This window comes from Niveispirillum sp. FG156 (assembly GCF_057809555.1).
This window is the reverse complement of record NZ_JBMDKE010000027.1, coordinates 1-57671: the sequence shown is the minus strand read 5'-3', so window position 1 is coordinate 57671 and position 57671 is coordinate 1. Positions and strand designations below refer to the sequence as shown.

Annotated in this window: 46 protein-coding genes and 1 pseudogene (1 of these 47 running past the window's edge); 21 read left to right on the top strand and 26 right to left on the bottom strand. The window is 63.5% G+C overall.

What is annotated here, in order from left to right:
• The 8 genes from ACODSP_RS17795 to cueR form a co-directional block, all read right to left on the bottom strand.
• Positions 1-398: the 5' end (the start) of a hypothetical protein gene (locus tag ACODSP_RS17795; protein WP_488966897.1), read on the bottom strand. The gene continues 817 nt to the left of window position 1, outside the view; the window shows 398 of its 1215 coding nt (coding positions 1-398); it begins with the start codon at positions 396-398; the stop codon falls past the left edge of the window.
• 148 nt (positions 399-546) lie between these two features.
• Positions 547-1752, bottom strand: coding sequence for a hypothetical protein (locus ACODSP_RS17790; RefSeq protein ID WP_488966896.1), 1206 nt, complete (start codon positions 1750-1752; stop codon positions 547-549).
• 76 nt (positions 1753-1828) lie between these two features.
• Entirely contained in the window at positions 1829-3235 is a 1407-nt protein-coding gene (gene der, locus ACODSP_RS17785; protein ID WP_488966895.1) for a ribosome biogenesis GTPase Der, read from the bottom strand.
• A 12-nt stretch (positions 3236-3247) separates the two neighbouring features.
• Positions 3248-4648 carry a PQQ-like beta-propeller repeat protein gene (locus ACODSP_RS17780; protein ID WP_488966894.1) on the bottom strand — a complete coding sequence of 467 codons (1401 nt, stop codon included), beginning with the start codon at positions 4646-4648 and terminating at the stop codon, positions 3248-3250.
• A gap of 19 nt (positions 4649-4667) precedes the next feature.
• Positions 4668-5336 carry a tetratricopeptide repeat protein gene (locus tag ACODSP_RS17775; RefSeq protein WP_488966893.1) on the bottom strand — a complete coding sequence of 223 codons (669 nt, stop codon included), beginning with the start codon at positions 5334-5336 and terminating at the stop codon, positions 4668-4670.
• Between the two features lie 226 nt (positions 5337-5562).
• A complete protein-coding gene (locus ACODSP_RS17770; RefSeq protein ID WP_488966892.1) occupies positions 5563-6237 on the bottom strand; it encodes a response regulator transcription factor in 675 nt (224 codons plus the stop codon).
• Between the two features lie 577 nt (positions 6238-6814).
• Positions 6815-7510 (bottom strand): LuxR C-terminal-related transcriptional regulator, encoded by a 696-nt coding sequence (locus ACODSP_RS17765; protein ID WP_488966891.1) that lies wholly within the window; start codon positions 7508-7510, stop codon positions 6815-6817.
• An 893-nt stretch (positions 7511-8403) separates the two neighbouring features.
• Positions 8404-8793, bottom strand: coding sequence for a Cu(I)-responsive transcriptional regulator (gene cueR / locus ACODSP_RS17760; protein WP_488966890.1), 390 nt, complete (start codon positions 8791-8793; stop codon positions 8404-8406).
• A 285-nt stretch (positions 8794-9078) separates the two neighbouring features.
• Between cueR and ACODSP_RS17755 the strand changes: the two genes are divergently transcribed.
• Together ACODSP_RS17755 and ACODSP_RS17750 are read left to right on the top strand one after the other, a co-directional pair.
• Positions 9079-11445, top strand: coding sequence for a Tex family protein (locus tag ACODSP_RS17755; RefSeq protein WP_488966889.1), 2367 nt, complete (start codon positions 9079-9081; stop codon positions 11443-11445).
• A gap of 211 nt (positions 11446-11656) precedes the next feature.
• Positions 11657-11971, top strand: a complete 315-nt coding sequence (locus tag ACODSP_RS17750) for a hypothetical protein (protein WP_488966888.1) — start codon at positions 11657-11659, stop codon at positions 11969-11971.
• 56 nt (positions 11972-12027) lie between these two features.
• Here ACODSP_RS17750 and ACODSP_RS17745 read toward each other — a convergent pair whose 3' ends face one another.
• Genes ACODSP_RS17745 through rhmD form a run of 3 tightly spaced genes read right to left on the bottom strand, consistent with a single transcriptional unit; the run spans position 12028 to position 14858 of the window.
• Complete coding sequence (locus ACODSP_RS17745) at positions 12028-12777, bottom strand: SDR family NAD(P)-dependent oxidoreductase (protein ID WP_488966887.1); 750 nt, start codon at positions 12775-12777, stop codon at positions 12028-12030.
• Entirely contained in the window at positions 12774-13637 is an 864-nt protein-coding gene (locus ACODSP_RS17740) for a 2,4-didehydro-3-deoxy-L-rhamnonate hydrolase (protein ID WP_488966886.1), read from the bottom strand. The genes ACODSP_RS17745 and ACODSP_RS17740 overlap by 4 nt, the downstream gene beginning before the upstream one ends.
• A 33-nt stretch (positions 13638-13670) precedes the next feature.
• Positions 13671-14858: an L-rhamnonate dehydratase gene (gene rhmD / locus ACODSP_RS17735; RefSeq protein ID WP_054167634.1), complete on the bottom strand. Its 1188-nt coding sequence runs from the start codon at positions 14856-14858 to the stop codon at positions 13671-13673.
• A 279-nt stretch (positions 14859-15137) separates the two neighbouring features.
• Here rhmD and lra1 point away from each other — a divergent pair, with 279 nt between their 5' ends.
• From lra1 to ACODSP_RS17715, 4 genes are all read left to right on the top strand, one after another.
• Positions 15138-15902 (top strand): L-rhamnose 1-dehydrogenase Lra1, encoded by a 765-nt coding sequence (gene lra1 / locus ACODSP_RS17730; protein WP_488966885.1) that lies wholly within the window; start codon positions 15138-15140, stop codon positions 15900-15902.
• 109 nt (positions 15903-16011) lie between these two features.
• Positions 16012-16758, top strand: a complete 747-nt coding sequence (locus tag ACODSP_RS17725; protein ID WP_488966884.1) for a (Fe-S)-binding protein — start codon at positions 16012-16014, stop codon at positions 16756-16758.
• Entirely contained in the window at positions 16755-18155 is a 1401-nt protein-coding gene (locus tag ACODSP_RS17720; RefSeq protein ID WP_488966883.1) for a LutB/LldF family L-lactate oxidation iron-sulfur protein, read from the top strand. Before ACODSP_RS17725 ends, ACODSP_RS17720 begins: the two co-directional genes overlap by 4 nt.
• Positions 18155-18766 carry a LutC/YkgG family protein gene (locus ACODSP_RS17715; RefSeq protein WP_488966882.1) on the top strand — a complete coding sequence of 204 codons (612 nt, stop codon included), beginning with the start codon at positions 18155-18157 and terminating at the stop codon, positions 18764-18766. The genes ACODSP_RS17720 and ACODSP_RS17715 overlap by 1 nt, the downstream gene beginning before the upstream one ends.
• Before the next feature lie 181 nt (positions 18767-18947).
• Here ACODSP_RS17715 and ACODSP_RS17710 read toward each other — a convergent pair whose 3' ends face one another.
• The 3 genes from ACODSP_RS17710 to ACODSP_RS17700 all read right to left on the bottom strand — a co-directional run bounded on the left by ACODSP_RS17710 (position 18948) and on the right by ACODSP_RS17700 (position 24931).
• Positions 18948-20762 carry an IlvD/Edd family dehydratase gene (locus ACODSP_RS17710; protein ID WP_488966881.1) on the bottom strand — a complete coding sequence of 605 codons (1815 nt, stop codon included), beginning with the start codon at positions 20760-20762 and terminating at the stop codon, positions 18948-18950.
• A 210-nt stretch (positions 20763-20972) separates the two neighbouring features.
• Positions 20973-21614: a GntR family transcriptional regulator gene (locus ACODSP_RS17705; RefSeq protein ID WP_488966880.1), complete on the bottom strand. Its 642-nt coding sequence runs from the start codon at positions 21612-21614 to the stop codon at positions 20973-20975.
• 113 nt (positions 21615-21727) lie between these two features.
• Entirely contained in the window at positions 21728-24931 is a 3204-nt protein-coding gene (locus ACODSP_RS17700; protein ID WP_488966879.1) for a ligand-binding sensor domain-containing diguanylate cyclase, read from the bottom strand.
• 97 nt (positions 24932-25028) lie between these two features.
• Here ACODSP_RS17700 and ACODSP_RS17695 point away from each other — a divergent pair, with 97 nt between their 5' ends.
• The 7 genes from ACODSP_RS17695 to ACODSP_RS17665 all read left to right on the top strand — a co-directional run bounded on the left by ACODSP_RS17695 (position 25029) and on the right by ACODSP_RS17665 (position 31797).
• On the top strand, positions 25029-25892 hold the full coding sequence (locus ACODSP_RS17695) for a metallophosphoesterase family protein (RefSeq protein ID WP_488966878.1): 864 nt from the start codon (positions 25029-25031) through the stop codon (positions 25890-25892).
• A 159-nt stretch (positions 25893-26051) separates the two neighbouring features.
• A complete protein-coding gene (locus tag ACODSP_RS17690) occupies positions 26052-26264 on the top strand; it encodes a hypothetical protein (RefSeq protein ID WP_156344545.1) in 213 nt (70 codons plus the stop codon).
• Between the two features lie 195 nt (positions 26265-26459).
• On the top strand, positions 26460-28724 hold the full coding sequence (locus ACODSP_RS17685) for an LPS-assembly protein LptD (protein ID WP_488966928.1): 2265 nt from the start codon (positions 26460-26462) through the stop codon (positions 28722-28724).
• Positions 28724-29107 (top strand): helix-turn-helix domain-containing protein, encoded by a 384-nt coding sequence (locus tag ACODSP_RS17680; RefSeq protein ID WP_054167621.1) that lies wholly within the window; start codon positions 28724-28726, stop codon positions 29105-29107. The genes ACODSP_RS17685 and ACODSP_RS17680 overlap by 1 nt, the downstream gene beginning before the upstream one ends.
• A gap of 203 nt (positions 29108-29310) precedes the next feature.
• Positions 29311-30366: a methionine ABC transporter ATP-binding protein gene (locus ACODSP_RS17675; RefSeq protein ID WP_488966927.1), complete on the top strand. Its 1056-nt coding sequence runs from the start codon at positions 29311-29313 to the stop codon at positions 30364-30366.
• On the top strand, positions 30335-30994 hold the full coding sequence (locus tag ACODSP_RS17670; RefSeq protein WP_054167620.1) for a methionine ABC transporter permease: 660 nt from the start codon (positions 30335-30337) through the stop codon (positions 30992-30994). The genes ACODSP_RS17675 and ACODSP_RS17670 overlap by 32 nt, the downstream gene beginning before the upstream one ends.
• A 20-nt stretch (positions 30995-31014) precedes the next feature.
• A complete protein-coding gene (locus ACODSP_RS17665) occupies positions 31015-31797 on the top strand; it encodes a MetQ/NlpA family ABC transporter substrate-binding protein (protein WP_488966877.1) in 783 nt (260 codons plus the stop codon).
• 219 nt (positions 31798-32016) lie between these two features.
• Here the strand turns inward: ACODSP_RS17665 and ACODSP_RS17660 are convergent, their stop codons facing one another.
• Positions 32017-33420 carry an amino acid permease gene (locus ACODSP_RS17660; protein WP_488966876.1) on the bottom strand — a complete coding sequence of 468 codons (1404 nt, stop codon included), beginning with the start codon at positions 33418-33420 and terminating at the stop codon, positions 32017-32019.
• 212 nt (positions 33421-33632) lie between these two features.
• On the opposite strand from ACODSP_RS17660, the gene ACODSP_RS17655 reads away from it, so the two are divergent.
• Positions 33633-34913, top strand: coding sequence for an MFS transporter (locus ACODSP_RS17655; RefSeq protein WP_488966875.1), 1281 nt, complete (start codon positions 33633-33635; stop codon positions 34911-34913).
• Positions 34914-34980: 67 nt separating this feature from the next.
• On the opposite strand, the gene ACODSP_RS17650 is transcribed toward ACODSP_RS17655, so the two are convergent.
• The 6 genes from ACODSP_RS17650 to bla all read right to left on the bottom strand — a co-directional run bounded on the left by ACODSP_RS17650 (position 34981) and on the right by bla (position 41686).
• Positions 34981-36261, bottom strand: coding sequence for a TRAP transporter large permease (locus ACODSP_RS17650; protein WP_488966874.1), 1281 nt, complete (start codon positions 36259-36261; stop codon positions 34981-34983).
• Entirely contained in the window at positions 36261-36758 is a 498-nt protein-coding gene (locus ACODSP_RS17645) for a TRAP transporter small permease (protein WP_488966873.1), read from the bottom strand. The genes ACODSP_RS17650 and ACODSP_RS17645 overlap by 1 nt, the downstream gene beginning before the upstream one ends.
• Positions 36755-37783, bottom strand: a complete 1029-nt coding sequence (locus tag ACODSP_RS17640; RefSeq protein ID WP_488966872.1) for a TRAP transporter substrate-binding protein — start codon at positions 37781-37783, stop codon at positions 36755-36757. Before ACODSP_RS17640 ends, ACODSP_RS17645 begins: the two co-directional genes overlap by 4 nt.
• A 256-nt stretch (positions 37784-38039) precedes the next feature.
• On the bottom strand, positions 38040-39128 hold the full coding sequence (locus ACODSP_RS17635) for a glycoside hydrolase family 88/105 protein (RefSeq protein ID WP_488966871.1): 1089 nt from the start codon (positions 39126-39128) through the stop codon (positions 38040-38042).
• Positions 39129-39341: 213 nt separating this feature from the next.
• On the bottom strand, positions 39342-40622 hold the full coding sequence (locus ACODSP_RS17630) for an ABC transporter substrate-binding protein (protein ID WP_488966870.1): 1281 nt from the start codon (positions 40620-40622) through the stop codon (positions 39342-39344).
• A gap of 278 nt (positions 40623-40900) precedes the next feature.
• On the bottom strand, positions 40901-41686 hold the full coding sequence (bla, locus tag ACODSP_RS17625) for a class A beta-lactamase (RefSeq protein ID WP_488966869.1): 786 nt from the start codon (positions 41684-41686) through the stop codon (positions 40901-40903).
• A 207-nt stretch (positions 41687-41893) separates the two neighbouring features.
• Between bla and ACODSP_RS17620 the strand changes: the two genes are divergently transcribed.
• Together ACODSP_RS17620 and ACODSP_RS17615 are read left to right on the top strand one after the other, a co-directional pair.
• Positions 41894-42769, top strand: coding sequence for a LysR family transcriptional regulator (locus ACODSP_RS17620; protein ID WP_488966868.1), 876 nt, complete (start codon positions 41894-41896; stop codon positions 42767-42769).
• A 30-nt stretch (positions 42770-42799) separates the two neighbouring features.
• A complete protein-coding gene (locus ACODSP_RS17615; protein ID WP_488966867.1) occupies positions 42800-43018 on the top strand; it encodes a hypothetical protein in 219 nt (72 codons plus the stop codon).
• On the opposite strand, the gene ACODSP_RS17610 is transcribed toward ACODSP_RS17615, so the two are convergent.
• A complete protein-coding gene (locus tag ACODSP_RS17610) occupies positions 42985-43665 on the bottom strand; it encodes a Fe2+-dependent dioxygenase (RefSeq protein WP_488966866.1) in 681 nt (226 codons plus the stop codon). The two genes, ACODSP_RS17615 and ACODSP_RS17610, sit on opposite strands and share 34 nt — an antisense overlap.
• Positions 43666-43964: 299 nt before the next feature.
• Positions 43965-46331, bottom strand: coding sequence for a TonB-dependent receptor (locus ACODSP_RS17605; protein ID WP_488966865.1), 2367 nt, complete (start codon positions 46329-46331; stop codon positions 43965-43967).
• 221 nt (positions 46332-46552) lie between these two features.
• Here ACODSP_RS17605 and ACODSP_RS17600 point away from each other — a divergent pair, with 221 nt between their 5' ends.
• Positions 46553-47473, top strand: a complete 921-nt coding sequence (locus tag ACODSP_RS17600) for a hypothetical protein (RefSeq protein ID WP_488966864.1) — start codon at positions 46553-46555, stop codon at positions 47471-47473.
• 2 nt (positions 47474-47475) lie between these two features.
• Here the strand turns inward: ACODSP_RS17600 and ACODSP_RS17595 are convergent, their stop codons facing one another.
• On the bottom strand, positions 47476-48183 hold the full coding sequence (locus tag ACODSP_RS17595) for a hypothetical protein (RefSeq protein ID WP_488966863.1): 708 nt from the start codon (positions 48181-48183) through the stop codon (positions 47476-47478).
• 178 nt (positions 48184-48361) lie between these two features.
• Between ACODSP_RS17595 and ACODSP_RS17590 the strand changes: the two genes are divergently transcribed.
• The 3 genes from ACODSP_RS17590 to ACODSP_RS17580 are packed head-to-tail and all read left to right on the top strand — an operon-like array spanning position 48362 to position 53172.
• On the top strand, positions 48362-49321 hold the full coding sequence (locus ACODSP_RS17590) for a UDP-glucuronic acid decarboxylase family protein (protein ID WP_488966862.1): 960 nt from the start codon (positions 48362-48364) through the stop codon (positions 49319-49321).
• 33 nt (positions 49322-49354) lie between these two features.
• Positions 49355-51319, top strand: a complete 1965-nt coding sequence (locus ACODSP_RS17585) for an O-linked N-acetylglucosamine transferase, SPINDLY family protein (RefSeq protein ID WP_488966861.1) — start codon at positions 49355-49357, stop codon at positions 51317-51319.
• Positions 51316-53172, top strand: a complete 1857-nt coding sequence (locus tag ACODSP_RS17580) for an O-linked N-acetylglucosamine transferase, SPINDLY family protein (RefSeq protein WP_488966860.1) — start codon at positions 51316-51318, stop codon at positions 53170-53172. Before ACODSP_RS17585 ends, ACODSP_RS17580 begins: the two co-directional genes overlap by 4 nt.
• Here the strand turns inward: ACODSP_RS17580 and ACODSP_RS17575 are convergent, their stop codons facing one another.
• Positions 53173-54588, bottom strand: coding sequence for an HlyD family type I secretion periplasmic adaptor subunit (locus ACODSP_RS17575; RefSeq protein ID WP_488966859.1), 1416 nt, complete (start codon positions 54586-54588; stop codon positions 53173-53175). It lies immediately after the preceding gene.
• The gene (locus tag ACODSP_RS17570) at positions 54588-56678 is read right to left on the bottom strand and encodes a peptidase domain-containing ABC transporter (RefSeq protein ID WP_488966858.1); all 2091 of its coding nucleotides are present in this window, start codon (positions 56676-56678) and stop codon (positions 54588-54590) included. The genes ACODSP_RS17575 and ACODSP_RS17570 overlap by 1 nt, the downstream gene beginning before the upstream one ends.
• Positions 56679-57191: 513 nt before the next feature.
• Here ACODSP_RS17570 and ACODSP_RS17565 point away from each other — a divergent pair.
• Positions 57192-57671, top strand: a pseudogene (locus ACODSP_RS17565) (beta strand repeat-containing protein); the annotation flags it as partial.

The window sequence follows — 57671 nt, the reverse complement described above, 5'->3', positions numbered from 1 at the left end:
ACGCGCAGGCTGCTGCGCAGGGCCGGGCGCTGTACAATATTGGCACGGGCCGTATTGCCGTCGGCCAGGTACCCGTCTTCGGTGTTCACGCCGTCGCGGTGGTCCTGCGCACTCAAGTCGCTGTCGCCGACCACGGCATATGGATAGCTGGCGAACCAGGGTTTGAACCAGGGTGCCGTTCGCCACAGCTTTTCCGGCGGCAGCACCTTATAGGCCTGGGCCACATGTTTGCCCCCCGGTGGGGGCGGAGGGGGCGCCGTCAGGCGGGCTGGCGCCAGCGCCGGTGCGGCGGGCTTCTTGGGTGCGGGTGGTGGTGGCGCGGTCAGGCGCGTCACGGTCGGTGCGGCCTTGGCCTGTACCGGGCCGAACGCCGCCGGTTTGCCGGGGGTGGCGGGCACACCGGGATAACGGGTTGGGCGGGGGCGAATGGCGCTTCATGCGGCGGCAACCTTCCACGGCAGATGCGCAAGGGTAAAGCCTTCATAAAGCCAGGCACAACCAACGGAAGGTTGAATCTTGTAGTTTATCGCGCGATCAGGGACGCAATCAGCGCAGATTATCCGCCACGCTGTGCAGCCCCTGGGCCCGCAACATCTCCTGTCGCTGGCGCAGGCGACGGCGTTCCACGGATTGATGCGTCCGCTCCCCCCCCAGGATGGTGCCGTCATCGCCGGTCAGGGAGAGGACGAGCGCGTCCAGCAACGACCCTTCTTGATCCGGCGCGCGCTGATCTAGCGGGCGGTCGGTATTGATCTCGCGCAGCAGGCGGTCGGCCAGGGCGGCCTGTGTTTGCGGCAGATGGCCCTGGGGGATCAGGTTGGCGATGATCTTCATGGTCGGATTGGTCACCGCATCGGCGATCCCCTTCCGGCACAGGACAACCGATCCCATCACCTTCAGGGCCGTGCCCAGGTTGGGCTGCGGTGCGAACAGTTCCTGCACCACCTCGGCAAAGATCATGGTGTCGGCCAGGATGGCATCGACATGCCGCACCATACCGTTCTCGATATTATCCTGCGCCAGCCGCGCCAGGATATCGACCTTGGCCAGCAGCGACCGGAATTCGAACAGCCAGACGCTGAGCAGCGAATTCAGCACATAATCATGCTGCTCCAGCCCGACCTTCTGTTGGATGATGGTGGACAGACCGGCCAGATCCTGGCCCTTGAATTCCGGGTAATTGCCACGTTCAGCGGCGAAATTGCGGGCCTTCTGCTGGCACTGCGTCAGCAGCCCGTCCAGCAACGTCATCCGTTCCTTCACGGGCACATTCATGGCCGCCGCCTGTGCAGCACCCACCCGGTGCATGCCGGCATTCACCAGGCCCTGCGCATCCTGCAATTTGCGGATATGGCTGAAACTGTGCAGCAGCTCCGTCGTGCAGATATTGGAACGCTGCATATAGTCGCGCATCACCTGTCCAATGGTGCGCCGCGCATCGGCCGTATAGAGATCATCCACCACCTTGCAGACGGCCAGTTCGCCGACGGGGGTGGACACAACAATGGGCTTTTCCTTGGGCGGATTGGCCGTCGCCTCATACACCACCATCTCCGACGCGGCGGAGCTGGAAAGGGCCCGGTGCCGGACGACCTTCACATGGGTGGTCTTGTTCAGGCGCAGCAGCAGCTGCGCCTCAGTGATGGCTTCAGGTTCTTCCTCGCACAGGACATGCAGCTGCCAGCGGTCGTCCTTCTTCAGGAAAACCTCAAAGGTCTTCTTCTTGTTCCAGAAGTTGACCCCGAAAATCATGCTGAAAGCCCCCTATCCATTTAGTCTTAGTCTAATGGACAGGGGGCGTTTGGCAACAGCGCAGTTAGCTCAGCGATCAATCAAAAGGATTGGTGCTGCCTTTACGCAGCAGCAACCGGATGGGAACACCCGGAAGCTCCAGATGCTCGCGCATGCCATTGACCAGATAGCGCGAATAATGATCGGGCAGGTCCACAGGCTTGCTGACGAACAGCGCGAATGTCGGCGGCCGGCTTTTCACCTGGGTCATGTAGCGGATTTTCAGGCGGCGGCCATCGACCAGCGGCGGCGGATGGCTGTCCGTCATGTCGGCCAACCAGCGATTCAGCTGCGATGTCGGGATACGCCGGTTCCAGACGCCATAGGTGGTGACGACCGCATCCAGCAGATCGGTCAGCTTCTGGCCCTTCAGGGCCGAGATGGCTACCGTCGGAATGCCCTTCACCTGCGGCAAGGAGGTCTGCAAGCGGTCGGACATGCGGCGCAGGGCGGCGTTCTTGTCCTGCACCGCGTCCCACTTGTTCAGCGCGATGACCAGGGCACGGCCTTCCTCGATCACCAGCCGGGCGATGGTCAGGTCCTGCTTGTCCAGGATGCCGTCGGCATCCAGCAGCAGCACCACGACATGGGCCATGCGGATAACGCGGAGCGTATCCTGGTTGGCCATCTTCTCCAGCTTCTCATCCACCCGCGCCCGCTTGCGCAGGCCGGCGGTATCGACCAGACGGATGGGGCGGCCCCGCCATTCCCATTCCACCGCAATGGCGTCGCGCGTCATGCCGGCTTCGGGGCCGGTCAGCACGCGTTCTTCCTGCAACAGGGCATTCAACAGGGTGGATTTGCCCACGTTCGGGCGGCCGACAATAGCCAGCTGCAGTGCCTTGGGTTCATCCTCGGCGGCGGTCTCCCCCTCCTCGCGGACCTCGGCCTCGGCGGCGTCCACGTCGAACGCCTCCTCCTCTTCCGGATCGTCCTTCGGCATGAAGGGTTCCAGGGCGGAGACCAGATCGGCCATGCCCTCGCCATGTTCCGCCGACAGCGGCACCGGCTCACCCAGGCCCAGCTCGAACGCCTCAATCAGTCCGGGGCGGCTGGCGGCCCCCTCGCACTTGTTGGCGATCAGGATGGTGGGCTTGCCAGCCTTGCGCAGCCAGGCGCCGAAATGCTTGTCCATGGCCGTGACGCCGGCGCGCGCATCGATCAGGAACAGGGCCACGTCGGCCCGTTCCACCGCCCGCTCCGTCTGGCGGCGCATGCGCGCCTCCAGACTGTCATCAAAGACGTCTTCCAGACCGGCCGTGTCGACCACGGTAAATTCCAAGCCCCCCACGCGCCCATCGGCGGCGCGCCAGTCGCGCGTCACGCCGGGCTGATCGTCAACCAGGGCGATCTTCTTGCCGACCAGCCGGTTGAACAGGGTGGACTTGCCGACATTCGGCCGCCCGATGATGGCGACCGTCAGCCGGTGCGTGGCCTTTATCACTCTAAACTCCGTTTACCGATAGGCGACCAGATCGCCATCTTCCGTCAAAAGATACAGGGTTTCGCCGGCCACAACAGGGGCCTGCAGGGTGGAGGCAGGCAGGCTGGTCTTCTTGATCACCTTGCCGTCGGCAACCGCGATCTCGACCAGTTCGCCCTGATTGTTGGTCAGCAGCAGGCGGCCACCGGCAGCGATGGGACCGGTCCAGAGGACGGGATCTTCCTTGTCCTCCTCATCCTCCCACTGCTGCAACTGGGTGATCCAGCGCACGCGGCCATCCTTGCGGGTCAGGGCAACGACCTGACCGTCATTGGTAGTCACGAAAATCCAGTCGCCAATGATGGCCGGCGTGGTGATGCCGCCGATATCCTGTTCCCAGACGCGCTGGCCGGAACGGATATCCACGGCGGCCATGCGCCCAGAATGGCTGATCGCATAGGCGATGCCGTCAGCGATGACGGGCAGGCCACGGATATCGGCCAGACCCGTCAGATTCTCACCCCGGCGCACCGACGCCAGGCTGTCCTGCCAGGACTGCCGGCCATTCTCCACGCGCAGCGCAAACAGCTCGCCCGAGGAATAGGGAACGATGGCCGTATCCCCTTCCACCGCCGGTGCCGAACCGCCCAGCAGGGCGGCAGGCTCCAGGAAGCCGGTGTGGTACCATTGCAACGAACCGTTTTCCGCCGACAGGGTGATCATCTGATTGTCGACGGTGGACACGAAGACGCGGCCATCCAGAACTGTGGGGGCGGAGCGAATCGGGCCGGCGATGCGGCGGCGCCAGACAATATCGCCATTGTCATAATCGACGGCCACGGCCTCACCATAGCCGTTGGTGGCATAGACGCGGTTGTCATGCACCGCGACGCCGCCGCCAAAGGCCTCGCCCTCCTGCTTCTCGCGCAGGATGTTGCGCTTCCAGATGCGCTTGCCCGACTTGGCGTCAAAGGCATGCAGATCATAGTCGGTGTCCAGCACGAACAGACGGCCACCGGCGATCACCGGGCCGGCCAGCAGGCGCACGCTGCTGTCGGAGCCGGAAACCGATGCGCTCCACGCCTTGGACAGGTTGCGGCCCAGCGCGACATGGCCGGGATTGTGGGCCGGATTGCTGCCGGCCTGTGCCCAGTCGGCATTGACCACGGCCTCGGGCAGGGTCACTTCCGCCGCCGAAACCTGCGGATCGACCTCTAACTGCTGCTGAAGTTGCAGCACCGAGATGCGGTTGCCGCCCAGCTTGGGTCCGTCATCATCGCCGGAGAACCAGTCGGTGATGCCGCAGCCAGACAGCAGCAGGCAGGCCAGCAACGGCGCCGCCATACGGGCAGCCGTGCGGTAACGGGTCCGGGTCGGGGCGGCGCCTGAACGGCGGGCGGCGACAGCGGTAGCGGAACGGGTGATGTCAGCCATCTTTTCCTTGATCCCGGACTTATTTCGTCGCCGCGTACAGCGCGGCCAGTTCGGTGGCACGGGCGCGTAGCGCCTGCGGAGCGGTGCTGTCTTCCGACAGTTCCTTGAACAGGGAGGCGGCACCGGCATTATCGCCGGCGCGGGCTGCCAGCAGGCCAGATGCCTCCGTCGCCGCCGCCTTCCAGGCATTGCCGGCCTTCAGCAGCGGTACCAGACGGGTGCGCAGGGCGGCGGCATCGCCGGTATCCAGCTGCAATTGCACCGACAGGAGCGTGGCCAGATCGCGCAGCATCGGATCGGTGCCAGCAGTACCGGCCACCTGATCGTAAAGGGCGATGGCCTTGTCACGCTCGCCTTCACGGGCACGCAGGCCGGCCTCATACAGGCGGGCCATATCGGCATGGCCGTCACCCAGCTTGGCGCCAACGGCGGACAGCGCGTCGGCGGCGGCCTTCAGGTCGGGCTGGCTGTTCTCGTCGGCGGGGCGCAGCTTGGCCAGCGCCTCGGACAGGACGGCGGTGCGCTCCTCCATCCGAGTGGTGCGCCAATGCTTCCAGCCGACATTGCCAGCCGTGGCCGCCACCACCAGAACGGCAGCCGCGATGACGAAACCGCCATACCGCTTCCAGAACGTCATGATCTGGTCGCGGCGCAGATCCTCGTCAACTTCGCGAAAGATATCGGACATGCATCACCCTCGGCTGCTTGCCGAACGAATAAATAAAGGGCGGCGATAGCAGACCCCCCGTTCCCGGTCAAGGCAGCTGCCCCCGCATCGTCCCCCTTGCACGCCCGGACGGGGCGGAACAAGCGGTGCGAACGCCGATACAATACGCTGCTTTCTGGCAATTGCGGGGCAAAAAGCAAAGGGGCGGCCCTTGGCCGCCCCCATCCCTATCCACCGCCGAGCAGGATCAGGCGCTGGTAACAACCGCTTCCACCACCGGCAGATCCAGCCAATCGGCAGCAACCATGGCCTGGGTGCGGTTACGCACGCCCAGCGCCTTGAAGATGGCCGTGATGTGAATCTTCACGGTCCCGACGGTAAGATCCAGCGCCTCAGAAATTTCCTGATTGTTGCGACCGGCGCGGATCATCGACAGAATCTCACGCTGGCGTGGGGTCAGCTGCTTGCCCGCGTCCTCACGGAAGAAGCCGGCAGGCACGGGACCGGCCACCGTCATCAACGGCTCCCCACCCGGGCGCATGGCAACGACCGGCGGCACGAACACGCCACCGTCGCGCACCACTTCCAGCGCGCTCAGCAGTTCATCACCGACATCGCTGCGGCGAATATAGGCACGCGCCCCTTCGCCCAGCGCGGCACGCATGCGATCTGGGTCATTCCCGCCCACCGCTATCAGCGGCACGTTCGGGCAGCGCTGCACAAATTCCTTGATGGCGCCACGCACCGCCATGGTGGTGGAGACCATACCGACGATCGACGCCTGCGGGTTTGCCTTGGCCACCTGCGCCAGATCGGCCAGATCGGCGACTTCATCAACAGGGTCGTTAACCCCGGCGCGGCGCGCCAGCTGGCGGACACGGGTAACGAACGCGGCTTCGTGATCGATCAGTATCAAACGCATTTCAACGGCCTCTCAGGCTCCAACCGCAACCTGCCATGGATGCTGGGCACCGGCATTTCCCTACTATACACAAGCTTTCGGCTTCCTACAATTTTATGCAGCGCTCGCTGCAAAAATCGTCCAAGCCCTGGAAATCCTTGATATCCGCTGCTGACTCCTCCAGCCCCTCGCCTCCCCCTCTATACCACCAATAAGATGTAGAGGACCTAGACCGTCGCCGAACACGCCAACGCTTTCTTATCAAGCACTTAAGTCGAGCTTTCGGCTCGGCCTGTATGCGCTAACAACTTCCTGCTGGCACTTAGGAAATTATTAACGGATCACCACTGCACCACCTGCTCATCTTCAATAATAAATCAAAAATCTCAAAATGTAATACCCTTGTAACGCGCTATCCCTCAGGATAGCGCAGGGACTGCCCCTCCATAGGCGCATGATGCTGCTGGCGCCTACGCAGGCCCCATGAAACATACTAAAATATGCCACCCGACTGAATTGCAGAGGCCATATGAAAAAGGGGTGCGGTCCCCCGACAGCGCGGAACGACCGACCCCCAGGGTAAATGGCGCATATCCGGTCAGGCGGAGGCCATACCACCCGCAGCAGGCCCATCACTGTTCGCGGCCTGCGTACCTTCTGATGCGCCGAGTCCATTATTCATGGCCCAGATTGCGGCCTGGGTGCGGTTGACGGCATTGATCTTGCGCAACAGGCTTTTCAGATGGACCTTAACGGTCGCTTCCGTGATGCCCAGGTTGGCGGCAATGATCTTGTTGCTGTCGCCGTCGATCAGGCATCGCAGAATCTGCGTCTCACGCTGCGACAGGCCTTTGCGCAGGGCCGTGATCTCCGTGGCCGGCTGCGGCTGTACCTGACCGGTCACCAGAAGGTCGGCGAGATGGGTCGGGAACACCTTCTCCCCCATCATTACGAGACGCAGCGATTGGGCCAGCGCATCGGCTGACATGTCCTTCATGAGATATCCTGCGACCCCGACCTCCAGCGCCTGGGTCAGGCGCCGCGCATCAAGCCCGCCCGTCAGGATCACCATGGGCACCGGCATCACCTGGCGAAGCTGTGACAGCCGCGCCATGGCCGACACATCCTCACCCGGATCGACCAGGATCAAATCAGCCGTCGCCGGTGGTTCCGCCGCAAGAGCTTCTTCTATGCTGGCAAATTCCGCCGCCACATTGAACGGCACATCCAGCAGCAGGCGGCTCAGCCCCTCCCGGAACAGCTTGTTCGCGTCGATCAGAATAACGGTCTGCATATCTTGGCCCTCACTGAACGGCACCGGCCCCCATTCGGTGGGGGAATGGTCAGGCGACCTTCCGGCGACAATTTCCAACTTAATAGACTTTAGCCTTCCACGAAGGATTCCAATAGCTCTCTAAGGCCGTATTTCATGAATACTTTCGGCCTATGCCAGTAAATCTGCCCAAAAATTGTCAGAATTGGGCCGTCAGTTTGCCCTATCCGCATTAAGGCATAGCCAAAATTGACAGGCAGCACCAGGACGCCCTATGTCGATTATCATCATATTTCTGATACAGATTTAAATCATATTATATCGAAATTGGTTTTAATTCTGGCTAACCCTATTACCGGAACAAGATCAGCAAACGCACAGGCACTCATGCGTCACGCACAATGCCAGACACACAGAATCGCATGGACAATGCTGCACCGCAGCAGAACGGCGGCCCGGCCATCCCTGTGGATGAATGGTAATTCATATTCATTTGGAAGGGTTTATCGGGGGACAACGCAGTCCCCGCGGAACATCTGGGTTCCAAGCGGCACGCCGATGATTGTCCACCGGTGGCACCAGAAATGACAACAGCCCCGAAACGGGGCTGTCTTTATGCTTGCCATCGACCCGCATTGGAGCCATATTTTGCATCGCAGCACGTTGTGCTGCTTGCCCTTATCGGGCGTTTCCTCCCTAAACTCAGGCCGCTCATGTAGCGGCCTTTCTTTTTGCCCGCTTCATGAACCCGGAACGTGCCGCTTGAAACAAGTGAAACGCTCCGGCCTGGGTGACGACTATTTCTTTCAAATCGCGCCCCGGGTCAAGCCATTTTCTTCCCAAGGCTTAAAAAAGTCTTAAAGGCAGGCCATCGGACCGATATCGCCAGCCGATAGATCGCCATGCTATCGATATCACCCGGCCAATCCCTCCAGAATCGGGCAATGGGGGCGGTCATCGCCCTGGCAGCGGTCGGCAAGGTCGGTCAGGCTGGCGCGCATGACCTGAAGCTCAGCAATCTTGCGGTCCAAGGTCGCGATATGATCCAGCGCCAGCTTTTTGACTTCGCAGGATGACCGCTCCCGGTCGCCCCACAGGCGCAGCAGCGCGTCGATATCCTCCAGCGCGAAGCCCAAATCACGGGCATGGCGGATAAAGCGCAGGGAATGGATGTCGGCATCGGTATAGACCCGATACCCTGATTCGGTTCGCAGGGCCGGCTTGATCAGGCTGATGCTTTCATAATGCCGGATCATCTTGGCCGATACGCCCGTGGCCGCTGCCGCCTCTCCGATATTCATCATCCCCTCCCCTGCCCGTGGCAGCCCCAGCATGGCGTAAAAAAAACCCCGTCGCCATCGGGCGCCGGGGTTTTGAAGATGGGAACTTCTGGGAGGGAAACAACAGAAGATGTTGCTGAAAGCAGTTATAGGGGTAGAGGGGTTATGGAATGGTTAATCGCGGTGACCGCGAACGCAGCTCTGCACTGCGGCGATGCATAGGTGGCACCACCATTCCTGATCGCTTCCCCCCTGCCCCCACGATGCGCTATCACCCACCCCCTGGTTTCTTCTTCCAAGGCCTGTTGCATGCTTTCCATCGCCCATAAGATCGCCGCCGAACTGTCCGTCCGCCCCGCCCAGGTGGAGGCGGCGGTGGGCCTGCTGGATGAGGGTTCGACCGTTCCCTTCATCGCCCGCTACCGCAAGGAAGTGACAGGCGGCCTGGACGACACGCAGCTGCGCAATCTCGAAGAACGCCTGCGCTATCTACGGGAGATGGAGGAACGGCGCGCCACCATCCTGGCCAGCATCAATGAACAGGGCAAGATGACGCCCGACCTGGCCAAGCAGATCCATGAGGCCGACACCAAGACCCGGCTGGAGGATCTGTACCTCCCCTACCGCCCCAAGCGCCGCACCAAGGCGATGATCGCGCGGGAGGCCGGGCTGGAGCCGCTGGCCGACCGTCTGCTGTCCACCCCCACATGCTCGCCGGAAGCGGAGGCAGCGGGCTTTGTCAGTGCGGACAAGGGTGTCGCCGATGTGAAGGCGGCCCTGGAGGGTGCGCGCGCCATTCTGGTGGAACGGATGGGCGAGGATGCGACCCTGGTGGGCCACCTGCGCGACTTCTCCCAGTCCCAGGGCCGCGTCGTGTCGGGCTTGGTGGAGGGCAAGGCCGAAGAAGGCGCCAAGTTCAGCGACTATTTCGATTTCTCCGAACCCCTGACCAAGATGCCATCGCACCGCGCCCTGGCCCTGTTCCGGGGCCGCGCCGCCGGTGTGCTGGATCTGAAGCTGGCCGTTGGCGATGAACCGCCGGCGGGATCGCCGCACCCGGCGGAGGGGCTGATCGCCGCCGCGTTCGGTATTCAGGATCGTGGCCGGCCCGCCGACCGCTGGCTGGCCGAATGCTGCCGCTGGGCCTGGAAGACCAAGATTTCCCTGCATATCGAACTGGACCTGATGAATGTCCTGCGCGAGAAGGCGGAGGATGAGGCCATCCATGTCTTTGGCCGCAATCTGAAGGACCTGCTGCTGGCCCCGCCCGCCGGACAGCGCGCCACCCTGGGCCTGGACCCCGGCATCCGCACGGGCGTGAAGGTGGCCGTAGTCGATGCTACCGGCAAGCTGTTGGATACCGGTGTGATCTACCCGCATGAGCCGCGCAAGGATTGGCAGGGATCGCTGGCGACCCTGGCCGCGTTGGTGAAGCGTCATGATGTGGACCTGATCGCCATCGGCAATGGCACCGCCAGCCGGGAGACGGACAAGCTGGCCGCCGACCTGATCGAACTGCTGGGCGATCAGCGCATCACCAAGGTGATGGTGTCGGAGGCAGGGGCATCCGTGTATTCGGCCTCCGAAGTGGCGGCGCTGGAATTCCCCAAGCTGGACGTGACCTTGCGCGGGGCCATCTCCATCGCCCGGCGTTTGCAGGACCCGCTGGCCGAACTGGTGAAGATCGACCCGAAATCCATCGGCGTCGGCCAGTATCAGCATGATGTCAGCCCCGCCAAACTGTCCCGCGCGCTCGATGCCGTGGTCGAGGATTGCGTGAACGGCGTCGGCGTCGATCTGAATACGGCATCGGTGCCGCTGCTGGCCCGTGTGTCGGGCCTGTCGGAGACGGTGGCCAAGAATGTCATCGCGTTCCGGGATGAAAAGGGCGCCTTCCGTTCCCGCCGACAATTGCTGGACGTGCCGCGCCTGGGGCCGAAGGCGTTTGAGCAGGCGGCGGGCTTCCTGCGCATCCGCGACGGGGAGAACCCGCTGGACGGCTCCTCGGTCCACCCGGAAGCCTATCCCGTGGTCGAACGCATCCTGAAGAAGACGGGCCGGCCCTTGGCCAAACTGATCGGCGATGTCGGCTTCCTGCAATCACTCGACCCCGCCGATTTCACGGATGAGAAGTTCGGGATCCCCACCGTCAGCGACATCCTGAAGGAACTGGAAAAGCCCGGCCGCGATCCGCGCCCGGAATTCAAGACCGCCCAGTTCAAGGAAGGGGTGGAGGAGTTGAAGGATCTACAGCTCGGCATGGTGTTGGAAGGGGTGGTGACCAATGTCACCGCCTTTGGCGCCTTCGTCGATGTCGGTGTGCATCAGGATGGGCTGGTCCATATCAGCCAGCTGTCCCATACCTTCGTGAAGGACCCGCACAGTGTCGTGAAGGCCGGCGACATTGTGAAGGTCAAGGTCATGGAAGTGGATTTGAAGCGCAAGCGCGTGGCCCTGACCATGAAACTGGACGAACGCCCGGCCCCCGCCCGGCCCGCCACCCCCGGCCCGGATCGGCGCGACGATCGCCGGGGCCCGCCGCCGGCCCGGCCGCAGCAAGGACAGCAGCGCCCGCCGCAGCAGAACAACAATCCGCCACCGAAGAAGCCCGCACCGGTGGAAGACAACGCCTTTGCAGCGGCCTTCGCGGCGGCCAAGGCGAAGGGCAAGCGGTAACGGTCGCTCCCTCACCCTCCCAAACGCTGCCGCGTTCGGGCCCCTCCCTCTCCCGCCCAAGCGGGCGAGGGGCGAAACTTCTTCCCTCGCCCACGAAGGTGGGAGAGGGAGGGGCCCGTTGGCGCCGGCCAACGGGAGGGTGAGGGCGCAACCGTCCACATAAAAGCCGCAATCCCAACCCCTGCTCCCAGGGAGATTTCGGGGGATTACCGTGCGGCATCTTTCACTGATCGGCCTGATTCTGGCCCTGACCGCCTGCGCGCAGACGCCGGCACCACCGTCAACCCCCACACAGCCCACCAGCATCGATAACGGCCTGGGCAGCCAGTTCGGCAATTATGAGAATTACGAGACGGGCGGCAGCCATCAAAGCCCGTCCGGCCCCTGCCCGATCTATGCCTGGGACCGACCGATCAGTAGCGGGCGGGTCATCCGCTATCTTTCCGCCGCCTGCCCCGCCCCCCAACCGGGCCGTCCGGATGCGGTGCGGATCATTGATCTGGGCCGGCAGGTCATCACACCATAAACGAAAAGGGCCGGCCCAACCGGACCGGCCCTCCCCATACTCAACCCACTGAAAACTCAGTACGTCGTGCGGCCACCGGAAATGTCGAAGGTCGACGCGGTGGTGAAGCTGCATTCCGTGCTGGCCATCCAGCTGATCATGGCCGCGACCTCATGCACCTCGCCCAGACGCCCGGCGGGGATCTTGGACAGCATGTAATCGACCTGGCTCTGCGGCAGCTGTTCCAGGATCGGGCTTTTGAAGGTGGCCGGTGTCAGGGCGTTGACCCGGATGCCGGTCTTGGCCAGTTCCTTGCCCAGCGACTTGGTAAAGCCAATCACGCCGGCCTTGGACGCCGAGTAGGCCGAGGCGTTGGGGTTGCCTTCCTTGCCGGCCACCGAGGAGACATTGACGATACGGCCATAATCGTTCTTCAGCATGTGCGGGATGACCGCACGGCAGCAATAGAACAGGCCGTTCAGATTGATGTCGATAACCCGGCGCCAGCTGTCCAGCGGGAATTCCTGCACCGGAACGGTGGCACCGGTAATGCCCGCGCTGGCGATCAGCACATCGACACGGCCCAGCTTTGCGGCCACCGCGTCGGCTGCCGCCTGCACGGCATCGGCATCGGTAACGTCGAGGGAGATTGCGTCAACGGCCCCGGTATCCGCCTGCGCCTGGGTCAACGCGTCGGCATTCATGTCCCAGAGGACGACCTTGGCCCCCTCCTGCGTCAGGCGGGCTGCGACTTCCCGGCCCACGCCGGAAGCGCCGCCGGTGACGATGGCGACCTGGCCCTTAAAACGGTCGGCGTAGATGCTCATGCCACACCTTCCTGGGTCCAGGCGATGACCTCCTGGCGCTGCTCGCCCAGCTTTTCGATGCCCAGGCGCATGACGTCGCCGGCCTTCAGATATTTCGGCTCCGGCTTCTGGCCCAGACCCACGCCCGGCGGGGTGCCGGTGGTGATCAGGTCGCCCGGCTCCAGCGTGATGAACTGGCTGATATAGGCGACCAGCTGACGGCAGGTGAAGATCATGGTCTTGCTGCTGCCATTCTGATAGCGGTGGCCGTTCACCTCCAGCCACATGGACAGGTTCTGCGCATCGCCCACCTCGTCCGAGGTCACGACCCAGGGGCCGACGGGGCCGAACGTGTCACAGCCCTTGCCCTTGTCCCAGGTACCGCCGCGTTCGATCTGGAAGGCGCGTTCGGACACGTCGTTGATCAGGACATATCCCGCGACATGGTCAAGCGCGTTCTCCTCGCTGACATAGCGGGCGCGGCTGCCGATGACGATGCCCAGCTCCACTTCCCAATCGGTCTTGACCGAGTCCTTGGGGATCATCACCGGATCATTGGGGCCGGTCAGGCAGGAGACGGCCTTGGTGAACAGCACCGGCTCCGTCGGGATCGGCAGGTTGCTCTCCGCCGCATGGTCGGCGAAGTTCAAACCGACGGCGATGAATTTGCGCACGCCATTGATGGGCACGCCATAACGCGGGGACCCTTCCACCGTCGGCAGGCTGTTCGGGTCAATGGCGGCGATCTTGGCCAGACCGGCGGGCGACAGCACGTCCGGGGTGATGTCGGCAACAACACCGGACAGGTCGCGGATGGTGCCGGTGGCATCCATCAGGCCTGGCTTTTCCTGGCCCTTGGGGCCGTAACGCAGCAGCTTCATGACAAGTGGCTTTCGTGATCGGAAATGATTGGATTATTTGCCCTGGCCCACATAAGGCCGGTGCAGCTTGACCTCACGGTTCAGCTCCACGCCGAAGCCGGGCTTGTCGGACAGTTTCAGCTTGCCATTGACGGGCACGGGCTCACCCAGCAGCTGGGGATGGAACATCGGCACGACCTTGTCGGCCTTGGGCGCCATCATCAGGAATTCGGCAAACGGGCTGTTATGGCGCGTGATGACGAAGTGATAGGAATAGACCGACGACCCGTGCGGGATGACCATGATGCCCCGGCTGTCGGCCATGTTGGCGATCTTGGTCAGTTCGGTGACGCCGCCGCACCAGCCCACATCCGGCTGAATGATGTCGCAGCAATCCATTTCCATCAGCATGCGGAAGCCCCAGCGGGTGGCCTCATGCTCACCCGTCGTCACCAACATGCCCGGGGGGGCCTTCTTCTTCAGTTCGGCATAGCCCCAGTAATCGTCGGGCGACAGCGCCTCTTCGATCCATTTCAGGCCATATTCATGCGCCTTGTGGGCCAGCTTGGTGGCATAGTTGAGGTCCAGCGACATCCAGCAATCGAACATCAGCCAGAAATCCTCGCCTACCCGCTCGCGCATGGTGGCCAGTTCCTCGATATTCTTGCGCAGGCCCTCTTCGCCTTCCGCCGGGCCGTGATGCAGGGGCATCTTGCCGCCGATGAAGCCCATTTCCTTGGCCAGATCAGGACGCGCGCCGGTGGCGTAGAAGGTCAGCTCATCACGGACAGCACCACCCAGCAGGTGATAGACCGGTTCCTGACGCAGCTTGCCCAGCAGGTCCCACAGGGCCAGGTCGACGCCGGAAATGGCGTTTACCACCAGACCCTTGCGGCCATAATATTGGGAGCCGAAATACATCTGGTCCCAGATCTTCTCCACCTCCACCGGGGAGCGGCCGATCAGGAAGCGGGAGAAATGCTTTTCCACCAGATAGCAGGCCGGTTCCCCACCCGTGGTCACCGCGAACCCGATGGTGCCGTCCGCCGCCTCGATCTCCACCACCAGCGTGCCCAGCACATTGATGCCGAAGCTCTGCCGGCTCTGGCGATATTCGGGATACCGGCTCATCGGCGTGGCGATATGATCGTCGATCCAGTGGCCGTCACCCTGGTCATGGTAATCGGCGCCACCGCCGCGCACCACATAGGCGCGGACATCGCGGATAAGGGGGAAGGCCATGGTGTTTTCACACTCCCTGAAGGGCGTGCGCAGCGGGCAAGGAAGGTGCGCACGTTCTTAATTGTGGGATACAGTTTTATAAAATGGGACAACGCCTGTCAATGCGGTCCTGATACCGGTCACCCTTTCCCGCTGGGGGATCAGGCTTGCGTCGGATTTTGATTTATGAGACATCATTCCGCAATATGAGATTTTACAAAACTGCCGAGGCTTTTAAGCTTTGGTGGTTTTAAGCGCCATCTGGCGTTTGCAGGGAACTGGTCACAAAGGGAGGGTTTTATGCGTTTGTTGGAAGGCAAGACCGTGCTGATCACCGGTGCATCGCGCGGGATCGGGGCGGCTGTGGCGGTCGAATGCGCCCGGCACGGGGCCAATGTCGCCATCAACTATGCCGCCTCCCCCGCCGCTGCCGAGGATGTGGTGGCGCAGATTGAGGCGCTGGGCCAGAAGGCCATTGCCGTCAAGGGCGACGTGGCCGATCCGGCGGCGGCACAGGAATTCGTGAAGGCAGCCGTGGCAGCGTTTGGTGGCGTGGACGTGTTCGTCTCCAATGCCGGTATCTGCCCGTTCCATTCCTTCCTGGACATGCCGGTCGATGTGGTGGACCGCACCATCAAGGTGAACCTGAACGGCGCCTATTACATGACCCAGGCCGCCGCCAACCAGATGAAGAATCAGGGGCGCGGTGGGGCGATCATCGCCATTTCCTCCATCTCCGCCCTGGTCGGTGGCGGCATGCAGACCCATTACACGCCCACCAAGGCCGGTGTGCATTCGCTGATGCAAAGCTGCGCCATCGCCCTGGGCCCCTATGGCATCCGCTGCAACTCCCTGCTGCCGGGCACCATCCTGACCGACATCAACAAGGATGATCTGGCTGACGTGGCCAAGCGCACCTACATGGAAGGCCGCATCCCGCTGGGTCGCCTGGGCCAGCCGGAAGATATGGGCGGGCCGGTGGTGTTCCTGGCGTCCGACCTTGCCCGCTATGTCACCGGTGCCGCATTGCTGGTCGATGGCGGCGCGTTTGTGAATTTACAGTAGAGCGGATTAGGCGGAGCCGTAATCCGCGGAAATCCCGTCATCGTCGCTCCGCGGATTACGGCTCACGCCTAATCCGCGCTACAAACGCACGTCCCGGATGTCCCCCCAAATGCGCGTCTCGCTTTTCATCACCTGCATCAATGACAGCCTGTTTCCCGATACCGGCCGGGCCGTGGTGCGGGTGCTGGAGCGGTTGGGGCACCCGGTGGAGTTTCCGCTGGCCCAGACCTGCTGCGGCCAGATGCATCATAATTCGGGATATCATGATGATGCCGTGGGCTTGGTCCGCCGCTTTGTCGATACGTTCCAGGATGCGGAAACCATCGTGATCCCGTCCACTTCCTGCACCGCCATGGTGCGGGGGCAATATCCCTATCTGGCAAAACATGTCGCCAAGGATGAGGGGCTGCTGCGCGCGGTGGAGGCGATGGCGCCCCGCGTCTTTGAATTCTCCGAATTCCTGACGCAGAAGCTGGGGCTGAGCGATGTCGGCGCCTATTATCCGCACCGCGTCACCTATCACAGCTCCTGCAATTCCCTGCGGTCGCTGCATCTGGGAGACGGGCCGCTGACCCTGCTGCGGCATGTGTCGGGCATCGATCTGGTGGAACTGCCCAATAACCGCGAATGCTGCGGCTTTGGCGGTACCTTCGCCGTGAAGAATGCCGAGACCAGCACCGCCATGCTGACCGACAAGATGCGCCACATCCTGTCCACGGGGGCAGAGATCTGTACCGCCGGCGACAATAGCTGCCTGATGCATATCGGCGGCGGCCTGTCTCGGCAGCGCACAGGCGTGCGCACGGTGCATCTGGCGCAGATCCTGGCCTCCACGGCGGAGGAACCCTGGGCATGACCACCAATTTCCCCACCCGCGCCGCCGATGGCCTGCGCAACACGCAGCAGCGGCGCAACCTGGCCAAGGCCACCCATACCATCCGGGGCAAGACCGCCAAGGTCACCGCCGAACTGCCGGATTGGGAGGCGCTGCGCGAGGCTGGCAAAGCCATCAAGCGTGAGGCCCATGCACGCCTTGACCATTATCTCCTGCAACTGGAGGAGATGGTCATCAAGGCCGGCGGCCATGTGCATTGGGCCGCCGATGCGGCAGAGGCGCGTTCCATCATCGTCCGCCTGACGAGGCAAGCCGGCACCGATCAGGTCATCAAGATCAAGTCCATGACCACGGACGAGATCGAGCTGAACCCCGCCCTGGAAGAAGCCGGCATCCGGCCCTATGAGACCGATCTGGCAGACATGATCGTGCAGATGGCGCGGGAGAAGCCGTCGCATCTGCTGGTCCCTGCCATCCACAAGAACCGCGTGGAAATCCGCGATCTGTTCCGGGCGGAGATGGGGGAACATGGCACGGGCCTGTCCGACCGTCCGCCCGACCTGACGCGCGCCGCCCGCGCCTATCTGCGCCAGAAATTCATGGAGACGAAGGTCGCCATCAGCGGCGCCAACTTCGCCGTGGCGGAGACGGGAACGGTGGGCGTGGTGGAATCGGAGGGCAATGGCCGCATGTGCCTGACCCTGCCGCAGGTCCTGATCTCCATCATGGGCATTGAGAAGGTGCTGCCGCGCTTCGACGATTTGTCGGTGTTCCTCCAGCTTCTGCCCCGTGCCGCCACGGGGGAGCGGATGAACCCCTATAATTCGCTCTGGACCGGGGTGCATGCGGGCGACGGGCCGCGCGAATTCCATCTGGTGCTGCTGGACAATGGCCGCAGCAAAATCCTGGCGGATGAGGTGGCGCGGGAGACGCTGCACTGCATCCGCTGTTCGCGCTGTCTGAATGTCTGCCCCGTCTATGAGCGGGCGGGCGGCCATGCCTATGACAGCATGTATCAGGGACCCATCGGCGCCATCGTCACGCCGCAGCTGCGTGGCCTGGAGGAGGCGGGGAGCCTCCCCTATGCCAGCAGCCTGTGCGGCGCGTGTCATGAAGTATGCCCGGTCAAGATCAACATCCCCCAGATCCTGGTCCATCTGCGTGGCCGCGTGGTTCGCGAGGGACATGCGGGCAAGGGAGAGGCGCTGGCCATGGGCGTCGCCGCCCGCATGTTCGGCAATCAGGGGGCCTTGGACTGGTCATTGTGGGCCGGGCGGCTGGGTCAGAAGCTGCTGATACGGGATGGCACCCTGCCCTGGCTGCCCCCGCCCTTATCCGGCTGGACCCTGTCGCGGGATTTCCCGGCGCTGCCGAAACAGAGCTTCCGCGACTGGTGGCAGAAGCGGGGGGACAAGTGATGAACGGTCGTGACCTGATCCTGTCGCGCGTGCGTGCGGCCATCGCCGGAAGCCCGCCGCCTGTCACCCCCGCCCCGGCCATCAACCGCGTGTGGGAGGGCGACCGCGAAGCCATGGTGGAACGGTTCCTGGACCGGCTGCGCGATTACAATGTCGGCGTGGCCCGGACCAGCGGCCCTGTCGCCCCTGCGGTGGCCAGCATTCTGGCGGGCCGTGGCATTGACCGGCTGGCCATACCGACCGACCTGCCGGCGGAATGGCGGCCCGATGGGGTGGCACTGGTGCCCGATGATAATCTGCCCTATGGCGCGCTGAACGCCATTCCCGGCGCCCTGACCGGGGCAGCCCTGGCGATTGCCGAGACGGGCAGTATCGTGCTGGATGGCGGGGCGACGCAGGGACGGCGCGCCCTGACCCTGCTACCCGATTATCACCTTTGCGTGGTACGGGCCGAACAGCTGGTCGGGCTGGTGCCGGAGGCTATCGCAGCCCTGGTGCCCACCCGCCCCATCACCTTCTGCTCCGGCCCGTCGGCCACCGCCGATATCGAGCTGGACCGGGTGGTCGGCGTGCATGGGCCCAGGCGGCTGGATGTGTTGTTTGTGGGGTAGCGCGGTCGCGTCCCTTCTCATACCTTTTCGTCATCCCGGCGAAAGCCGGGACCCAGGGGCCAAATGCCCGACCTATCGGCTGCGTTGATTGACGCTGCGTAGAGGTTTGATCTTGTGACCCCTGGGTCCCGGCTTGCGCCGGGATGACGAAGAAAGAGGTGTTCGACGAGGAGAAGCACCCTCAGTGATTATCCCGTGGCACCCCATAGGTCTCCGCAATGCGCTGGAACTGTGCCGCCGGCTCCAGAATGGCGCCGTCGCCCAGCTGGCCCACCATGCGGCGCTGAATTTCCTGCCACGGCGTTTGCGAGGCCGGATAGCGATAACCACCCGCCGCCGCCAGTGCCTGCTGGCGTTCGGCGATCTCCGCATCGGGGATCAGGATATCGGCCCGGCCCTTGCGCAGGTCGATCCGCACCCGGTCACCGCTGCGCAGGATGGCGAGATTGCCGCCCGCCGCCGCCTCCGGTGAGGCGTTCAGGATGGAGGGTGAGCCTGACGTGCCCGACTGCCGCCCGTCGCCGATGCAGGGTAGGACGCTGACCCCCTGTTTGATCAGATAGGCGGGGGGCCGCATGTTCACCACTTCTGCCGCCCCTGGATAACCGATGGGGCCGGCCCCGCGCATCACCAGGATGTCATTGGGGCCGATATCCAGTGCGGGATCGTCGATGCGGTGATGATAATCCTCCGGCCCGTCGAACACGAAGGCACGGCCTTCGAACGCCTCGGGATCGGTGGGGTTGGACAGGTAGCGCTCCCGGAATTCCGCGCTGATCACCGAAGTCTTGACGATGGCGTTATCAAACAGGCTGCCACGCAACACGATGAAACCGGCCTCGGGCTTCAGCGGATTGTCGAAGGTGCGGATAACCTCCGGCATATCGATCTCGCGGCCCCGGCAATTCTCCCCGATGGTGCGGCCATTGACGGTCATGGCATCTTCGCGGATCAGGCCCTGGCCCATCAGCTGATTGACCACGGCAGGCACGCCACCGGCATGGTGATAATCCTCGCCCAGATATTCCCCCGCCGGCTGCAAATTCACCAGCAGCGGGATCTTGTGACCATAGGTCTGCCAGTCATTCAGCGACAGTTCCACACCCATATGGCGCGCGATGGCGGCCAGATGGATAGGGGCGTTGGTGGACCCGCCAATAGCCGAGTTGACCACGATGGCGTTCAGGAAGGCGTCGCGCGTCATGATGTCGGACGGCTTCAGGTCCTCCTCCACCATGTCCACGATGCGCTTGCCCGTCTCATACGCCACCTGCTGCCGCTCCCGGTACGGGGCGGGGATCGCGGCGGAGCCGGGCAGCTGCATGCCCAGCGCTTCGGCCAGCGAATTCATGGTGGTCGCCGTGCCCATCGTGTTGCAGTAGCCCGTGGACGGGGCGGAGGAGGCAACGAGGTCGATGAAACCCTTATAGTCGATCTCACCCGCCGCCATCATCTGGCGCGCCTTCCAGACGATGGTGCCCGACCCCGTGCGCTCCCCCTTGTGCCAGCCATTCAGCATCGGGCCGACCGACAGGGCGATAGCCGGAATATTCACGGTGGCGGCGGCCATCAGCATGGCCGGCGTGGTCTTGTCGCAACCGATGGTCAGCACCACCCCGTCCAGCGGGTAGCCGTAGAGCAGCTCCACCAGCCCCAGATAGGCCAGATTGCGGTCAAGCCCCGCCGTCGGGCGTTTGCCCGTCTCCTGGATCGGATGGACGGGGAATTCGATGGCGATGCCGCCCGCAGTGCGTATGCCTTCCCGGATACGTTCCGCCAGCACCACATGATGGCGGTTGCACGGGGACAAATCCGATCCGGTCTGGGCGATGCCGATGATGGGCTTGCCCGACTGCAATTCCTCCCGGCTCAACCCGAAATTCAGATAGCGCTCCAGATAGAGCGCCGTCATGTCGGCATTGGCGGGGTTGTTGAACCATTCCTGCGACCGCAGGCGGCGGGGTGACGTGCCCTGCGCGACCTGATCCTTGGCCATAACCTATTCTCCCTGGAACCACCGGTACACGCCCTGACGGACGTCCCGACTGTTTTCGGATAGCATGTCCTTTACCAGATTTCCATTATTATATTATAAATATGGAGACGCGACTACATGATGACCGCCACAGGCGGGCTCCAATCCGATTGGCAATGATTTTGTGAAAAGCGCGCCGGCGGAACAAGGCGCGCTACCGCCGCGACTCCGTCAAACCCCGAACTGGACGTGCAGATCGTCCAGCGTGCTGCGGATATGGTCGGCCACCAGACGATCCACCCGTTCCGCATCCATGGATATCCAGGCCTCCAGAATGGCCCGGTGTTCCAGGCGCGCCCGATCCTCCCGCCCCTTCGGTTCCAGATGCAGGCGGACATAGCGTTCCGACAGGATATGAAGCCGTTTCAGCAACTGATAGGTCACGGGCCCGCCCGGCTTGATCAGCGACAGATGGAACAGGCGGTTCTGGGTGACATGATCGGCGCCGTCGCGGTCCTGATCCAGTTCCAGTGCCGTCAGGGCCGCACAGGCCGCCGCATGATGGTCCGGTGTCGCACGGCGCGCGCCATCCACCACGGCGCCGGGTTCCAGCTTCAGGCGCAGGGCGAAGACTTCCGCCGCCTCCGCCTTGGTCAGGGGACGCACCACATAGCCACGGTTGGGATAGGAAATCAGCAGCCCATCCTGTTCCAGGCGGCCCAGCGCCTCCCGCAGGGGGATCTTGCTGACGCCCAGTTCGGTGGCGATCACGTCCTGGCGCAGTGGCGTACCAGCGGGAATGGCGCCGCACAATATCTTGCGCCGCACCGCCTCATAGGTCTGGTCCGACAGGGTTCTGACAATGATGCTCATCGCGGCGCCGGGACTGTGGACGGGGAAATCATCATACTTATACCAGTGACGGGAAGGTCCGTGCGCGGGAAGAATGCACTTTCCAGGGAAAGATGAACGAGCCTGTACAGGCTTTACTGATGGGCGGACAATGGGGCCGGCTGCTGCCCCCGCCCGCCGTCACGCTCGCCGAAGACCACACGGTTGCGGCCGGCCTGTTTGGCGCGGTAAAGCGCGGCATCGACCCGCCCGGTCAGGCGGGCCAGATCATTGTCCGGCGCCCCATATTGGGCACCGCCGACACTGGCCGTCAGGCCGATGACGCTGCCCTCATGTTCCACGGGCTTGGCCGCGACCATCTCCCGGATACGTTCGGCCACGACGCGGGCCTCGGCCTCATCCGTTTCAGGAAGCAGCACGGCCAGTTCCTCTCCGCCGTAACGGGCGACGATATCGGTGGTCCGTACCGATGCCAGCACACGCTGCGCCGCCGCGCGCAGGGCGGCGTCCCCGGCATTATGGCCGAACGTGTCATTCACCAGCTTGAAATGATCCAGATCCACCAGCAGCAGGCTGAATGGACGGCCATAACGCTGCGCACGGTCGATCTCCGCCAGACCGGCCTCATCAAACCGGCGACGGTTCAGAAGGCCAGTCAGGGCGTCGGTAGACGCCAGGCGCTCCAGTTCGGCATTGGCATCGACCAGATCCTGCGTGCGCTGCGCCACCAGCCGTTCCAGCCAGCGCCGCTGCCGCCGCAGGGCCGCCGTTCGGGCCTGGATCACCAGCCCCAGCAGGGCCAGGACGACCAGCGCCGCCCCCACCCGCGCCAATCCCGTCTGGTACCAGGATGGCAGCACGGTGATGGCAACGGTACGCGTGGCACTGCCCCACACCCCTTCCTTGTTGGTGGCGCGCAGACGCAGCGTATAGCTGCCGGGCGGCAGGTTGGTGTAGGTGGCAAGCCGACCCAGCGCGTCCACCTCCACCCAGCCCTTGTCGAACCCGTCCAGCGTATAGCTGTAGCGCAGACTGCCGGGACCGGCATAATCCAGGGCCGCAAAGCCAACGGTCAGCGTCTGGGCCCCTGCCGGCAGGTTGATGGCCGCCTGCGTCGGCTTGGCCGCCTTCGCGGCACCCATGGCCGCTTCCATCGGCGCCAGGGCCGTCAGGTTCAGGGCGGCGGCGGGGATCGGTTCGTTGTCGATACGAACCTCCGTCACCACCAGCGGCGGCTGATAGTCCCATCCGCGCAGGGCGGCGGGGCGCACGACCGTCAACCCCTCCCGCCCGCCGAACAACAGCGCGCCCCCTTGCAGCCGCGCGGCAGAGCCGACCCAGGTCCCCCGCACACCCAGACCGTCATCCCAGCCGACGGCGGTGATGGCGCGGGTGTCGGGATCGATGCGGGCCAGACCGTCCTCCGTGCTGACCCAGATCTGCCCGGCATCGTCCATGACCATGGCCTGCACACTGTCGCCGGGCAGGCCATGGCGCTGTGACAGGGTGGTGAAGCGGTACCGTTCATCCAACAGGTCGCTGCCCAGCACACTGACCCCGCCGCCCAGCGTGCCCACCCAAAGGCGCCCCTGCCGGTCATGGATCAGGCCGGTAATGTAGTTATGGGCCAGCGAGGACCAGTCCCAGGACCGGTTCTGTACCCGGCGGATATGGCCGCTACGCGGGTCGATCAGGTGCAGGCCGCGATGGGTCCCGGCCCAGATGCGCCCATCGGGTGCGGTGGCCAACACACGCACCCGGTCATCGGCCAGGGTGGTGGCGTCATCCGGATCATGGCGGAAATGGGTGACCGCACCGCTGCGCGGATCAAACCGGACCAGGCCATCGGTCGCCAGCCACAATTCCCCGTCACGGACCAGGATGGCATGGATGGGCGACCCGGCAAGGGTCCCCGGCAGGTCGACCTGCCGCACCTGACCCGTCGCCCTGGAATAGCGCGCCAGCCCCAGTTGCGTGCCGATCCAGACGGTGTCCGCTCCCTCCTCCGCCATGGTCAGGACATTGGCGCGCGGCAACCCCAGTCCCGGCGCGCCACCGGGCGGCAACCGGACACGACCGCCCGTGGCGGGATCGAGAATGTCGATGCCCTTCGTCTCAAACCCCAGCCAGACCTTGCCATCCCTGGCCGCCAGGATGGAGCGCACCTGCGGCTCGCTGGGGCTGTCGGGATTGGAGGGGGAGGAGAAGATGGAAAGGATACCCTGATTGGCGGGGTTGTGCACATTCACACCCCCGCCCCAGGTCGCCACCCAGATCAGACCTGACCGGTCCCGCAGCATGCTGCGCACCGCGTCACTGCTAATGCTGGCCAGCACGGCGGGGTCATGGTGGATGGAACGCAGCAAACCGCTTTCCAGATCCAGTTCCAAAAGCCCGCCGGGATCGGTGGCGATCCAGATACGGTCGCGGACATCGCCATCGACACGCAGATCCTGGATGGCCCGGACCTGCGGACGGTCGGCGATACGCCCGTCGGCACGGGCCATGTCATAGGATTGCGAGATGCCGGTTTCCAGATCGTGACAGACGACGATGCCGCCGCGCGTGCCGATCCAGACACGACCGCGCGCATCCTCGAACAAGGTGGTGATGGCGGCATCGGGCGGGATGCTGGGCAGTGACAGCACATCATGCGCATCCTCGAACGCGCTGTGACCCGGACGGCGCAGGGCCAGCCCCCTGTCGGTCGCCACCCAAAGTGTGCCCTGCCGGTCGAACAGCAGATCCAGCACGACATTGCCGGGCAAGCCACCGGGCTCGCCGCCATCCTGTATCTTGTAATTCTCCGCCGCCCCGGTATCGGCATCCAGCCGGGCCAGACCGGAGCGCAACGCCACCCAGATATTCCCTTCCCGGTCTTCGGCGAAGCGATAGGCCGTGGGGTGGGCCAGCCCGCCCGGACCCGCCGGATAGCGGGCAAAGCTCTCCGTTTCCGGAATGAAGCGGGCGACACCGCCATTATTGGTGCCAACCCACAGGCGCCCCCGCTGATCGACATGCAGCGCGTTGACATAGCCGTCGGGCAAGGAGGATGGGTCACGGCTGTCCGGCTGAAACACCCGGAAGCGGTAGCCGTCGAAACGGGTCAGGCCGACCGGCGTGCCAACCCAGATGAAGCCGGCGCGATCCTGCGCGATGGCCGTGACAATATCGCTGGGCAGGCCGGCACCACGACCGATGCGCTCAAAAAGCACCTCGGCCCTGTCATTCCAGTAGCTGTCGCCCTGTGAACCGGAGACAGGGTCAGCCGCCTTTACGCTGCCAACCCCAAACAGGATGCAGAGGAACAGCACGGCAAGTCTGTGGAACCGACGCATGGCCGGCATCCAGCCGTGTGTTGGCCCAACCGCATTGCCCAAACCGCTCCTCCGCCTCAAATTGAACAGAGATTACCATTTCCAGACGGAATTCACCATGCGGCTTCAGGTTGCGGACGGGACAACGGAAAATCCGTCGCGTCTATGGGCCATCAGCGATCTGCATCTGTCCATGTCCGCCAACCGGGCCGGGATCGAGGCGCTGCCCGACCATGGTGTGGACTGGCTGATCCTGGCCGGCGACGTGGCGGAGAAACCGGACGATCTGGCCTGGGCCTTCGATATCCTGTCCCGCCGCTTCGCCCGCCTGATCTGGGTTCCCGGCAATCACGAACTATGGACGGTCAAGGGACCGGACGGCGCGGTTCTGGCGGGAGAGGCCAAGTATAGGGCCATGGTGGATGTGGCCCGCACGCACGGCGTCGTCACGCCGGAGGACCCCTATCCTGTCTGGGAGGGGGCTGGCGGGCCGGTGCTGCTGGCCCCGCTTTTCTTAGGCTTCGACTATTCGTTCCGACCGCCGGAGATAAAGCTGGAAGCCGTGCTTGAATGGGCATGGGAAAAACGGCTGCGCAGCGCCGATGAGACACGCCTGCTGCCCGCCCCCTATCCGACGCGCCAAGACTGGTGCGCCGCCCGCGTCGCCTGGACAAGGACCCGGCTGGAACGGGAGCTGCCGGCGGGAATGCGAACAGTGCTGATCAACCATTATCCGCTGCGCCAGGATCTGGTGACCCTGCGCCGCATCCCGCGCTTCAGCCCCTGGTGCGGGACCACCGCGACCGAGGATTGGCACCAGCGTTTCAACGCACTGGCCTGTATCCATGGCCATCTGCACGTTCCCGCCACCCACTGGCGCGACGGTGTGCGGTTCGAGGAAGTGTCCCTGGGCTATCCAAGGCAATGGCAGCCCCATGGCCGCGGGCCCGACCGGGCCCTGCGGCTGGTGCTGCCTTTATAGCCAGAGGCCGGTATCGGCGGCCGCAATGGCCCGCCCCTCCGTCATGCCGAACTGGATATAGTGCAGCAGCGGGGGGCGGCCCGTGGGGGCCGGCCTGCCCTGGTTGGGATAGGGCGAAACGCGCTATGCTGGGCGCCGGACCATAAGGGGGAGCGGGAATTGCGCGCGGTTTATCTGCTACTGGCCGGGGCCGCCCTGGGCCTGGGGGCGCTGGCCTTCCTCACCTTTCAGGTAACCGACAGCCTGGCGCCCCTGCCTGTGGCCGGACGTGGCGCCATACTGGCTGCCTTCTGCGGGGCCGCCGGACTGTTCAGCCTGTTTGTCTGGCTGCAACGCAAGGCCCGGCGGCAACGGCAGCGGGAGGGGAAATAGGGACTGTTCAGTTTCCTCTCAACAATCCCTTGGTCGGGACCGGGATCATTGCCGCGAAACCACCTTCGTGACCCTTTCGTGGCCCGTCCCCCGACACCATGTCCCACCTGCCTCCCCCTGGCATCAGTTGACAGCGCACCCGGCGTCGGGGACAAGCTAGCACCCGTCGACCGTAAGCCTGAGACGCTGTTGAAAATGCATCCTGCCCGGACCTATCGCCGCCTGCTCCTGTCCACGGCGCTGGCTTTTGGCCTGTCGGGTGCCGTCCTGGCAGCAGAGGACGGGGCACCGAAGGGGGCCAGCCATCATGGCGCCGGTCCCGCTCAGCCGACGGAAAACGGGCAACCCGTGCTGCTGTCCGCCGACAGTGTGGATTACGACCAGGACCTGGGCATCATCACGGCGCGCGGCAAGGTGGAACTGAGCCAGGGCGGGCGTCTGCTGCTGGCCGACAGCGTCAGTTTTTCGGAAAAAACCAACGTCGTCACCGCGTCCGGCAATGTTTCCATCCTGGAGCCGACGGGCGAGGTGATGTTCGCCAACTACACCGAACTGACCGACGATTTGCAGCAGGGCTTTGTGGATCAGGTCCGCATCCTGCTGTCCGACAATTCGAAATTCGCGGCCTTGCAGGGTGAACGGCGTGAAGGCCGCTATACCCGCATGGAAAACGCCGTCTATTCCCCGTGCGAGCTGTGCGCCACCGACCCGTCGCGCCCGCCCATCTGGCAGATCCGGGCCGCCCGCATCACCCATGATCAGCAGGCACACGACGTCTACTACCGCGATGCGACGCTGGAGGTGGCGGGCGTGCCCGTCATGTGGCTGCCCTTCTTCGGCCATCCCGACCCTACCGTGGAACGGCGCAGCGGTTTCCTGACGCCGGGCGGCGGCATCAGTTCCGATCTGGGCACCTATGCCCGCATCTATTATTTCTTCGACATTGACGAGAGCAAGGATTTCACCCTTGAGGTGACGCCCAGCACCGAGGATGGATTGCTGCTGGGCGGGGAATACCGCCAGCGCTTCGCCACCGGCTCCGTCACCCTGTCGGGCAGCGCCGTCTATACCGACCGCGCGCGGGAAACCGCCAGCGGGGTGGTGGAGAAGAAGGAATTTCGTGGCCATATCTTCGGCACGGGCCGCTTCGACATTGATGAAAACTGGCGCTGGGGTTTTGACGTCAAACGCGTGACCGATAACACCCATCTGCTGCGCTATGACTATAGCCGCGAGGATATTCTGGCCAGCCGGGGCTTTGTCGAACGGTTTGAAGGGCGCGATTACCTGGCCCTGAATGTCTATGATTTCCAGGATCTGCGCCCCGGCAACCCGGAGGAAGAACCTGTCGTCCTGCCCATGGTCACCTACAGCGCGCTGGGGGAACCGGGCGGCTTGCTGGGCGGGCGCTGGGCGGCTGATGCCGGGTTCCTGTCGCTGCTGCGCTCATCGGGCAATGATACCCGCCGTGTCTCGTCCGCCGCCGGCTGGCGCCGGGATGACATCACCGGTTTCGGCCTCGTCTCCGTCCTGAAGGCGGAGGCGCGGGCCGATGGCTATTGGGTCTCCAACCTGCGCCGCCCCGATGGCAGCGTGGAACAGGATGACAAGGTCCGTTTGCGCGGCTTCCCGCATGCCGACTGGACCGTCTCATATCCGCTGGCGCGCCAGGATGCGACGGTGCAGACCCTGGTGGAACCCATGGTCATGCTGTCGGCAGCCCCCAATATCGACAATTCCGGCTTTATCCCCAACGAGGACAGCCAGGATATCGAGTTCGATTACACCAACCTGTTCCGCGCCTCGCGCTATCCCGGCATCGACCGGCTGGAGGGCGGGCAGCGCCTGACCTATGGCGTGAAGGCCGGTCTGTACGGGTTCGGCGGCGGCTCCTCCACCCTGTTTCTGGGGCAGAGCCAGCGGCTGGAAGGCGATGCCGATTTCCCCGGCGGTTCGGGCCTGCGTCGCCGCACGTCAGACGTGGTGGGCAAGCTGGAACTGACGCCCAGCCCGTGGATGGACATCTCCTACTCCTTCCGACTGGACAGCGAGACGGGCGCGCAGCGCCTGCACGATGTCTATGGCGTGTTCGGCCCGTCGCAGTTCCGGGTCTCCGGCTCCTATGTCTATCTGGACAAGCTGATCCAGGATGGCGGTCTTGCCACCCGCAACCGGGAGGAACTGACGCTGGGCATCTCCTCGGCGCTCAGCGACCGCTGGTCGGTGGGTCTGGCGCACCGGCGCGATCTGGCGCCCGGCGGCGGCCCCGTCCTGTCCAGCGCCACAATCACCTATCAGGAAGAATGCCTGACCTTCCAGCTTGTGGCGGAACGCGATAATACGCGGCGTACCGGTATCGACCGTGGCGACCGGGTCTTCTTCCGTGTGGCCTTCAAGAATCTGGGGGAGTTCATGAGCCCCGCCCTGTCCGGCTCCGTCTTCGGCCCACAGGACCGCTGATGGAACAGCCGGCGATCAGCGACGATGACCTGTTCCGCTGGCTGGGCTTTCTGGAGGATTATGCCCGCGACTGGGACCGCGCGTTCGAGAACCGGCCCGGCTATTTCACACAGGAATATTGGTACCTGTTCGTGGGCTGTACCGTCAGCCATTGGCGCGGCTCGCCCCTGACGGTCAGTGCCGCCTGTCAGACCATGAAAAGCGGGTCCAACCGCACCCGCGAGGACCGGATCAAGCGCGCCGTCGATGACGGCTATCTGGAAAAGCGCCGCGCCGATCTGGATGGCCGCAACGCCCTGGTGGTGCCCACCCCGAAACTGGAACAGGTGATCCGGGGCCATTTCCAGCGCACCCTGCATATGGCGCGGCAGGCGATTGCCTGAACATCAATATACATGTCTATTGTGTGTTATTATCAGCACCACATAGCTGACGCGTGAATTCGCCGATTGTCGGTGCCGCTTCCCCACTTCACTCTTTGCCATGACAGCAATCCAGGGCAGGATCGGTCAACGACCGCCCGATGAGTGACATGGACGCGATTGTGACAGGACAGGACGCATCCGACGCCGCCACCGCTGAGGTGATGGTGCGGCTGGCGGGTATCGCCAAGACGTTCCACGGCAAGGACGGTCGGGCCGTGGCGGCCCTGGCCGGCATCGACCTTGATATCCCCCGGGGCGGGATCACCGCCATTGTCGGGCCCAGCGGGGCCGGGAAAAGCAGCCTGCTGCGCGCCGTCAACCTGCTGGAACGGCCCGATGCCGGCACCGTCATCGTGGGTGGTCGCGACCTGACCGGCCTGGATGAAGAGAGCCTGCGCCGCGCCCGGCAATCCATCGGCATGATTTTCCAGCATTTCAATCTGCTGGCCAACCGTACCGTGGCGGGCAATGTCGCCCTGTCGCTGGAACTGTCCGGCTGGCCCACGGCGAAGATCGGTCCCCGTGTGGCCGAGCTGCTGGACCTTGTCGGCCTGACCGATAAGGCGACGCAATATCCCGCCGCCCTGTCCGGTGGGCAGAAGCAGCGGGTGGGCATCGCCCGCGCCCTGGCGCCCAATCCGCAGCTGCTGCTGTGTGACGAGGCGACGTCGGCGCTGGACCCCGAAACCACGCGCCAGATCCTGGCCCTGATCCGCCAGATCAACCGGGAACTGGGCCTGACCGTCCTGCTGATCACCCATGAAATGGCCGTGGTGCGGGAGGTTGCGGATCAGGTGGTGGTGCTGGAGGCGGGCCGCATCATTGAACAGGGTCCGGTGGCCCAAGTCTTAGCCCACCCGGCGCATCCCACCACCCGTCGCTTCCTGCTGGGGGAAACCGGCACGGAACTGCCGGCTGCCCTGGCCGCCCGCCTGTCCCCCGCACCCATCGCCGATGGCGCCATCCTGATCCGCCTGCATGCCGTGGGTGCTCTCGCCGCCTCCCCGCTTCTGTCCGATCTGGGGGCTGCCGGCATCAGCGCGCGTCTGGTCGCAGGGCGGGTGCAGCCGCTGGGGGAGCAGCCTTTTGCCGGCCTGATCGCAGCATTGACGGGCGATGCCGGCGCCGTCGACACCGCCATTCATCAATTGCGCGCCCGTGGCGCGGAGATCGAGGTTCTGGGCCATGTCGCCACAGATGCTGTCACTGCTGGCTGACGCCACGGTTCAGACCCTGCTGATGGTCGCGGTCGCGGGCGGGTTGGCCACGCTGGCCGGCGTGCCGCTGGGCCTGTTCCTGGCCCTGTCGGGGTCGGGCGACCTGCTGCCCCGCCCGGCGTTACAGCGCGTGGTCGGCCTGATTGTGAACGCCACCCGCTCCACCCCCTTCATCATCCTGGTGGTGGCCATCGTGCCGCTGACAAGGCTGCTGACCGGCACCTCCATCGGTACCGCCGCGGCGACGGTGCCCCTGACCCTGGCCGCCATCCCCTTCATTGCGCGTGTCGTGGAAGGGGCGGTGCGGGAGGTGGATCACGGTCTGCTGGATGCCGCCCGCGCCATGGGGGCGAAGCCCGGTCAGGTGGTGACCAAGATCCTGCTGCCAGAGGCACGGGCCGGCATCGTGCGCGGCCTGACGCTGGCCGCCGTCAATCTGGTGGGCTATTCCGCCATGGTCGGCGCGGTCGGTGGCGGCGGCCTGGGGGATCTGGGCATCCGCTATGGCTATCAGCGCTTCATGCCGGAAATGATGCTGGCGGTGGTACTGATCCTGATCGTCGTCGTGCAGGTCCTGCAATCGGGCGGCGAGGCGCTGGCCCGCCGCCTGGACAAACGCAACCCTTGAGAATGTGAAGGCCCGAAACCATGCGCATTTCCGCCCTGCTGGCCGTTACCGCCGCTCTCCTGGCCGCTGCCCTGCCCGCCCAGGCAGAGAAGGTCCGGATCGGTGTGACCCCCGGCCCCCATGCTCAGATCATGGAAGTGGTGAAGAAGGAGGCGAAGGCCCAGGGTCTGGACCTGGAAGTGCTGGAATTCAGCGACTATGTCGTGCCCAACGCCGCCCTGGACAGCGGCGACCTGGACGCCAACAGCTTCCAGCATCAACCCTATCTGGACAATCAGATCACCGACCGGGGCTTCAAGCTGGTGTCCGTGGGCAAGAGCGTGACCTTCCCGCTGGGCATCTTTGCGGCCAAGGCCAAGTCCCTGGACGCGCTGCCCAAGGGGGCCAAGGTCGCCATCCCCAACGACCCGACCAATGGTGGCCGCGCCCTGCTGCTGCTCAGCCATGAGGGCCTGATCGGCGTCGATCCCAAGGTGGGGCTGAAGGCCACGGTGCTGGACATCACCCAGAATCCGAAGAACCTGAAGATCGTGGAACTGGACGCAGCCCAGCTGCCGCGCAGCCTACGCGATGTCGACGCCGCCGCCATCAACGGCAATTACGCGCTGGAGGCCGGGCTGGACCCCGTCAAGGACGCCATCGCGCGGGAACCCGCCAACGGCCCCTATGCCAATGTCATCGTCGTGCGCGCCGCCGACAAGGATAAGCCTTGGGTGAAGAAGCTGGTGGCCGTCTATAATTCCGCGCCGGTGAAGGCCTTCATCGAGACAACGTTCAAGGGCGCCGTGGTCCCCGCTTGGTAAAATCTGGAGTCCCTGTGATGTTCTGACAGGCCACTGGTATGATTGCCGTAGGTCGCGGGTGAGCCGAAGGCGAACCCCGACATCAATGGCACCGTCGCTCGTCGGGGTTCACTCGCGTTCACCCACGACCTACGGCACGGGTCAGGTAGAACCACAGGCAGCCACAAAAAAGGCGGGCACGAGGCCCGCCTTTTTCATGTCCATCCAGCGGGCGTGTTCTTACGCCAACCCCGCCGCCGCGTGCTTCTTGCGCAGTTCGTAGATGACCAGGCCGATGGCCAGCCAGATACCCAGGCGCAGATAGGCATGCTCGCCCAGAACCGAGATCAGGTAGCCGCAGACAACGATCGACACGATGGGGATCAACGGCACCCATGGCACCCGGAACGGGCGCGGCGCATCGGGCCGGGTACGGCGCAGGACGATGACGCTGACCGACACCATCATGAAGGCCAGCAAGGTGCCCGACGACACCAGTTCCGCCAGGAAGTCGATGGGGAACAGGGCCGCCAGCGACGCCGCGATGCTGCCCGTGATGATCGTGCTGACATGCGGGGTGCGGTATGTGGGATGCACCTTGGCAAACAGCGACGGCAGGATGCGGTGCTGCGCCATGGCGAAGAACACGCGCGGCTGCGCCACCAGCAGCACCAGGATGACCGAAGTCAGGCCCGCGATGGCACCCAGCGATACCAGCGGCAGTATCCAGGACACGCCCTCACCCATATTCGCCACGGCCAGCGCCACCGGCGACGGCACCGACAGTTGCGTGTAGGGCACGGTACCGGTCAGGACCAGCGACATGGCGATGTAAAGGACGGTACAGACGGCCAGCGAGCCCAGAATGCCGATGGGCACATCCCGCTGCGGCTTGCGCGCCTCCAGCGCCGTGGTCGCGACCGCGTCGAAGCCGATATAGGCGATGAACACCACGCCCGCCGCCTTCATGACACCGCTGATCCCATACTGGCCGAAGGTGCCGGTATTTTCCGGGATGAACGGGGTCCACAGGGTCGGATCGACATGGAAGGCGCCGACGGCGATCACCACCAGGATGACCGTCACCTTGATCAGCACCACCACCATATTGGCCGCTGACGAGCGCTTGACGCCGATCACGGCGCAGAGCGTGGCAAGCCCGATAATCATGGCCGCCGGCAGGTTGATGATGGCGCCCGTGGCCTCCAGATGGCCATTGGCCAGCTTGAACGGCGCGCTGGTGAAGGCCTTGGGCAAGGACAGGCCAACACTGTCGCAGAGCGCCGAGAGATAACCCGACCAGCCGACAGCCACGAAACTGGCCGCCACCAGATATTCCATGATCAGGTTCCACCCGACCAGCCAGCCGATGCGCGGCCCCAGCGCATCGCGCGTGTAGCTGTAGGCACCGCCCGATTCCTTCGACGTCGCCGCCAGTTCCGAATAGCACAGGCCCGCGCAGGCGCAGGCAAAGGCCGCCAGAAGGAAGGAAAGCGACACGGCCGGGCCCGCATAATCCGCTGCGGCCGAACCCGTGATCACGAAAATGCCGGCGCCGATGATGCAACCGACCCCCAGAAGCACCAGCTGCACCGGGCCTAAGGCCGGCAGCAAGCCGCTGCGATGATCCCCGCTATCTTTCATTATGACCCCTGAGGTCTGTCGTTTATGCACGCTTTCTATGTCGTAGACGCATCGGGGGCAAGAACATATAGTTTCATTTGAAACGATTATCATCCCAACACTTTCCGCAACCGGTGTCATTGCAATTGACACCGGTTTCCACTAGGGTCTGCTGCCAGATAAGGGCTGCGTCAGACGGCTTGGCTATATCCTGCAAGACCCAGGGGAAAACGATGGGAAGTGAAACGACCGAGAATAGCGGCGTCAAGGTCGGCATGGTCCGCTGGATCGTGGTGGCTTTGCTGTTCACCGCCATGGTCATCAACTATGTCGACCGTGGCATGCTCGGGTTCCTGAAATCCGATCTTTCCAAGGAATTTGGCTGGTCGGAAACCGACTATGCCGACATCGTGCTGTGTTTCCAGGCAGCCTATGCCGTGTCGTACGTGGCCTTTGGCCGGGTGATGGACAAGATCGGGGTGCGCTGGGGCTATGCCCTGGCCTTTACCATCTGGACGCTGGGCCATATGTGCCATTCGGCGGCCCGCTCGCTGGTCGGGTTCATGATCGCCCGCGCGATCCTGGGCGTGGGTGAAGGCGGTGCCTTCCCCGGCAGCATCAAGGCCGTGGCCGAATGGTTCCCGCGCAAGGAACGCGCCTATGCCACGGGCCTGTTCAATGCCGGCAGCAATATCGGCGCGATTATCACGCCGCTGGTCGTGCCCTTTCTGGCGCTGACCTATGGCTGGCAGATGGCGTTCATCATCACCGGTATTGCCAGCCTGCTCTGGCTGCCGCTGTGGATCATCGTCTATCGCCGCCCGCGGGAGAGTAAGCTGCTCAGCCCCGCCGAACTGGCGCATATCGAAAGCGATCCGCCCGACACGACGGAAAAGATCGGCTGGCTGCGTCTGCTGCGCGTGCGGGAAACCTGGGCCTATGCCATGGGCAAGTTCCTGATCGATCCGATCTGGTGGATGTTCCTGTTCTGGCTGCCTGACTTCCTGGGCAAGCGGCATGGGCTTGACCTGAAAAGCTTTGGCCCGCCGCTGGTCGTTATCTATCTACTGTCGGACGTGGGCTCGGTCGCCGGCGGCTGGCTGTCATCCAAGCTGATCCATCGCGGCGCCACGGTGAACCGGGCGCGCAAGCTGACCATGCTGGTTTGCGCGCTGTGCGCCACGCCGGTGGCCTTTGCCGCCTTTGCCGATCAATTGTGGGTCGCGGTTCTGATCATCGGTCTGGCAACCGCCGCACACCAGGGCTTCTCCGCCAACCTCTACACCCTGCCGTCCGACGTGTTCCCGCGGTCGGCAGTAGGGTCGGTGGTGGGTATCGGCGGCATGCTGGGTGCCATCGGCGGCATGGTCATGGCCAAATATGCGGGCTATGTGCTGGACAAGCTGGGCACCTACACGCCGATCTTCGTGGTCGCCGCCACGGCCTATCTGCTGGCGTTGCTGGTCGTGCACCTGCTGTCCCCACGCATGGAAGCGGCACAGATCAAGGATTGATCCTTCATCATCCCTTGTCGCGTGAAAGGCCGGCACCCCCACGGGTGCCGGCCTTTTTCTTTTGCGCCTACTTCACCATGTTCGGCAGGGCCAGCGACAAAGCCGGCACATAGGTCACCAGGATCAGCGCCACCAGCAGGGCCATGTAGAACGGGAAGATGGTCTTCACCGCCTGTTCGATGCGGATCTTGCCGACTGCCGCGCCGACGAACAGCACCGATCCCACCGGCGGTGTGACAAGCCCGATACCCAGGTTCAGCATCATGATGATCCCGAAATGCACGGGATCGACCCCCACCTGCATGGCGACCGGCAGCAGGATAGGCGTGGTGATGACGATCAGGGGCGACATGTCCATGAAGGTGCCCAGCAGCAGCAGGGCGACATTGATGATCAGCAGCACCAGGATCGGGTTATCGGTCAGCGCCGTGATCAGACCGGCCAACTGCGCCGGTGCCTCCATGATGGCCAGCGCATAACCAAACGCCGTGGCCGCCCCGATGATCATCAGGACCATGGCGGTAATCCGCACCGACTGAGTCACCGTCTCCAGAAACTTGGACAGGCCGAGAGAGCGGTAGACCAGGGCACCGACAAGCATCGTATAGACGACCGCGATGGCGGAGGACTCGGTGGGGGTGAAGATGCCCGATAGGATACCGCCCATGATGATGACCGCCGTCATGATCCCCGGCATTGCATAGAGCAGTGCCTTGAACAGGGCGGACCAGCCCGGAAATGTCCCCGTCGGGTAATTCCGCCGCCGCGCCACCAGCCACGCCACCACCCCCAACAACGCCGCCGACAGCAGACCGGGAACGACACCGGCCAGGAACAGGTCGCTGATCGACACGCCGATGCCGCTGGCAGCCGAATAGATGATCATGTTGTGCGAGGGCGGGATCAGTAGACCGACAATGGCCGCCGTGACGGTGACATTCACCGCATAATCACCGTCATAGCCCCGCTCCCGCATCAGGGGGATAAGGGTGGAGCCCATGGCACTGGCGCTGGCGATGGCCGAACCCGACACGGCCCCGAACAAGGTGGAGGCACCGACATTGACCAGACCCAGCCCGCCGCGCGCCGGTGCGAACACCGCCCCCGCGACCTGTACCAACCGTTCGGCAATGCCTGATCGGTACATCAGGTCGCCGGCAAAGATGAAGAACGGGATGGCCATCAGGGAAAAGACGCTGATCCCCGATGCCATGCGCTGAAACACCACCACCAGCGGGATATCCAGCGCCATGAAACAGGCGATGGACGCCCCCAGAAGCGCGAAGGCCACCGGCACGCCCAGCATCAGCAGGACAACCAGGGCAATGCCCAGAATTGCGATTTCCATCACACCACGTCCTTTTCCGCCGCCGCCGGCCCCGCCAATGTCTTCAAAATGCGTTCCAGCGCGAACAGCACGATCAGCCCGCCCGCCAACGGCAGGCCCAGATAGGCAAAGCCGCGCGACAGGCCTAGCGACGGGATGACATGTCCCCAGGTGCGGATGACCAGATCACCGCCCCAGAACAGCATGGCCGCCCCGATACCCCCCACCACCAGTTCGGCCAGCACATGCATGGCCTTGCGCAGCGGCGGGGACACCATGTCCTCCACGGCGGTGATGCGGATATGGAACCCCTCCCGCACGCCAACGGCTGCTGCCAGGGTGACGAACCAGATCATCAGGGTCAGGGCCGCCTGTTCCGACCATGACGGGCTGGAATTCAGGATGAAACGGCCAAAGACCTGCCAGGACACGATGGCCGTCATCGCGATCAGCCCCAGCCCCGCCAGCCCGATAAGCAGGTTTGATGCCAGACGGGTAAGATTTGCCAGATGGTTCATGGTGCGCCCTCCCCTGTGCCGGCCCCGTCATCCATCGCCTCAATCGCGGCGACCAGACGCTTCTGTTCGGGCGTCGTGACGAACCGGTCCCAGACCGGTCGCATCAGATCGGAAAAGGCGGCGATATCGGCCACCTCATTGACCTTCACGCCACTGGCCAGCAGCTTTTCGGTGGCCTCCGTCACGCGGCGATCCCACAGCGTGCGCATGAAGGGCACCGACTGCCGCGCCGTCTCCTGCACCAGTTCCCGGTCAGCGGCTGACAGCTTCTCCCAACGTGCCATGGACATGACCAGGATCTCTGGCGCCATGACATGCCGGGTCAGGCTGTAAAACGGAGCGGCTTCGAAATGCCGGCCCGTGAAGTAAGACGGCTGGTTATTCTCCGCCCCGTCTATCACGCCCTGCACCAGGGCCTGATAGACCTCGCCTGCATCCATGGGCGTGGCGTCGGCTCCTAGCGCCTTGATCATGGCCACGAACAGGTCGGAATTCTGCACCCGGATTTTCAGACCTTTCAGGTCTTCCGGGGTCTGAATGGGCCGCTTGGTATTGTAAAAGCTGCGTTCGCCGCTGTCATAGAAACAGAGGCCCACCATGCCGTGGGGCCGCAGGCTGTCCAGCACGGCCTGCCCTACCGCCCCATCCAGTGCGGCCCGCATAAGGGCCGTGGACCGGAACAGGAAGGGCAGTGACGGGATCACCGTCATCGGCTCAATGGCGGTCAGGGGGGCAAGATTGACCCGGTTCATGTCCAGCCCGCCGAAGGTGGTGATCTCCAGCGTGTCCCGCTCGGCCCCCAGCTGCCCGCCGGCATAGACATGGATGCCAAGGCGCCCATCTGTCCGTTCCGACAGAAGCCGCCCCATCTCGTTGACGGCCTGCACCGTGGGATAATCAGACGGGTGTGTATCGCTGGAGGTCAGCATACGCCCGCCCCGACGCTCACAGCCTGATAACAGGCCAAGGGCGCCCATGCCGCCCGCCCAGCCAAGGACGGCGCGGCGCGTCATAAAATCTGTCATGTCATGCACCCGATCCAGATGACGGGGCACGAAGTGCTGCCATCCCCGCCACCAATTTTTGTTTATTGACGAAGGTAACCGGTATCATAACGCGATCAGGAAACACTCCCGCACCAGGGCCGACGGACAGGTCCGACAGGCCCCGGGGACAGGAAAGCTCCCGGACCTCGCTACAGATATGTATGACAACCCCGATTACGAGGGGTGATGTGCAGGATCGGCGGGATTTTTCGCCACGCGTGCGCGGCCTTCGGCCCTATCGCCGCATCGCCTCGGCCAACGCCATCATCAACGCACCGACGCCCTTGGGGTCGTTGGGGACCACCGGTTCTGACAGGTAATACGCGTAGCTGCCGTCGCGATAGGGATCATTGCCCAAGCCCGCGACGCCGCAGATGCCATCCAGTTCGGTTTCGGTCAGGAAGTCGCGGATAATGGTCCGCAGCGCCGCCTCCCCCGCCCGCCCGTGATCGGGCGGCAGCAGGCCCAGGCGGCATCCGGCCATCAGGGAATAGGCGATCATCAGGCTGGCCGAGGTTTCCTCATAATTGCCCTCGTCCCCGCCCCGGTCCAGCACCTGCCACCACAGGCCCCGCGCGCTGCGCACCGCCATCAGGGCGATGGCCGCGTCCTGGAACATGGCGATCAGGGCCGCCCGGCCCGGCCCGTCGAACAGGGCGGCGAGTTCGATGCAATCGATCATGGCCATCATGAACCAGCCCATGGCCCGGCCCCAGAAACAGGCCGACAGGCCCGTCTCAGGATCGGCCCAGCGTTCCTGCCGGCTTTCGTCCCAGCCATGGTAGTAAAGCCCGGTGCGGGGGTCGCGCATATGGTCGCGCACCTGGATGAACTGGTGGACCACATCCTCCCAGGCATCGCGGTCACCGGTCGCCACCGCCTGTGCCGTCACCAGCGGCTGCGCCATGTACAGCCCGTCCAGCCAGACCTGCCAGGGATAAATCTGCTTGTGCCAGTAATTGCCGGACTTGGTACGCGGATGGGTGCGCAGTTGATCGATCTGGGTTTCGATGGCGCGGCGGAACCGTTCCTCGCCTGTGCGGTCATAAAGCGGGAAGAAGACCTTCGCGGGCTTCACATTGTCGATATTATATTCGGCGGGATCAAAGCCCGCGATCACGCCTTCCTCGTCGACCCTTGCGCCCACCTTGTCATGGACGAAGTCGGAAAATTCCGACCGGCCCGTGGCGTCGGCCAGGTCCAGGCAGCCCTTGAAGATGCAGCCATCCTCATAATTCCAGGTCGGCTTGAAGAAATCCCAGCCCCCCAGGTAATGGCGCAGGAAGGGCAGGACCTGCGGTCCGAAACGGCGGAAATCATGCATGATGGGGCAGGCACCGCAGGCGGGAGGGCGTTGAATGATCGTTCAGCTTAATCGAACTGGAAACCGGTGTCATCATTCCCATCACTCTATCGTCCCGGCTAGCCGTTCGTTTTCCTCAAACGCCGGCGCCGCATCCGCGGCTTGGCTTCACGCCGCACGTGCGGCACGGCGGCAGTCGCCGCCGGAGCTGTTTCCGGTATACCGAAAACAGCTCTATCTTATCACCCGTTTCAGAATGCCGTTGATCTCCCGCTCCATGGCGTGCCCGGCCTCTTCCGGGGTCAGCATGCCATAGCCCAGTTTCTCCAATATATCGTTGAAGCCGTCGCGCACGCGGGCATGCTCATAATACCCCGACAGGACAATGCCGCGCGGCAGGCTTTCGATCTGCCGCTGCCCTTCCAGGGCCAGACCCGTCAATTGCCCGTCCTCCTCCAGGGTGCGCCGGGCCGCCGCACTGGCCGGCACCCCGCGCCGCGCCCCCAGGATGCGCACCCCCTCCGGGTCATTCAGCAGGAATTGCAGCAGCAAGGCCGCCTCGCGCGGGTGCTGCGTCTGCCGGTTGATGGCATACATCATGGCGGGTTTATAGAGCAGACCCGGATCGACGGCCCCTTCCAGCATGGGATAGGGGGCCAGGACCATTTTCTGCCCCGGCTCCAGCGTTTCCACATATTTGCCGACCGAACTGGTCCATTGATAGATGCCGGCATAGCGGCCCGTGATCCAGGGCCGCGTCTCCTGTAACTGCACATGCCCGAAGCTGGCACGTTCGCGGGCCGTGGGCACCACATGCTGATCCACCAGCCGCTGATAGAGTTTTGCCGCCGCCACCAGCAGGTCGCGGTCTGCGGTCAGGCGCCTTGCCTCCTCATCAATGAAGGGCAGCTGGGTTTTCTGGCTTATCCAGCTATAGAGCAGGGCCACCGTATCCTGAAAATTCATGTCCAGCGGGTAATAGTCGGGACCCAGCCGGTCCCGGAACAAGGGGCCTGCGGCCAGTAGCGCGTCCCAACTGTCAGGGATGGGCAGGCCCGCCTTGGTGAAGGTGGTCTTGTTGAACCAGAACAGCCGCGCGGTCATGTTGGGCGGCAGGCCGTTCAGCCGCCCGCGCACCGACGACATGGTGATGGCGTCCTGGTCGAACTGGCTGAGGTCGATGATATCGGCGACCTGGGCCAGGTCCAGGAACCCTTCCCCATCGCGGGAGAACAGCTTCAGCCAGTTCCAGTTGACCATCATCACGTCGGGGGCGGTGCCGCCGGCGATCTGTGTGGTCAGCCGTTCCAGATGACCGACCCAGCCCGTATATTCCGCTGTCACCTTGATACCGGGATAGCGAGCCTCGAACGCCTCCAGGGCGCGCAGCTGGGCGCGGTGGACATCATTGCCGCCCCACCAGGACATGCGCAGATGCACCCCCTCCTGCGCCCGCACCGCCGGCACCGCCAGCATGGCCGCCGCCGCCAGGAATTGCCGCCGCCCGATGGCCAACCCGCCCCCTCCCTGCCCGCTTATCCTTGTCCCCTTAGGTAACCGATTTCCGGCGCGTTGTCAGTTTATCAGCCTGAGATACTGCCCGATGCTATAGCCCTCACCCTCCCACCGCTATGCGGTGGGCCCCTCCCTCTCCCGCAAGCGGGCGAGGGGCAAAAACTTCTCCCCTCGCCCACGAAGGTGGGAGAGGGAGGGGCCCATTGGCGCAAGCCAATGGGAGGGTGAGGGCAAAATCCCAACTATCGATCAATCTTTCCAGCCAGCTTGTCAGTTTATCAGACCGTGCCATAGGCCTTGGCCACGATGGCCGCGACCTCGGCATGGATGATGTTGCGGACGGCCTTGTCCGCCGTGGGATTGGCGTAATAGCTCGTCAGCAGCAGCGGCCCGCCCGCGGGCGGCCACAGGATGGCGACATCATTGTTGAAGGCGCCATAGGTGCCGGTCTTGTCCCCGATACGCCATCCCGCCGGCAGACCGGCGCGCAACCGCTCCTTGCCGGTACGGTTATCGATCATCCAGTCGGTCAGGCGCTGACGCGACGCCGGGGTCAGCACATCGCCCAGCAGCAGCGACCGCAGCAGACCCAGCATGGAAACCGGTGTGGTCGTGTCCCGCAAATCACCCGGCCCCACCACATTCATCGCAGGCTCGATCCGGTCCACCCGCGTCACGCCATCCCCCGCCGCGCGCAGAAAGGCCGTCAGCGCCGCCGGCCCGCCGCTTTCGCGCATCAGGACATTGGCACCCGTATTGTCGGACTGGATCATGATGGCCTGGCACAGGTCGTTGATGCTCATCCCCTTGTCCACATACGGATCTGTTAGGGGCGACCAGTCGACCAGATCCTGCTTGCCGAACGTCACCATCCGGTCCAGCCGCTCCTGCCCCGCATCGACCCGCGACAGGATGTAGCCGGCCAGCAGGAACTTGAACGTGCTGCACATGGCAAACCGTTCATCGCCGCGCCAGTTCATGGCGGCCCCTGTCTTCGTGTCCAGCAAGGCCACGCCCAGCCGCCCAGCCCGCGCCCGCTCCAGTGCGGCCATAGCTTCCCTCATGCCATCCATGGGGGCGGCACCGGCTGGCATCGGCGCCAGCCCTTTCAGGGAAGCGGCGGCCAATGCGCCAAAGAATACTGTATTTCCAATAAGTTGTCGTCGCGTCAGCATCTCTGTCTCCCTTGTTGTGCGGACAAGGTAATGGCGCTGTCAGACCCCGACAAACTGTGATAAATCGGATTAAGCATTAGAAAAACTAGGCTATTCATGACCCGCCCGCACCTGCCCCTGAACGCATTGCGCGCCTTTGAGGCGTCGGCGCGGCACCTGTCCTTCACCAAGGCCGCCATTGAGCTTTGCGTGACGCAGGCCGCCGTCAGCCATCAGGTGAAGGGGCTGGAGGCCCGGCTGGGCGCCACCCTGTTCCGCCGCCTGCCGCGCGGTCTGGTCCTGACGGATGAAGGCATGGCCCTGCTGCCCGGCGTGCGCGACAGCTTTGATCAGATTGCCCGCCTGCTGCACCGGTTTGATGGTGGGCCGGTCACAGAATTGCTGTCGGTCGGTGTGGTCGGCACCTTTGCCGCCGGCTGGCTGCTGCCGCGCATCGACGGGTTCCTGGCCGACCATCCTTTCATCGATCTGCGCCTGTCCACCAACAATAACCGCGTCGATATCCAGGCCGAAGGTCTGGACGCCGCCATCCGCTTCGGTGACGGCGCATGGCACGGGATGGAGGCGCAGGCCCTGTTCACGGCGCCGATGTCCCCCCTCTGCATCCCGGCCATCGCCGCCCGGCTGCAAGGTCCCGCCGATCTGGCGGGGGAACGGCTGCTGCGGTCATACCGGTCGGATGAATGGCCCAACTGGTTCGCCGCCGCGGACGCCACCTGCCCGCCCTTGCGCGGCCCCGTCTTCGACAGTTCCTGGATCATGGTGGAGGCGGCGTTGCAAGGCCATGGTGTGGCCATCGCGCCCGTGATGATGTTTGCCAAGGAGATCGCGGCAGGCCGTCTGATCCAGCCCTTCACCCCCACCATCACCACGGGCCGCTACTGGCTGACCTGGCCCAAATCCCGCCTGCCCGGCCCCGCGCTGAAGGCGTTCTCGGCATGGCTGGCGGGGGCGGTTGGAGAGTTATCTTGACTTTCTCTCACCATCACCCAGCATACTCGTATGGAAACCAAGCTCACTTCTGACCTGGAAGACAGAATCGCCATCTTGGCGGATGTCCGCGCCAGTATTGATGCTGCTGAGGCAGAATGTGCCGTTGGTGGTGGGCTGGTCGTGTCATCGGATAATGAGCGTCTGGTCATCGACATGATCAAGCGTCATGGCCGCGCCATAGCCGCTGTCAGCCCTCACACCTCCGCCCAGCGGCGCAGCAGATTGTGATAGGTGTTGGTCAATGACAGGATGCCCGGATGATCAGGCATATCCTTGTTCAGCGCCAGGATGGCCATGTCCATGTCGAACAGGGTCCGGCGCTCGCCATCATCGCGCACCATGCTTTGCAGCCAGAAGAAGGAAGCGACGCGCGCGCCGGCCGTCACGGGCCGGACATGGTGCAGGCTGGAACTGGGATACAGCACCATATGCCCCGCCGGCAGCTTGACGGCATGGTGACCATACAGGTCCTCCACCACCAGCTCTCCGCCCTCATATTCATCGGGATCGCTGAAGAACAGGGTACAGGACAGGTCGGTGCGGATGCGCGGGCCGCCGAACGGCACCTGACGGATGGCATTATCGACATGGGGGCCGAAATGCTGCCCCCCGGCATAGCGATTGAACAAAGGCGGGAATACCCGCGCCGGCAGGGCAGCCGACATGAACAGCAGGCTCTTTGACAAGGCATCCAGGATCACCTGACCCAGCTGCTGCGCCACCGGGTGGCCTTCCGGCAGCTGGCTGTTCTCCTTGACCTTGCCCGACTGGAACCCCGCGGTGACCTTGCCATCGACCCAGTCGGCGGCATCCAGCGCCGCGCGGCACTGCCGCACCTGCTCCGGGGTCAAAACGTCGGGAATGCTGATCATCATGATGAAGGGTCCTGGCAGAAAGCTGTGATACCAATGGTCATAATTTATGACCGTTGGTACGGCGGTGACTACCGCCGCGCCGCCCATGCGGCGTAGCCAAGGGCGCGGATGCGCCCGCCGGCGACTGAGGGGCACGAAATCTTGACCATCGGTCATGATTTCGTGTCACTGGGATGAGGCGCAGCCTATAACATCCGTAAATGCGATCCACTCTGATTTGCATCAAACCAACCATGAAAAAGGCGGCGGCCGCTTCACGCGACCGCCGCCACAGCTTCCAATCCCGCGGGACGGGCGGATCAGAAGCTGTAATTCACCGTCAGCATGGCGTTGCGCGCCTCGCCCGGCGTAGCCCAGCCGCTGGCCGCAACGTTGCGGACGCGGGTGTAATAGGTCTTGTCGAACAGGTTGTTGACGTTCAGTCGCAGTTCGATCTGATCATTGACGAAGTAGCTGGCCGAGGCGCGGTGGACCCAGTAGCTGGGAACCGCATTCATCAGCGTCGTGGAGTTGCTGGGATAGATCTTGCCCTGATATGTCGCGCCATAGCCGACCTGGACACCGATGGGCAGATCATAGGTGGTCCACAGGCTGAAGGCATGCTTGGGCGTGCTGGTCAGCGGCGCACCCTTGCGGCCATTATTGGCGGCCAGTGCCGTGGCGCAGGCGGCGACCGTCGGGTTGGCCAGACAGAAGTCGGACACGCCCTGCAGAACCTCGCTGTCCAGATAGGTATAGTTGGCGAAGACATTCCAGCCTTCGGCCACCATGCCGGCCACGCCCAGCGCCACACCATCCACGCGGGACTTGCCGTCCAGCTGCTGATCCGGCACCGCCGGGTCGTTGGAGGTGACCTTGTAATTGGTGCGCTCATTGCGGAACAGGGCGGCCGTCAGGGCCAGACGGGCGTCCAGCAGGTCCCACTTGGTGCCGATCTCGTAATTCTTGGCGGTTTCCGGATCGACATTACAGGTGGTGCTGGTACCGGTCGCGGTGCAGGAGCCGTTGACCGCACTCTGCGACGGGGTCTTGGAATTGCCGATGGCGACATAGACACTGCCATTGGGCAGCGGCTTGTATACGGCGCCGGCGCGCCAGGAGAACAGGTTCTCCTCATTGCGGGCCACGGGAGCCGCCGTCGTCGTCACGCCGGTGGTGGCATAGGCGAAGCTGGTGGTCTGATAGCTGCCCTTGTTATGCTCCCACCGCACGCCGCCATTCAGCTCGAACTGGTCGTTCAGCTGCACGCGGTCGAAGAGGTAGAGCGCCTGATTCTCCAGCTCGCTGTCGGCATCGGCGGTGACGGCGAAGTTCACCGGGCCGTTCCAGACATTCTCTGGATTGGCGATGGTGATGGGGGTGAAGCTGGCGGTGGGCACGGTGCCATCGGCATTGCGCAGGCGGTTGCCCGACTTCTGGTCAAAATTCTCCGACGAGATGGAGGCACCCAGCACCAGATCATGCGTGATGCCGCCCGTCACGACCTTCGCCTTCAGGTCGGTCTGGTTATACAGCATGGTGGTGGTGGCATCGCGGGTGATGCCGCGGTTGGTGTTGGGCGTGAACAGGCCGCGCGTGGTGCAGGCCGCCCCCGTATAGGCGTTGATGCCGCTGGACAGGCACCAGGTACCCTGCAGGTAGGACGTGGTGACGAACGCGTCCACCTTCTGCCAGCGCGACAGGTTGCTGACCGACAGGCTGTCGTTGAAGCGATGGTCGATCTTCACCGTACCGGCATTGACCGTGCTTTCCTGGGTGTCGATGTTGCGATAGCCGTAATAGGCCTCAGCATCGGCCCCCGGCAGAATGCCGTTGGAATAGGCGTTCAGGGCGTAGGGCACGCCATATTGCGGGATATTATTATCTTCCTGATGGAAGTAGCTGAACGAGACCTGCGTATCGCTGCGCAGACCCAGGGTCAGTGACGGCGCGATACCCCAGCGCTTGAATTCCTCCACATCGCGGCCCGGCACGTCATTGCGGTGCCACATGCCGTTGATGCGCAGCGCGGTATTGTCGTCCAGCTTCTGATTCGCATCGACGGTCGCGCGATAGTAATTGTCGGTGCCGATGCCGGCGCTGGCCTGGGTGAAGCTATCGTCCTTGGCGGTCTTTGACACCAGATTGATGGTGCCGCCGACGGAGCCGGAACCCGAATAGACGGAATTGGCACCGTTCGTGACCTCGACCTGTTCCAGGTTGAAACTGTCGGAACGGACATAGGCGCCGCTGTCGCGCACGCCATCCACGGCGATGTCGCTGGTGGCGCTGTACCCACGCATGGTGATGCTGTCGGAACCGCCGGCCCCGCCCTCACCAGCGGCAAAGGTGATGCCGGGCACGTTGGACAGGATATCCCGCAGGTTCAGCAGGTTCTGTTCCTTGATCACCGTGCTGGGGATAACGGTGATGGTCTGCGGCGTCTCGCGCAAGGGCGCCGCATATTTCGGGGACGCGACCACTTCCGGCTTGTTGGCGGGTGCCGCCGCCTGACCTTCCACCCCCAGGGTCGGCAGAATGACGGTCTTCTTCTCGCCTTCCTTGGCGGTGGGCGCCGTCGCCTGCTGGGCCAGCGCCGGGGCGGCAGAGGCCGCCACACCAACGGACAGGGCCGCCATCAGGGCCATACGGCCGCGCGCCACCTGGGAATTCATCTTCTCGTCCATCTCTCTCAAACCTTTCTGGTGCGCCCCACAGGTACGCAAATGCTTCTTATTCGCTTATGATGTCAGCAGTTTTCCCGACATCACCGATCCCGTCCGGCAGAGACTATATTGCGAAGCGTTCGCATTCGCAAACTATGAGGTGGGCATATCCATGCGACATCAACGCACGGCCTATGCGGATGGAACATAACAGGGGGTGGACTTCTGAGAACCAGGCAATTATGAGTAAAAATCGCACGCAAAAACACCAAGATCGCAGCCCACATATGTCACCTCAAATTCCGCTCCCCCACCAATTTTCCCCAACAGATGAGAAACAAAAGAAATTAACCACAACACATATCCTTCCATTATTGAATGAAATCTTTGATTTACTTCTAAAAATCAGGGCAAAAATTGACCCAACCTTAAGTTCAATTCACAACAAGGATCCCAAGAAGCCATACCCCTTGGGTCTTTGCCGTGAAATCACGGATGCGGTCCGCGACGCCTTGTTCCTGAGGCTGCGGCGGCCACGCAGCCGTGTTGACCGCGCCTTGGTGGCCTTCCTGCAGGAAGGGGGCATCATCCGTCCCATCTGGGGGGCTTTGCGGGGACGTTACTTTCAGAATGCCACGCAGATCGGCACGCTCTATATCGACGTCTCGAACGACACGGTGGCCGTGATCAAGCCCAAGGTGGAAATCCTGCCGATCGAGAGAAGCGGGATGGAAGCTGTCCGCGACATCGCCCATTACCGGCAGATCGTCGGCCTTTACTGGAATGTGGAACTGTATGCCAATCTGGTGGCCCCGACGCTGGCCCCCATCCTTCCGATGGTCAGTGTGGACAAGCATGGAGCGGCGCAGCTGCAGGCGGTCGGCGATTACATGATTGCCCTGGCGATGCGCGACCAGTTCCGCAATGCAGAGGAATGGCTGACAGACGGGCCGGCGCCGCCGGCGCATGTTATCGACGCGTTCCAGGCAAGCTTGCCGCCGGATCTGCGCCTGCCGGCCGGACAGGATGCGCGGCAAGCCGCGATCCAGGCTTGTCAGATCGCCCGGACGGAGCGGCGCGATAGCGACATGGCATGGCGGCGGGATCGTCTGCTCGACTATTACCGCTTCCGCGACCATGCCACCGCCATGGCCGGCGCCTGACCTTACGGCGGGCTGTCCAGTGCGAACAGCAGGACCAGGCCGGCAGTGTCGGCACCACCCCCGGCCTGGCGCAGGTCAAGCGACCGGCAGGCCGGTGCCATGGGGGCGGCGACAGCGCTGTTGACGAAACGGGAGAACACGTCGTCGGTCATCTCCCGATTGCCCCCAAGGAAGGCCGCCCCCCGCACCTTGCCGTTCGCGGGGTCGAAATAGATGCCGATTTCAGCACGGAAACTGCCGGCCCCGCGCGGCAGCGGCGGGGGTTCCCAGCAATCCATGATTTGGCTGCGCAGCAACGGCCCGGCCCGGCCCGACAGATCATCAATCTTGGCCCAGTTGACGGGCGGCGCCGGGGCTTCGGCGATGGTGGTTTCGCCCTGCTGATGGCTGGGCGGCGGGGCCGGCAACCGGCTGGACATGGAAGGCTGCTTGGCCTTGGGCGGTGGAGCGGCTTCCTTCTGCACCTTCGGGGTCAGCGCCTCGATCCGGAGTCGCGCCAGGGCGGAGAAGCGGCCCGCCGGATAGGCGTGGAGATAGGCATAATATTCGGCAATATCCTTGGAATCCCGTACGCTTTCCCAGAAGACCAGTTCCGGGTCAGCAGGACGCACGGGTGCAGCCGGGGTTTGCACAACCGGTGGCGGACTGCCGCAGGCCGCCAATGCCAGAAGACCAGTCAGCGCGATGCAATGACGAAGGGCGATGGCCAAGGCAACATCCTCTGGGATGGGCAGGCGGCGGTACCGCCAAGCTTTTGAACGGCAGAAACAGGAAGAGACACGCTTCTCCTTGGCATGCCCCCCCTGCGCTGGGTTATAGATTAAGCATGTTGATCATGAAAGACCCGCCATTCGGCGCGGCCTTCGCGAACGCCCAAGAAGGATAAGCATGAAACGCGCACGCAAGCGGGTATTGGTGGCTGGGGGTGCCGGTTTCCTGGGATCACACCTGTGCGAACGACTGCTGAATGACGGACACGAGGTGCTGTGCGTCGATAACTTCTTCACCGGCTCGCGGGAGAATATCCGGCACCTGATCCCCAACCCCTATTTTGAGGTGATGCGCCACGACGTCACCTTCCCGCTCTTTGTGGAAGTGGATGAGATCTACAATCTCGCCTGCCCCGCATCGCCCATCCATTATCAGTTCAACCCCGTGCAGACGACGAAGACCTCTGTCCATGGGGCCATCAACATGCTGGGGCTGGCCAAGCGAACCAAGGCCAAGATCTTCCAGGCCAGCACGTCGGAAGTATATGGCGATCCGACGGTACACCCGCAGACCGAAGATTATCGCGGCAACGTGAACCCGATCGGGCCCCGCGCCTGCTATGACGAGGGCAAGCGCTGCGCGGAAACCCTGTTCTTCGACTATCATCGCCAAAGTGGCGTGAACATCCGCGTGGCCCGCATCTTCAACACCTATGGCCCGCGCATGCACCCCAATGACGGGCGCGTGGTGTCGAACTTCATCGTGCAGGCCCTGCAGGGCCATCCGATCACCATCTATGGCGAAGGCACCCAGACCCGGTCCTTCTGCTATGTCGATGATCTGATCGAGGGCTTCATCCGTCTGATGGCCGCCCCGGATGAGGTGACCGGCCCCATCAATATCGGCAATCCCGGCGAATACACGATCCGTCAGCTGGCGGAGAATGTAGTGCGGCTGACGGGCGCCAAATCGGAATTCGTCTGGAAACCCCTGCCGCAGGACGACCCGCTGCAGCGCTGCCCCGACATCACCAAGGCCAAAACCCTCCTGAACTGGCAGCCGACCATCCATCTGGAGGAAGGGTTGACGCGCACCATCGCCTATTTCGCCGATCAACTGGGCGTGTCCCAGGCCTGATCATCCGTCCCGTCAACTGACGCGTTGCAAGCCATGGATATTTACGAGCTGTTTGCCCTCGCCCACGCCACCGAAGCGGAGCATGGCAAGGGAGCCGCCATCCGTGTCTATCAGGAATGGCTGGCGGCCAATGAAGGGCACCCGGCCATACATGCGGCCTGGTTCAATCTCGGCTCACTGCAATTGAGCGGCGATGACGGCAATGGCGCGCTCTATTCCTTTAATGAGGCGGTGCGTGTGCGGCCGGATTTCACGCCCGCCGTCATATCGCTGGGGTCCGCCCTGGAACGGGTGGGCCAGATCGATATGGCCCTCAACTATTGGGGCCATGCCGTCAGCAACCTGTCGGGCGTTTCCTCCGACACGGTCAATTACAAGTTGACGGTGTTGAAGCAACTGGCCCGCGTGCGGATGAGCCGGCAGGAAATGTCCGAGGCGGAGGAGGTGCTGCGCCTGTCGCTGGATGTGGCGCCGGGACGGCGGGAGGAAATGCAGCACTGGGCCAATGTCCGTCAACGGCAATGCAAATGGCCGGTGCTGCAATCTTTCGGCCCCGTGACGCCGGAAAAGATCATGGCCACGCTGGCCCCTCTGACCCTGGCCTATTTCACCGACGACCCCATACTCAGCCTGGCCAATGCCTACTCGCACAATCGGCTGGATGTGGGTTGGCCCGATGAGTTCAAGACCAACGCCGATTTCGCCCATCGCCGCCGCGCGCCCGACGGGCGGCTGCGTATCGGGTATCTCTCGTCCGACCTGCGCAACCATGCCATCGGCCACCTGACGGTGGAAATGTTCGGCCTTCATGACCGCTCCCGCGTCGAGGTGACGGCATTTTATTGCGGCGTCCGCCTTGAGGATGCGGTGATGCAGCGCATCCGGGGCAGTGTTGACCACTGGCACGATATCACGGGCCTGGATGATGCGGCCGCAGCGGCTCTGGTGGAGGAGTGCGGGATCGACATCCTGGTCGATATCAATGGCAATACGCGGGATGCCCGCACACGGATGCTGGGCCGCCGGCCCGCCCCGGTCATCGTCAACTGGCTGGGCTATCCCGGCACGATGGCCAGCCCCTATCACCACTACATCATCGCCGATCCGGTGATCATTCCGCCCGGATCAGAGAAATATTACAGCGAGAAGGTGGAACGGGTCCCCTGCTACCAGCCCAATGACCGCTACCGGGTCATCTCGCCGGAACCGCAGACGCGGGCCCAGCATGGATTGCCGGAACAGGGCGTGGTGTTCTGCTGTTTCAACGGCCAGCAGAAGATGACCCGCTTCAATATGGCCCGCTGGCTGGATATCCTGCGGCAGGTCGACGGTTCCGTGCTCTGGCTGCTGCGCGGCGGAAACGAGGGTGATCATCGCCTGCGGGAAGAGGCGGCCAAGGCCGGTATCGACCCTGCTCGTCTGATCTTCGCCCCCTATGCCCCTAATGCCGATCATCTGGCACGCTATGTCCTGGCCGACCTGTTCCTGGACAGCAGCCCCTATGGCGCGCATACGACGGCATCGGATGCGTTGTGGATGGGGGTGCCCGTCCTGACCCTGCCCGGTCGGGGCTTCGCATCCCGTGTCTGCGCCTCGCTGGTGACGGCTGCCGGCACGCCGGAATTCGTGTGTGACAGCCCGGCAGCCTATGTGGAGATGGCCGTGCGGCTGGGACGTGACCCGGCAGCCCTGGCCGCCGCCCGGCAAAAGCTTCTGGACCTGCGCCACACGTCCGTTCTGTTCAACACCAATGGTTTCGCCCGTGCGATGGAGGATGCCTTTGACCGCATGTGGGCGGAATGGGAGGCCGGCGCCCTGCCCGTCCCTGACCTGACCAATCTGGACCTCTATCTGGAAATCGGCAGCGCCATGGACCATGATGCCGAGGAGTTCGGCTTCCTGCCGGATTACGAGGAACGGTACCGCAAGGCCCTGGCCAAGCGGCACGCCCTGACACGGGTGCCGCGCGATGTCAGACTGTGGACACAACCGGCATGACGGCGCTCTGCGCTATCGATCTGCTGATCGCCGATCTGCGGGGGGCGCCGCCGGGCCTGTCCCCGGTTGATCCGGCAACGCGCAGCCGCTGGCGGTCTCTGCTATCCGGCTTGCCGGCGATTGAGGCGATGGCCGCCGTGGCGCAGGCAGACCCAATGCCCAACCGGCACTGGGCCGCCGACATGCTGCATGAATGGCTCGTTTCGCCCGGCAATGGCGGTGTCGACAGCGCCCCGATCTGGTTCAATCTGGGCGTCGAACTGGCCGCACGGGGGGATACCGGCGCAGCGGCAACCGCCTACAGCAACGCCCTTCTGTTGCAGCCGGCCTTGTGGCAGGCCACCATCAATCTCGCGGGCATCCGCGAGGCGGCGGGCGATACGCAAACAGCCCTGGCGACCATCAACACCGCGCTGCAGGATGACGAAGCGCGAACCAAGCTGCTGAACCAGCGGGGCCGGCTGCTGGAAAAGCTGTCCTGCCTGGATGAGGCGGAAACAACTTATTATCGAAGCCTGCTGACCAAACCCGACCAGCATTATGTGGTCCAGCATTGGGCCTTCGTCCGGCAGAACATGTGCGCTTGGCCCTTGTTCGGGCCGGGCATCCCCGGCTTGACGGTTGAACAGCTGCGCGACCAATGCGGTGCGCTCGCAACGCTTGCCTTGGCCGACAATGTGGCCGAACAGCACCGGACGGTGCAATCTTGGCTAGACCGCCGGCCCGTGCCTGCGACCCAGAAACTTGCTCCGCCCTCCGGCTATGCCCATCGCCGGCTGCGCATCGGCTACATGTCGTCGGATTTCTGCCGCCATGCCATGACTTTCCTGGTGGCCGAACTGCTGGAACGGCACGACCGTGACCGGTTCGAGATCTATGGTTATTGCTCCAGCCCGGATGATGGCAGCGACATGCGGGCCCGCGTGCTGGCGGCCTTGGATCATTGCCGCCTTGTCCGCGACAAGGACCATGAAACGGTCGCCCGCCAGATCCGGACCGATGAGATCGATATCCTGATCGACCTCAACGGCATCACCGTCGGCGAACGGCTGGACGTGCTGCGCTGGAAACCGGCGCCGGTGCAGATGACCTATCTCGGCTTCATCGGGCCGGTACCGATCCCGGAGCTGGACTACATTCTGACCGACGAATATGCCATCCCACCTGCCATCGCGGATCAATATTGGCCCCGCCCGCTCTATCTGCCCGGCGTCTACCAGGCCAATGATGGCCTGCCCGTACCGATGGCCGATATCAGCCGCGCGGATGAAGGACTGCCGCAGGACCGATTCGTCTTCTGCTGCTTCTGCGGCTCCTACAAGATCTCCGAAGCGATGTTCGCCCTGTGGATGCGCATCCTGGCCCGCACGCGCGACAGCGTCCTCTGGCTGCTGGAGGATAATCGCTGGGTGGTGGGCAATCTGCGGGCACAGGCGGCACGGCACGGGGTCGATCCCGACCGACTGCTCTTCTCCCCCCGTGCCATGCCAGACCGTTACCGCGCCCGCATGGCGCTGGCCGATCTGTTCCTGGATACGACACCTTATAATGCCGGCACCGTGGCCAGCGACGCGTTGCGTGCCGGTCTGCCGATCCTGACCCTGTCACGGGAAACCTTCGCCAGCCGGATGGCCGGGGCCCTGTTGCGGGCTATGGACCTGCCGGAACTGATCACCACCAACGATGATGATTATGTCGACCGGGCCGTGGCACTTCACGACACGCCAGACCTTTACCGGGCGATCCGCAGCCGGACCACGCCCGAACGCTGGCAGGCCACCCTGGGCGACACGCAGACATTCGCGCGCGGGTTTGAGGCGACGCTGGACCGCGTCGCCATCCGGGCGGACTGATCAGGGTTCGTTCAGCGACTCGTCCAGGCCGCGCAGCACGGGATAGAGGAAATAGGACATCAGGCTGCGGCTGCCGACCTTGATTTCGGCCTGCACCACCATGCCCGCCGTCAGAACCGCACCCTGCGGCATGCGCTCCAGCGTCAGGCTTTCAAGATCGACCTGCGCCGTATGCACATAGGCACCGGCAACCGTCGGCGTGCGCAGCGCGTCCAGCGGCTCCGCCGTACCCGGCACAAAGCTCTGCCGGGAGACCGACCGCAGCCGGCCCTTCAGCATGCCATGGCGCTGGAACGGGAACGGCCCGACCTTCACCTCCACCAGATCGCCCGCCTTGACATAGCCGATGTCACCGGACTGGATCACCACCTCGGCAATCAGCGGCGTATCCAACGCCACCAGGGTGATCAACGCTTCGGCTTCCCGCGCGATGGAACCGGGCGACAGGCGCGCCACCTCCTGCACAACGGCATCGGCAGGGGCCGTCATCTCCACCAGATCGTTGCGGCGGACGGCCTTGGCCAGATCCTCATCGACCTGGGAGGCCTGACGGCGCGTCTCCACAAGCTGTTCCAGAAGCTGGCGCTGCCAGTCATCGACAAAGTTGCGCCGCTCGGCCCGCTTTGCGGCCAGATCGGCCTGCAATTCCTTGATACGGTTGCTGGTGGCCTGAAGCGACCGCTCGGTCTCCAGACGCTGGGCTTGGGCCTCCAGAAGCTGTAGCCGCGACCCCGTCTGCGCCTTGAAAAGCTGGGAGCGCAGGTTTTCCACATCGCGATAGACCACCATCTGGGCCATCAACGACTTCTCATCATCCTGGGCGGCCCGCTGCGAGGCATCAAGACTGACAATGCCGCTATCCAGACTGTCCAGATGCGACCGGTACTGGGTCTGGCGCTGCTGGAACAGCCGGGCCTGCAACGCCATGTCTGGATCGTCACTGTTTGCCATGGTCTCGGGCAAGGTCTTGCCCGCCGCTTCCGCCTCCAACCGCCGCAGCTGCGCGAACAGGGCGCGCTGCTGCGCCGACAGGGCGCTGCGGTCGGCCAGCGTGAAGGTCGGGTCCAACGTGGCCAGCAACTGCCCCTTGGTCACACGTTCACCGGGCTGCACCAACAGCTGACGCACGATGGAACGTTCCAGCGGCTGCATCACGATGGGCGGCACCTGCGTGGCCAGGCGGCCTGTGGACACCACGACACGGTCCATCTGAACGAAGCACGCGATGATGGCCAACAGCGCCAGCATCCCCGCCGCAACCAGATGGGGGGCCCCCAAGATGGGTGGCGGCGGTTCGCGGACGATCACCTCCAGTTCCGACTGGTACTCGATGGCTTCGGGGGCCACATGCAGACGCGGGGCCGGCGTCCCGTAGAACCGCCGCCAGCGCTCACGCAGACCCTGGAAGGGCCGCATCAATGGATGTGCTGTGTCTGGGTTTGCCATAGGTGCCGATAAATGTCGCAGCGTTGCAGCAGGATGGAGTGCGGGGCGCAGTCAACCAACTTGCCCTGTTCCAGAACGATGATCTTGTCAGCCTTAACCAAAGATGACAGCCGGTGCGAGACGATGATCATGGTACGTCCCTCGGCGATACGCGTCAGGTTACGCTGAACAATGGCCTCGCTGTCCGGGTCAAGCGCGCTGGTCGCCTCATCAAAGATCAGAAGACGCGGCTGTGTCACCAGGGCACGGGCGATGGCGATACGCTGGCGCTGACCGCCGGAGAAGTTGGAAGCATTCTCCTCGACCATCGTGTCATAGGACAAAGGCAGCCGGTCGATAAATTCGTCGGCGCCCGCCATCTGGGCCGCCTGAAGGATTTCATGAAGGGGCGCGTCGGGACGCGCCGCCGCGATATTCTCACGGATGGTGCCGCGGAACAGAAGATTGTCCTGCAGCACGACGCCGATGGACTTGCGCAGATGGTTCAGCTCGATATGACGCAGATCGACACCGTTCAGCTTGATCAGACCTTCCTGCGGGATATGGATGGACTGGATCAGGCGGGTGATCGTGGTCTTGCCCGATCCTGACCGGCCGACGATACCGACAACCTGACCCTCCTCGATATCGAAGGACACACGGTCCAGCGCCGGTGTGGCGCCGGGAGCATAGCGGAAGGTCACATCCTCGAAGAACATCTTGCCCGTGATATACGGACGGGACTGACGGGAATGACCACTGCGCTCCGGCTCGGCATTCATCACCTCGCCCAGCATGCGCACCGACAGGTCCGCCTCCTGATACTCGTTGATCAAGGCCACGATCTGAAGCAGCGGCCCCGTGACGCGACCCGACAGCATGTTGAAGGCGATCAGCGCGCCCAGTGTCATGGCACCGTCGAAGACCTGAACGGCACCGATGGCAAGCACGCTGATCTGCATCAGCTTTTCCAGGCCGCCGGTCAGCACGGTCCCCAGGATGCTGATGCCGCCAACCTTGGCATGGCGCCGGACGGCCAGGGCCACCTTGCTGTCCCATGCCTGTTGCCGGTTCTCTTCAAGCACCAGTGACTTGACGGCGCGCATGGAATGCAGCGTTTCGACCAGATGGGCCTGACGGCTGGCCTCGGTCTCGTACAACCGTCCCAGGTGCAGCCGGAAGATCGGCACCATGAAGCCGATGATCGCCGCGATGACAACCGAGAAGGCCAGCACCACAGCCGTCAACAGGCCGCTGTAAAGGAACAGCAGCACCAGCAGCACCGGCAATGTGACGGTATCCAGGAAAACCTGGAACAGCCTGCCGGTCAGGAAATGACGCAGCTTCTCCGTCTGCTGCATGTGCCGGGTCAGGATACCCGCACTGTTGCGCTCGAAGAAATGCAGCGGCAGCGAAAGAAGGTGCCGGAAGGTGCGGCTGGTCAGCTTGGCATCGATCTTGTTCGATGCCAGCAGCATGAGATTCTGGCGGACATAGCCAAAGAACCCGTCGAAGACCGTCAGCAATATATAAAGCAGGACGATGACAAACAGCGTCTGGTAACTATGGTGGGTAATCACCTTGTCGACCAGCACCTGGAACATCATCGGCAGCGCCAGGCCGATCAGATTGGCCATGATGGCCGCGATGGCGACGCCACGGAAGAATTTCGCGTTGCGCAGAATCTCCGGCAGGAACCAGCGAAAACCGAAGGGCTGGTTCTCATCCATCAGTGCCCAGACACGCTTGGCCAGGATGATCTCGCCCGTCCAGGTGGAGGTAAATTCCTCCTCGGACAGGAACCGGACGCCCTCAGCCTCACGCATGGGGTCCAGCACGGCGGCCGACATCCGGCCCTCCACCTCCATCGCATAGGCAAGAATGACCCAGCTGCCATCCTTCCGGATCGCAATTGCCGGGTAAGCACTGCCTAGGTGACAGGCGGACTTCCAGCTGACGCGTGTCTTACGGCCCTTAAGGCCAGCGCCATGCATGCACTTCAGTACGGCCGGTACGGGATCGCCGGGCACATCGGGCGGCAACTCATCCGGATGGAGTTGCACGCCATGGTGCAGCGCCACCAGAAAAAGACACCTCAGAACCGTCATGTAAGGGGACAATCGCCACGTCCATCGGCAGGAAAGGGGGTCAACGTGACCCGGAAACTAAAGCGATTCTCCAAAACACACGACAAAAAAGCGACATGCCCGCTCCCGAAGGATGCAATTGATCCATCATCTAGGCCCAAAGGCATAAACGATCTGAAATACCTCAGACGCAATACAGGTCGCGGCGCGTTTCGTGGGGGGTACACCGAATGTAACTTGACTCATCCTCATGATGGGTATTCTATCCACACTGACCCAAAAAATTTGGGCGCCTATACCAAAAGGGGAATGAACACGGCCTTGCGGCTGCGCCTGTTGTTGCGCGTCCGCGGTTGGGTACCTTTCCGGTTGTCGGCTCCAGATTGCGTGGGCTTCGGTTAATTCGGCATATGTCTTGCAAGGCAAATTCGGATTAATCGAGAAGGAGATCTTCCAGGCAGGGAGGGTTTCCGTAGATCCACTTTTTCATTCTCTGGAGTCCTAGCCATGTCGATCCTCTCGTTTCTCTCGACTACTCAGATCGGCCAGCTGAGCACGACGGCAATCGGCAACTGGACGACTTCAGACCTTCGTCAGCTCTCCTCGACACAAACCAGTGCGCTGTCGACCACCCAGATTGGGGCTCTGACAACGACGCAGATGGCGGGGCTGCTCACAACGCAGCTGTCGGGACTTGCGACGACAACCGTTGCCGCGCTGACCAGCACGCAGCTGAATTCGATTTCGACGGCCAACCTGACGGGTTTGAGCACGACGCAGTTCACTGCGCTCACCACAACTCAGGTTTCCGGCCTCAGCACCACGCTGGTTCGCAGCCTTAACAGCACCTACATTGCCAATCTCTCGACGACGCAGATCGGCGGATTGAGCACCACCCAGATCACCTCGCTGACCACCGCCCAGGTGCAGTCGCTGGAAACCACGGACGTCGCGGCCCTGTCCACGACCCAGATCGTGGCCCTGACC

Coding starts and splice junctions, on each gene's coding strand:
- ACODSP_RS17790 (WP_488966896.1), bottom strand. CDS start 1,752: ATGATTTTCGGGGTCAACTTCTGGAACAAGAAGAAGACCTTTGAGGTT.
- ACODSP_RS17780 (WP_488966894.1), bottom strand. CDS start 4,648: ATGGCTGACATCACCCGTTCCGCTACCGCTGTCGCCGCCCGCCGTTCA.
- ACODSP_RS17775 (WP_488966893.1), bottom strand. CDS start 5,336: ATGTCCGATATCTTTCGCGAAGTTGACGAGGATCTGCGCCGCGACCAG.
- ACODSP_RS17770 (WP_488966892.1), bottom strand. CDS start 6,237: ATGCGTTTGATACTGATCGATCACGAAGCCGCGTTCGTTACCCGTGTC.
- ACODSP_RS17765 (WP_488966891.1), bottom strand. CDS start 7,510: ATGCAGACCGTTATTCTGATCGACGCGAACAAGCTGTTCCGGGAGGGG.
- cueR (WP_488966890.1), bottom strand. CDS start 8,793: ATGATGAATATCGGAGAGGCGGCAGCGGCCACGGGCGTATCGGCCAAG.
- ACODSP_RS17755 (WP_488966889.1), top strand. CDS start 9,079: ATGCTTTCCATCGCCCATAAGATCGCCGCCGAACTGTCCGTCCGCCCC.
- ACODSP_RS17745 (WP_488966887.1), bottom strand. CDS start 12,777: ATGAGCATCTACGCCGACCGTTTTAAGGGCCAGGTCGCCATCGTCACC.
- ACODSP_RS17740 (WP_488966886.1), bottom strand. CDS start 13,637: ATGAAGCTGCTGCGTTACGGCCCCAAGGGCCAGGAAAAGCCAGGCCTG.
- rhmD (WP_054167634.1), bottom strand. CDS start 14,858: ATGGCCTTCCCCCTTATCCGCGATGTCCGCGCCTATGTGGTGCGCGGC.
- lra1 (WP_488966885.1), top strand. CDS start 15,138: ATGCGTTTGTTGGAAGGCAAGACCGTGCTGATCACCGGTGCATCGCGC.
- ACODSP_RS17725 (WP_488966884.1), top strand. CDS start 16,012: ATGCGCGTCTCGCTTTTCATCACCTGCATCAATGACAGCCTGTTTCCC.
- ACODSP_RS17720 (WP_488966883.1), top strand. CDS start 16,755: ATGACCACCAATTTCCCCACCCGCGCCGCCGATGGCCTGCGCAACACG.
- ACODSP_RS17715 (WP_488966882.1), top strand. CDS start 18,155: ATGAACGGTCGTGACCTGATCCTGTCGCGCGTGCGTGCGGCCATCGCC.
- ACODSP_RS17710 (WP_488966881.1), bottom strand. CDS start 20,762: ATGGCCAAGGATCAGGTCGCGCAGGGCACGTCACCCCGCCGCCTGCGG.
- ACODSP_RS17705 (WP_488966880.1), bottom strand. CDS start 21,614: ATGAGCATCATTGTCAGAACCCTGTCGGACCAGACCTATGAGGCGGTG.
- ACODSP_RS17700 (WP_488966879.1), bottom strand. CDS start 24,931: ATGCGTCGGTTCCACAGACTTGCCGTGCTGTTCCTCTGCATCCTGTTT.
- ACODSP_RS17695 (WP_488966878.1), top strand. CDS start 25,029: ATGCGGCTTCAGGTTGCGGACGGGACAACGGAAAATCCGTCGCGTCTA.
- ACODSP_RS17685 (WP_488966928.1), top strand. CDS start 26,460: ATGCATCCTGCCCGGACCTATCGCCGCCTGCTCCTGTCCACGGCGCTG.
- ACODSP_RS17680 (WP_054167621.1), top strand. CDS start 28,724: ATGGAACAGCCGGCGATCAGCGACGATGACCTGTTCCGCTGGCTGGGC.
- ACODSP_RS17675 (WP_488966927.1), top strand. CDS start 29,311: ATGGTGCGGCTGGCGGGTATCGCCAAGACGTTCCACGGCAAGGACGGT.
- ACODSP_RS17670 (WP_054167620.1), top strand. CDS start 30,335: ATGTCGCCACAGATGCTGTCACTGCTGGCTGACGCCACGGTTCAGACC.
- ACODSP_RS17665 (WP_488966877.1), top strand. CDS start 31,015: ATGCGCATTTCCGCCCTGCTGGCCGTTACCGCCGCTCTCCTGGCCGCT.
- ACODSP_RS17660 (WP_488966876.1), bottom strand. CDS start 33,420: ATGAAAGATAGCGGGGATCATCGCAGCGGCTTGCTGCCGGCCTTAGGC.
- ACODSP_RS17655 (WP_488966875.1), top strand. CDS start 33,633: ATGGGAAGTGAAACGACCGAGAATAGCGGCGTCAAGGTCGGCATGGTC.
- ACODSP_RS17650 (WP_488966874.1), bottom strand. CDS start 36,261: ATGGAAATCGCAATTCTGGGCATTGCCCTGGTTGTCCTGCTGATGCTG.
- ACODSP_RS17645 (WP_488966873.1), bottom strand. CDS start 36,758: ATGAACCATCTGGCAAATCTTACCCGTCTGGCATCAAACCTGCTTATC.
- ACODSP_RS17640 (WP_488966872.1), bottom strand. CDS start 37,783: ATGACAGATTTTATGACGCGCCGCGCCGTCCTTGGCTGGGCGGGCGGC.
- ACODSP_RS17635 (WP_488966871.1), bottom strand. CDS start 39,128: ATGCATGATTTCCGCCGTTTCGGACCGCAGGTCCTGCCCTTCCTGCGC.
- bla (WP_488966869.1), bottom strand. CDS start 41,686: ATGAGGGAAGCTATGGCCGCACTGGAGCGGGCGCGGGCTGGGCGGCTG.
- ACODSP_RS17620 (WP_488966868.1), top strand. CDS start 41,894: ATGACCCGCCCGCACCTGCCCCTGAACGCATTGCGCGCCTTTGAGGCG.
- ACODSP_RS17615 (WP_488966867.1), top strand. CDS start 42,800: ATGGAAACCAAGCTCACTTCTGACCTGGAAGACAGAATCGCCATCTTG.
- ACODSP_RS17610 (WP_488966866.1), bottom strand. CDS start 43,665: ATGATGATCAGCATTCCCGACGTTTTGACCCCGGAGCAGGTGCGGCAG.
- ACODSP_RS17605 (WP_488966865.1), bottom strand. CDS start 46,331: ATGGACGAGAAGATGAATTCCCAGGTGGCGCGCGGCCGTATGGCCCTG.
- ACODSP_RS17600 (WP_488966864.1), top strand. CDS start 46,553: ATGAGTAAAAATCGCACGCAAAAACACCAAGATCGCAGCCCACATATG.
- ACODSP_RS17590 (WP_488966862.1), top strand. CDS start 48,362: ATGAAACGCGCACGCAAGCGGGTATTGGTGGCTGGGGGTGCCGGTTTC.
- ACODSP_RS17585 (WP_488966861.1), top strand. CDS start 49,355: ATGGATATTTACGAGCTGTTTGCCCTCGCCCACGCCACCGAAGCGGAG.
- ACODSP_RS17580 (WP_488966860.1), top strand. CDS start 51,316: ATGACGGCGCTCTGCGCTATCGATCTGCTGATCGCCGATCTGCGGGGG.
- ACODSP_RS17575 (WP_488966859.1), bottom strand. CDS start 54,588: ATGCGGCCCTTCCAGGGTCTGCGTGAGCGCTGGCGGCGGTTCTACGGG.